The sequence below is a fragment of the Stenomitos frigidus ULC18 genome (assembly GCF_003003795.1).
Classification (GTDB): Bacteria; Cyanobacteriota; Cyanobacteriia; order Leptolyngbyales; family Leptolyngbyaceae; genus Stenomitos; species Stenomitos frigidus_A.
In genome coordinates this window covers 1-57,671 of record NZ_PVWK01000026.1, presented here as the reverse complement: position 1 = coordinate 57,671, position 57,671 = coordinate 1, and the positions used below count along the sequence as shown (strand labels likewise).

The window sequence follows — 57,671 nt, the reverse complement described above, 5'->3', positions numbered from 1 at the left end:
CCGCGATCGCGGTCTGGCTGTTGTGCAATCTCTGCAGCTGTAAAGGTACTGAACGGGCGTGAGTACGTGTTTTCCAAGATGACTCTCACTTTCACGCCTGCTGCCTGTCTCGCCACTAGAGCCGCCGCAATTTTGGGCAGACGGAGTTCCTGAACCGCAACATCTACCGTTGCATGAGCTGCCGCGATCGCATCAACAATTTTTTGCTCTAAATCGTCTCCGTCTCGCGTCTGTTTGCGATAGGGTTCCGTATAGCGCGAGGCAGGTTCATGATTGGTGTAGACCTGAATCAAATCCTCCTGCGGTAGAGGCGTCGGACGAACGGGCTGAGAGTATCCTTGTTGACAGGCAGATAAGCCAAGCGCCAGTAGGATACCCAGTGAGGAGTGAAATTGATGATGGAAGAGAGGCACGGCTAAGCGAGGAAGAGTGGTGAAGTAAGCCTGCTGATAAGGGCAGGTCTCTCTGGTGAGAGTGCCCATTAATGAACTGAGAGCTACAATCGTCTTCAAGCCCCTCACACCTAATTTCTTTAGCAAGGATGTTCGTTACTTGCTAAAGAAATTAGGTGTCTGTCTCAAGCACGGCGTGCTATGACAGCAATTCTCCTTGTTATGAGCTACGCCCGAGTTTTGGTTTCGTCAATTACACGTATGCAGCAAAAAAGGCTATGGCGATCGCTCTGGTACAGCATCGTCTTGAGCGACGCTTACTTTTAGACTGCTCTGCCTCACCTTGAGGGCATAGCTTCCACACGGCTCAAATTCTGACTGATGGCTGATTGGATCAGCGCTTAAAGTCTCTAAATTTGACTTATCATAGTTTCGCTCCATACACTTAGCAATCAATCTCACATTATGCAAGTAGGACGCTCGGAACTCATTAAGACTCTTGAAGCTGGCGCTTTTGCTCTGACGTTGATCTTGCTGGCATTGGCTCAGACTCCGGCTGCGTCCAATAGCTTTAGTCTTTTAGTTGACACAGTGTCGCTTTCTAGTAGCCGCTAAGGATCGTGGATTAAATAAAATCGACAAATTATTTGCAGATAGGGGCGCACGGCCGTGCGCCCCTACGGGAAATGCCGGAGTTATTAAATTCTTGTTCCTAAGGAGATTTCTACAACAGAGAACGAACGTTTTGATTTAATGAGCGCTCGGTTGGAGCAGAGGCTATCCCGTTGATTTCGTTTTTTGTAGAGGCATGACCATCTGGTAGAATTGCGAAGGTTTATATTAAGTTTGACCAATGGGATCGACGCAGGCGCGGATTGCGATTGATGCAATGGGTGGGGATCATGCTCCGGCTGAGATTGTTGCTGGAGCGCTTCGAGCACAGGAAGAATTAGGTGTCAAGATTCTGCTAGTGGGTGACCCGGAAGAGGTTGGTGCAGCCGTCCGGAAGCATACCAGCGCTTCGCCACTCGAAATTATTCCGGCTGAGGGTACGATCGAAATGGGCGAAGAGCCCCTGAGTGCCCTGAGACGTAAGCCCAAAGCATCCATTAACGTAGCAATGGATTTAGTCAAGCGGAAAGAGGCAGATGCCGTTGTTTCTGCAGGGCATTCTGGTGCGGTAATGGCAGCAGCATTGTTGCGGTTGGGTCGGTTGAAGGGGATTGATCGGCCCGCGATCGGGGCTGTTTTGCCGACGCTGATTGCCGGTAAGCCAGTCATTATTCTGGATGTTGGTGCAAACGTTGACTGCCGCCCAAAATTTTTAGAACAGTTTGCTTTTATGGGCACTGTCTATTCTCAATATGTTTTGGGCATTGAAACTCCTAAGGTTGGGTTGCTCAATATTGGTGAAGAATCGAGCAAAGGCAATGAGTTAGCGCTACGCACCCATCAACTGCTCCAGAAAAATCCTCAGATTCCCTTTGTGGGCAATGCTGAAGGACGAGATGTGCTTTCAGGCAACTTTGATGTGATTGTGTGTGATGGCTTTGTGGGCAATGTGCTGCTCAAGTTTGCGGAGGCCGTCGGTGAGGTTGCGCTGCAAATTCTGCGAGAGGAACTGCCTCAAGGTGTGCGTGGCAAGATTGGCACCTCAGTGCTGAAACCGAATCTACGACGCATTAAGCAGCGTATGGATCACGCTGAACATGGTGGTGGCTTGCTGCTGGGCGTTGATGGTGTTTGCATTATTAGCCACGGCAGTTCTCAAGCACCCACGATTTTCAATGCAGTGCGACTTGCAAGGGAAGCGATCGACAACCGAGTGCTGGATCGGATCCAGTCGCGTTACAAAGAGGACAGCCAGACGTCAGCGGTCAGCGGTCAGCAAGACGGTTAATTGATGAGCGTACTGGTCAGTTGCCCGCTAGTTGGCAGACTGATTCACCCAGCAAGCGATGGATAGAGCATGAACGTAAAGCAACCAGGTCTGGGCATTGCAATTACCGGGAGCGGCTCGGCAACACCCCTGGCAACCCTTGACAACGAGGGGCTGAGCCAGCTTGTTGAAACCTCTGATGATTGGATTGCCTCCCGCACCGGGATTCGTCAGCGCCGACTGGCCTCACCCAACGAATCTGTGACCACGATCGCAACTCAAGCCGCTCAGAGCGCGATCGCCATGGCAAACCTCTCGCCCATGGATTTAGACCTGATCATTCTGGCTACCTCCACTGCCGATGATCTGTTTGGCAGCGCTAGCCAAATTCAAAACGCGCTGGGGGCACAAAAAGCAGTCGCGTTTGACCTGACAGCAGCATGTTCTGGTTTTGTGTTTGGCCTGGTAACAGCAGCTCAGTTTATCCGTACAGGCGCTTATCAAAATATCCTGCTGATCGGGGCAGATGTGTTGTCACGGTGGGTGGACTGGACCGATCGCCGGACGTGTATTCTCTTTGGTGATGGTGCTGGAGCCGTCATACTTCAGGCAAATGAGCACGATCGGCTGCTCGGTTTTGAGCTCCGCAGCGATGGCACTCAGAATCAATGCCTGAATTTGGCCTATCAGCCTCAGCCTCAGGAGTTGGTTGATGGAGTCACGATCGGGCAGGGAAATTTCCAGCCCATCACGATGAATGGGCAAGAGGTCTATCGCTTTGCCGTACGTCGTGTGCCAGAAGTCATTGAAAAAGCCCTCTTCCGCGCCAACCGTAGCGTGGAAGACGTAGACTGGCTGCTGCTGCACCAGGCCAACCAGCGCATTCTTGATGCTGTGGGCGATCGTCTCAACATTCCCTACGACAAAATCATCAGCAATCTGGCTAAGTACGGCAATACGTCTGCTGCCTCCATCCCGCTAGCACTGGACGAGGAAGTCCGTCAGGGCAAAATTCAACCGGGTGACACGATCGTTGCCTCCGGCTTTGGAGCCGGACTCACTTGGGGCGCAGTCGTGTTTCAGTGGGGACGGTAAGGAAGTGAAGAGTTTTGAGTTAAAAGTTTTGAGTTGGGAGTTTTGAGTGATGTACCACGCCACTCCCTCCTGAGTTTTGAGTCGATTCTGACTCCTCGCACCTTACTTCTCACACCTCACACCTCTCTTCTTTCTAACAACCACCAACTAACAACCAACAACTTCAATGACTAAGACTGCATGGGTGTTTCCGGGCCAAGGCTCACAAGCGATAGGGATGGGAACCGATCTGTTTGAGCTGCCCGAAGCGAAAGCAATGTTTGAGCAAGCGGAGCAAATCTTAGGCTGGTCGATCCCCGGCATCTGCCAGCATCCAGAGGATAAGGTGTCCCGCACCCTTTACACGCAGCCGTGTTTATACGTGATTGAGAGCATTCTGGCAGACCTCGCTAGAGCACATGGACAGAACCCTGATTTTGTTGCTGGTCACAGCCTGGGAGAGTACGTGGCGCTCTATGTGGCTGGAGTCTTTACATTCGAGGCTGGGCTTCGACTGATTAAGCAACGAGCCGAACTGATGGATCAAGCCTCTGATGGCATGATGGCAGCGCTGCTTGGCTTTAACCAGGAGCAGCTTGAGCAGCAGTTGCAACAAACTCCAGATGTCGTGCTGGCAAACGACAATAATGCAGGACAAGTGGTGATTTCGGGCACACCTGCTGGAGTTGAAACGGTGTTGAGCCAGGTCAAAGCAAAACGGGCATTGAAGTTGAATGTGAGCGGTGCGTTTCACTCACCCCTGATGGCACCCGCTGCTGCTGCTTTTCAAACGATGTTAGATAGTGTGGTCTTCCATGACGCTCGAATGCTTGTGTTGTCTAATGTTGACCCCGCGCCCAGCAGTGATGCAGCGATACTCAAGTCTCGCCTCGCTCAACAGATGACAGGCAAGGTACGCTGGCGAGAAATTTCGTTACGCCTACCCGACGAGGGCGTCAGCCGTGTCGTTGAGATTGGCCCTGGTAAAGTTCTAACAGGTGTGATTAAACGCACCTGCCCTAATCTGGTGTTGGAGAACATCGGCAGTGTGGCAGAATTACCGCAGCTCTAAAAGTTGTTAGCGGTTGGTCAGCCGTTAGAAACGAGCCATTAACTGCTAGCAGTTCACAACTAATGACTATGCCGAGAACTCGTGAACCATTTGCTAGCCTCTTGCTTTACCACCTGTTTAAGTGGTCGGTAGTGAGTCCGGGGCTAAACCTTTATTTTCGGGGACGTGTTTATGGCGCAGAGCATGTGCCACGCGACGGGCCTTTGGTTGTAGTGAGCAATCATGCCAGCGATTTTGATCCACTGCTGCTGTCTAGCTGTGTGGGTCGCCCAGTGGCGTATATGGCAAAGGAAGAGTTGTTTCAGGTACCTGTATTGAAGCAGGCGATCGCGCTCTACGGTGCCTATCCTGTGAAGCGGGGATCGCCCGATCGTAGTGCTTTACGGGCTGCAACGGAATTTTTAGAGCAAAACTGGGCTGCAGGCGTTTTTCTCTCTGGTACACGCACACCCGATGGCAAAGTCGTTGATCCCAAATTGGGTGCGGCATGGCTCGCTGCCAAAACCCAGGCTCCGTTACTGCCTGTGAGCCTATGGGGAACCCATGCCATCTTTCGCAAAGGCTCGGCGCTGCCCCGTCCAGTCCCTCTCACCATTAGAATTGGTGACGTTATCCCGCCGCCACAATCGGGCGATCGTGAAACGCTAGAAGCGGTTACCCGTCAATGTGCTGATGCTATCAATGCCCTACATGCTTTGGGGCGCTAACGGCCGCGAAGTAATCAACACTCAGTGGTCAGAGGGATTTAGAGCTAACTGCTGACGGCTGACGGCTAAAACAGGGTTAATGTTTACAGATCAAACAGGATTGCTGTATGCAAGATTTAAAGACAGAATTAGCGGAAGCCGTGTCTGAAGCAGAGTGGGACTGGTTAGCCCCGCATGCGCGTCGCGATTCTCTGATCATCGTTGAGCCAGGGCTAGACATTGCTGATGTGGGTGTGGCGATCGCCAACGATGATGTATCACGAGTGCAGCATTGGATCGAAGAAAGCCTGATCCATAAACCCTCTCCGGCTCAACTCTCAGACTGGAACCTGAATCAGTCTAAACGCTTCCATGCGCTGATTGTGCAGCCTTACGTCCTCATTCAAGAGTAGTGACGTTCCGTGGCGTCTCTACAAAACCTTTCATCATGAGCGACAGACTCAAAACCGAAAAGCAAAAGATGCTGGCAGGCGAACTGTATCTTGCCAATGATCCAGAACTAAGGGCAGAGAACAAGCGAGCCTGTCGTCTTTTGAGACTTTATAACCAGACGACTGAAACAGAGCAACACAGACGGTTCCAAACCTTGCAGGCGCTCTTTGGTGCGATTGGCGAGAAGCCCCAAATCGTACCACCGTTTCACTGTGACTATGGCAGTAATATCACGGTGGGCGATCGCTTCTATATGAATTATGGCGGAGTGATTCTCGACTGCAACACCGTTCATATTGGCAACGACGTACTCTGCGCTCCCTACGTACAGATCTACACCGCTTACCACCCCACCGATCCCACCGTACGGCTAACGGGACGGGAACTGGCAGCCCCAATCCGCATTGGCAATAACGTCTGGATTGGCGGTGGTGTCATCATTTGTCCCGGCGTCACGATCGGCGACAACACAACTATTGGCGCTGGCAGCGTCGTCGTCAAAGATATTCCTGCAAATGTGGTGGCAGTAGGCAATCCATGTCGAGTGCTGCGGGCTGTAGAGGCTCCAGCAGTCGATCAGGACAGTGATGCTTCTATTTAGCACTTTGTTGCTGAATGGCAAGGGTGACGATCGGGGTCAACTTTGCTCGCCAGAACCGATTGTCTGGGAAGGTTTGGACTTTGCTGAGCACATCTTGCCATCGGCTTTGGGCGATCGCTTGCTGCATTTCAGCAAAGGTCGTTTCTGCCGTTTTCCAGTCACGCTGCCATTGGTTAACCGCACCTTTAGAGGGCTGATACGCAGCGCTAGTGGTGGGGATCGCCTGCGCCAGAGCGATCGCAGCATTGAGGTCACCAGACTGATAGCGTTCTGTTGCCTGCGCCAGCAGGCTCATCCCATTATCGTTAGCAGGCGTACTGGCATTTGCCGGTGCCGTTGCTGGAATACAACTTGTAACGGTCAAATCTTGATAAACCCACCCCTCTAGCGGTTGATTGATCCTCAGCCAGCCTTCATTGCGATCGATCACCGACAACCGCGTACCATTTCTCACCGTGCCCACAACATTATCAGGCGCAACCACTGGACTGGAGCGGACATTCAGAGGCGGTGAGGGGTCTGTCGCGATCGTGTTACAGATCGTAGACGGTGTTTTTACTGTGCGTAATGCCTGCAAGCCCTTGACTAGCGATGGCTTAAAGTGCAACGTTGCAGCGCTCATACTGGCAGCAGTAACAAAAATTGCTGCGCCAAGACCAAGATGCAAAACAGGCTTATGAACTGTAGCCATCTTATATGTATATAGATCCATGAATACTCAAGATGTGCCTGATTGTCCTTCAGGATGCAATCCAGACTAACCAATCATCCACCAAAGCGCTTAAGTAATTTTCCGCTTTTTTCAAGGAAAAAGTTTATTTCTCTCTACATTACCGACTTAAAAGAGAATTTAGAATCCAGGAGTCAGGATTCAGTACTGTAGGTAAGTAGGGCAAAGCCATGTATACCCAAACCTTTACTGCTGCGGGTATTAGTTGGTGCTATGGTCATCGATCATGACTAAACAAACAGGGATGGTTTATCTCGTCGGGTCAGGACCGGGGGATGCCGCATATCTCACTGTGCGAGCCCAACAGCTGCTGTTTGAGGCAGAGGTGTTGGTGTATGACGCGCTGGTAGATAGCGCACTGCTGCAGTTAGTACCAGAGACGTGCTTGCTGCTCAATGTTGGCAAACGGGGCGGCAAACCCAGTATGCTACAAGCAGATATCAACGCGTTGCTGGTGTATCACTGTCTGCAACAGCAGCAGGTTGTCCGGTTGAAGAGCGGTGATCCCTTTATCTTTGGTCGTTGTCATGCTGAAATAGAGGCATTGACGGCATCAAACTGTCTGTTTGAGGTCGTGCCTGGCCTCTCTTCGGCGCTAACAGCGCCGTTATTAGCGGGAATTCCATTAACCGATCCAGTACTGAGTCGATGTTTTACAGTTCTCAGCAGTCATGATCCTGAAGGGCTCGATTGGCAGACGCTGTCGCAAATCGATACCCTAGTCATCTTGATGGGTGGGCAACACCTGCCTGAGATTGTACGTCAACTTCAAGCGCATGGTCGATCGCCTCAAACGCCGATCGCGATCATCCGCTGGGCGAGCCGTCCCCAACAGCATGTTTGGGAAGGAGCGCTGTCTACCATCCTGCAGCAGACCGCAACAGAAGCGCTCTCCCCCTGCGTGATCGTCATTGGCGAAGTCGTAAGGCTACGGTCTTACCTTCAACCACGTTCCTCCTTATTTTCTTCGACTGTGCTTACTACTTCAGATTCAGCCTCCGATACCACCCTTCCCTTTGCTGGTAAAACAGTGTTGGTCACGCGATCGGCCAATCAATCTGGTCAATTTACAGCACGGCTCCAGCGCGACGGTGCCACGGTTGTCGAAATGCCCGCGCTCGAAATTGTGCCCCCTTCTAGTTGGCAAGCCCTGGATGACGCGCTGACTCACCTGGCAGACTTTGACTGGTTGATGCTAACCTCTGCCAATAGCGTTGATTATTTCTTTGAGCGACTGGCAACCCAGATTCGCGATGTTCGTGCGCTGGCAGCGCTTAAGATTGCGGTCGTCGGTGATAAGACCGCGCAGAAGCTAGAGCAACGCGGTTTGAAACCCGATTTCGTGCCACCGGAGTTTATTGCTGATTCGCTGGCTGACCATTTTCCAGTGTCTGTACGCGGGGCTCGTATACTCTTTCCCAGAGTCGAGAGTGGTGGTCGAGATCTGTTAGTCAAGGACTTTATCAGCCGAGGCGCAGATGTGACTGAAGTTGCTGCATACCAATCACTTTGCCCAGAGACGATCGCACCTGACGCATTAACCGCCTTGCAAACTCGTACAGTGGATGTGATTACCTTTGCCAGTGCTAAGACGGTCAAACACTTTTGTCAGCTTCTAGAGCAATCCCAAATAGACAACGCCTGGCAAGAGTGGCTCGAAGGAGTCTGCATTGCGTCGATCGGCCCGCAGACCACAAAAGCGTGCACCAGTTTGCTGGGTAGAGTCGATGCCGAAGCGCAAGAATATACGCTGGATGGCCTGGTGCAGGCGATCGCACAGTGGTTTGCGATCAAGGGAGCATGATGTCAGACTTCAGCGTTGAACAGGGTGGGCAGTCTTAGCATCAAGGCGATCATTGGCAGTCTGTTGGCAGTGGTAGTTGCCTATGGTTCGGCTTGCACATTCCTCTTTCTACGCCAAAACCATTTCATTTTCTTTCCCTCCAAGACGATCGCAGCTACACCCAGCGACCTCAATTTGCCGTACGAGGAGGTTTGGCTTCCAGTTCCGTCGTCGGGCCAGAACGGTACACCAGAACAACTGCATGGCTGGTGGATACCCGCAAATGGAACGCAGCAGAACGTTGTCTTACACCTGCACGGCAATGGCTCTAATATCAGCGGTAATCTCTCTCAGGCGCTGCGCTTTCACCAGGCTGGCTTTGCCGTTTTGATGGTCGATTATCGCGGGTACGGTCGCAGTCAGGGTGCCTTTCCAACGGAAGCCAGCGTGTATGAGGATGCCAAAGCAGCCTGGGATTACCTCGTACAGCAACGTGTCATCGCTTCAGAGCGGCTTGTGCTCTTTGGTCATTCATTGGGCGGCGCGATCGCCATAGACCTGGCAATAGACCATCCTGAAGCTGGTGGACTGATTGTGCAAAGCTCGTTTACATCTATGCAGTCAATGGTCAATCCAGCACGGTTCTGGATGTTGCCCATTGACTGGCTGCTAACGCAACGCTTCGACTCATTGACAAAAGTGCGATCGCTTAGAATGCCTTTGCTCTACATCCACGGTACGGCTGACGCAAAGGTTCCCTCCAGCATGAGCGAAGCCCTGTTTGCCGCTTCACCCCAGCCCAAACAATTGCTTCTGGTTGCTGGAGCCACACATAACGACGTTGCTGAATTTGGCGGTGCCGAGTATCTTCAAACGCTCAAGCAATTTAGCCAGCAGATCGATCGCAAGCCGCAAAAACCCATGAGACCTTAGCCCATAAGACCCTAGAACGTTGGGAGTTTGGCATGGGGTCAAAGGCACACAGCCATCCACACAAACTCCCTCCCCTTCAGCGTCTCATCACCTCATCCCGCTGCTTGTGCTGGCCGCTGACTAGGGGCGTTAGTTGATGTCGGTGTTAGGTTACGGCTAGCCGCTGGATCAACGGATGTTATTTCGATGTGATTCAGCAACGTTGTCACAAAAGCAAAGAGTAAGAACGGCAAAGTTAGTACTAAAATTAAGCCAACCACAGAGAGCGCATAGATTGGCTTACTAGCTCCCATCAACGCCAATGCTGCTGCCAAGCTAATAAAAATCACAATTAGCCAGACAATAATCTGACCGTAAATATCACCGAAAGAGAGGGTGCAGACTAAACGATATCTTGAAATGTTGCTCATAGCCTACCTCTTGCAAAGCAATCTAGAACTACACGGTAAGACGTCTGCACAGCGTCTGGATCATTTCTCAATCTTTCAGAAACGAACGTTACGCAGCTTCATATTTAAATCACGTATCCTTGCGTAATACCTCCTTAAAAGCCCGTTTAGCCCCCCCTGAATGCTGCTATGGCTGCTTTACCCCCCTTTCTCATTGTGCTCGACCTTAGCGCTGTTATGTCTAGTAGCGTCAGGCACTGGCAAGAATTTTCCCGACTTGGAGAATGCTTTCTTCCCAAGGCAGTGCTCGAAGAAGTACAGCAGTTGTGCAGCCATGCGATCGAACCCAATCAAGAACGCACAGCCAAAGAGTTTATCCGCTTCTTTCCTGAGAGTGGGTGGAAGGCCACCATGTCGATCGCGCAGCATGCTGCACTCAAACCCACTGAAGGGCATACCTTGAGCAAGAAAACCAGGCTCTCTTTAGCAACGGCTCAAGCGGCTTATGGGTTAGCGCACAACCGACCAGAAGGACTGGTCGTCGTAGCCGCTAATGATCAGGGCTTGATTCAACGCTTGCGAATGCTCAATACACCGAACCTGTGTGGCATGCCGCTGACCGTTTTAGTGCAATGGAGCCGGACGGCACGCAAACCACCTGTGGTCACAAATCAACTACATGCAATGCGCTTAATGGTGGGAGCCGCGACGACCCCAGCGGCGAACAAAACAGCGCCGGCTCCAGCACGACCGAAGCCAAGTCAGCCGACTCAAAGCTATGGACATCGATCGGCAAAGCGGGTGTTTCGGCCAGCTCAGGTTTTTTATAATTTGTTGACATTAGTGATTGTTGCGATCGCCATCTTAGCCATATGGCGCGTGCTCCATCCCGCCAGTTTTAACAAGCTGTGGCAGCAACTCCCCTTTCTTAGTCAGAGCCTTTAAGGAATACTGCTTCAAGGCTGTTTGTTCGATACCAAACCTTGAGCGTCAACGTTTATGGAGCGTCAACGTTTATGAGACCACGTTTTGTGGGACAGCAACCGTTCACTCGTTCAGCAGAATCAGCGCTTGGACAAGTCCAGAAGCGGTTTTACCGTGTTTTGACGATCGTTCTGGCAATGCTTCTCACTCCAGGCTGGTTAATGCTACCCGCCGCTAACGCTCAAGCTGAATCTGCCAGGGGAGTTGGAGTCGGTGCGCTAATGGTATTAGCAAGCAAACCCATGAAGAACACGACGGCCCAACTGCCTTCCAACCTTGCGACCCAGCTACGGCAGGCTCTGAGCAAGCAAACCAACATCCCGGCTGCAAAGCTAAAAATCGTAGAAGCAACCCCAAAAACCTGGACTAACGGCTGCTTAGACCTCGCCCGATCGGATGAAATCTGTACTCAAGCCATCGTCAAAGGCTGGCGCGTTGTCTTCTCGAATAGTAGCCAACGCTGGATCTATCGAACCGATCAACAAGGACGCCTTTACCGCTTAGAACCTTAACCAAAGAGGCTGCCGTATGGCCGTCGTTGAAACGCTGATGGCAGTATGAGCCCCGTAGAAACCTGAGCGATGACGGCACAAGCGATCGCTCAAACAATGCAGAAGAGCTCAATCAGTACAGATGAGCTCAATCAGCGATCGCGTCAGCCACCAATCAGAATGTTACTGCGAGTATGCCAGTAAAATCACACATTTCGTCAAGGCTAGTCTTCATCAAACGGCTCATGATCACCACGTAATTCCTGAAGTATTCGTAAAGAGGCTTTAACCAATCGGTCTTCAGCAGTCGGCTGCATTAAACTCTGAACAAGTGGCAAGAGAAGTAAGAGACACCCCTTGACCATGTCAATTAGACAGTTCGATAAAACATGCGTTTTTCTATCGGAATACGCTACTTTAAATGCATCCAGGTGATCTGAAAGTTCAAATTTCACTCCCCTAACGGTATGGCACCCCCCTTCAACAGTGGCACTGAGCCGCACGTTAAGTTGATATCTCAAGAGCCTTCTTACTACCAGTCTGTCCAATCAGATGAGTCTGCGTTTTATTACTTTGCCTATGGCTCCTGTATGTGCCCAGTTGATCTGAAGCGCACACTAGGTGAAGCGACGCATCCATTTGTGATTGGACCGGCAACACTCAAAGGCTATAGACTAGGCTTTTACCGCCGCTCAGCACGTCGGGACTGCGGCGTACTAGATGTTGTCAGTGATCCAGAAGCGGTTGTAGAAGGCGTTTTGTATACCTTGCCCTGGCGCTTAAGCGAGCGTCTGGACGAGCGAGAAGAGGTTCCTACCGGGGGCTACCGTCGTGAAACAGTAGAAATTGAATGTCAGCAAAAGCGCTTCTCCAACGTACGTACTTACGTAGTGGTCGATAAGCTCGACGAAGAACTCGCTCCTAACGACTGGTATTTCAACGTTGTGCTACGTGGCGCCGTGACGTGTGGTCTACCAGAGCAGTACTGCTGGCAGCTATTCAACCACATGCACCAGCTACAGCAACGCCATTGGCAAGACAACCAGTGGCAAAGTCAAACGCTGCGGTCAGCCTAAGCCCGCGCTGGAAGAATTGATCCCTAACAGGTAGAATCCATAAACTCCGAAAGTGCAGAAAACGTCTCTGGGCTGCCAATAATCAGGTCGCCATTGGCATCCATCGAGAAGTCTTGACCGAGAGCAAAACCACTCTTGATTAAGAACATCACAATTGATAGCTTGAAGTCATCCATAACTGGCTTTTAAAACTGCTCATTAACTTAACAGTGAGTTTACAGAATGCCTCTAGCAACCGCCATCTATCTGTAGAACTAGCTCTACGAGACCAGGTGTTTAACCTTGCTCCGGCTCACATACTACTGATTTTTGCCTGCTAATTCAATGGTGATGTGCGCCAGTAGGGTATAAATGCTGGTATGAGCCAGTAGGATATCAGCGCAGAAGCTTGAGTCGTTGGGCTCTCAGAGAAGAGTGAACAGTTGCTCTAGAGACCAAAATAGCTTTGATGAGACGTTGCCTGTGGTGCCTACGCGCTTGGGTCAGGTTTCTCAGTCATCATTTACTTCGGTTAATTGGCTTCGATTAGTTGCTTCGATTAAAGAGGAACTAAAGCCAGCCCAACTTGGTCTTAAAGCTTACAGGCAGTCTAACGTAGTAATCCGGTAGGCTGGGAAAGGAGCGAGTATCAATCATGTACATGCTCGATCGCCATGAGAACAGAATGAGAAACCGAGGGCGTTAAGTCTGCTCAGGGAAGTGAGAACAATGAAACTGAAGCTTTTAAGTACAGCTATCATGCTGACAACCGTTGCACTAGCAGGTAGTGTTGCTGCTGCCAATCCTAGTCATGTTAGACAATTACAAAACACCAATGCCTGCCCTGACTGTGATTTGAGCGGAGCCGATCTAAGAGGTTGGAACCTGCGTAATGCTAACTTGAGGAATGCAGATTTGAGTGGTGCAGATTTGCGTGGTGCTGATCTGAGCGGTGCTGATTTAACAGGTGCGAATCTGTATGGTGTAAGGCGCTAACCGCAGCGAGCACTCTTTCCAACGCGTTTTTCATGCGGGTTGGCAAGATGCCCTTTAAGATGAGGGTTTTCGCCAGCAGTTAGGGCTACCTTCTCACAAGCTGTAACAGCACGCTGCCAAGCTTTACGAAGGACATAAGTGCTCATTTTGGGCAGTCTGCACTGTTTTGAGATAGGGCTTTAGCCAGCTACAGCCACTGGTGATCAGTGAATTGAGCTCAAATTGCCATAGGCTCACTTTGTTATCACTGCCTGCAGACGCAATGAGTCGATAGTTCTGTGGACTGAAGTTAACGCTATAAATCGGTCGATCGCTCTTTTGAAGCATTGCCAAAAGTGAGCCATCCGTGACGCTCCAAAGCTTGATTTTGCCGTCATCACTCCCCGACACGAGAAGCTTGCCATCGGCACTGAAGTTAGCGCTGAGGACAGAGCCACTATTGCCTGTGAGTGTTTGCAACAGTTGTCCGTTCAGGTTCCAGAGCCTGATGGTTGTATCTGTGCTGGCAGAGGCAAGCGTTTTACCATCGGGGCTAAAGCTAACATGATTGACGATGTCGGTATGCCCTTTTAACGTGTTCAGCAACTGCCCATCCTGCTGCCACAGTTTGATGGTTGAGTCATCACTGGCAGTCGTAATGATCCCTTCAATACTGATGCTGACGCTATTCACTTTGTTATTGTTAACAACCAGGACTTTAGACGTATGACGATCAAGATTCCAGAGCTTGACTTTACCCTGCTTCGACGCAGAACCTGACAACGTATTTTCGGCGATCGCGAGCTGCTGACCATTGGGACTGAAGCTCAAATCACTAATCTCGCCCTCTGCCCCAATTTGCTTCAACTGTTTGCCATCAAGGCTCCAAAGCTTCACTTGGGCCTTGAGCAAGCGTCCGTTGCGATCGAGTGAATTTTCAGCGCTTGCCAGCATGTGACGCTGAGGATCGGGGTTGAACTTAACGCTAGCAAAGTTGCCTGTAGACGGGAAAGAGAAAACAGTTCGCTTGCCATCAAGACTCCAGAGTTTAATTTGCCCATCCACCAAAGCTCTGGCACCAGCCGCATTCAGCTTCAGATTCTTGATCGTCGTCAGGACGCTGGGATCTTGCTCAAACCGTTTGCTCGCACTAGCCAGCCATTGACCATCAGGGCTAAAGCTTATGCTGGTCACGGCTGTTTCATACGCCAGCGTGGCGGGAGCGATGCCATCCAGTTTCCAGAGTTTTACTGCGCCATCAGCACCAGCAGAAACTAGCGTATTGTCATCCATAAAACTGGCACTAATCACACCAGGCACTTTGAGTGTCCTGCGCATGATCCCGGTAGTGCTATCCCAGAGTTTCATGGTGCCATCATTACTGGCAGACACAATCACCGCGCCACTGGGGCTAAACGCAACGCTAGTGACGCGATCGCTGTGCCCAGTCAGCGTTTGCAATAACGTCCCGGCTCGATTCCAAACTTTGACGGTGGTATCCCAGTTACCCGCCGCGATCGTTTTACCATCGGGGCTGAAACTAACACTCGTGAATTTAGTGTTGCCTTCACGACAGAGGTGCTCAAGGTTGACGCCGATCTGATTGAGTTCATCGCCGAGTCTGACTCTAGCTTTGCTGGCGTCACATAACCTGACGAGATCATTACTAAAGCGTTTAAGTTCAATGCCATCCCGTGACCAAAGTCTGACTGTACCGTCCCAACTGGCGGTGGCGATCGTTCCATCCGCACTGATGCTAACGGCTTTTACCCGGTCTGTATGACCTTTGAGGGTTTTGATTGCGCGGTTCGTCCGAATATCCCACAGCTTGGCTGTAAAATCATCGCTGGTAGACACCAACCGTTGAGCATCGGGGCTGAAGCTCACACTAGTGACAGGAAAAGCGTGCCCTGATAGGGTTGTGAGCAGGTTGCCTTGCACATCCCAGAGCTTGATGGTTTTATCATCGCTGGCAGAAGCCAGGCGTTGCCCATCCGGGCTAAAGCTGACGCTATTCACTCCACTCTCGTGGCCTTCAAGCGTTTTCAGTGGCTTACCATTCTGAGTCCAGAGCCGGATGGTGTTGTCGGCGCTGGCGGACGCAAAGAGTTTTGTGTTGGGGCTAAAGCTGACGCTGGCAACCCATAAACGGTGACCAATAAGATAGTCATGCTCTTGAATGCTGTAGACGGCTGCGAACACGTTTCCGATCGTTCTGTTTCGCACTTGGTTAAGATCAAGCAAAACTGCACCTGGCTGCGCTTGCTGTTTTTGCAGTTGAGTGACGGCTCGAATGCCGTTGGTTAATGCTTCGAGCTGATTATTGCTGCTGAGTTGGCTAGATGAAAGCGCGTTAGTGGCATCAATTTCAGCGATCGCGGCTTTGTTTCTCTGGAGAATAAAGTCAGTGACTAAGAATAAAACCAGGCCGAGCAGTGGCACCGCTACAAAACCAGCAGAAATCATGACCTGTCGCCGTAGCTGACGACTGCGCGCATCAGCTTCTAGGCGTTCTCTGGCCTTATCGCTTTCTCTCGCTTTGTCAAGCTGCTGCTTAAACTTGTAGTCTTCAACTTCCTGGTTCAGCTTCTGCCGGACAAGCGTGGCCAAATAGTCATGTACAAGCTGATAGCGCTTGACGGGCACTTCGGGAATCTCGAGCACCAGCCCCGACATGACGAGGATGGCTAACACCAGATCAATCTGATCCGCACTCGCAGACAACTCCCAGGCTTGCAGATTGGCAATGAGTTCAGGCTGAGTTTTCAGCGGACGTGTGCCTTTGTCATCCGTCAAGACATATAAAACCAGAGTGGCAGTTTGTTTGTTTTCGGGGCCACAGTCTTTGACCACCTGCTCAAGAAAGCGCTCAACCAGCTTTTCTTTGGGAAACAAGCCCAGCGCTTGATAAGACTGTAGGGTGGTGATATCGCTTTCTTGCAGTTGTGCACCCACAACCTGTAACTCAATGGGGCGGACTTCTTGCTGGTCGGCTGACAGATCATTCACTAACTGGTTGATGAGGTCTGGCTCCAAATGGAACTCGGAGCGGAGCGTTAGCTGCTCAATGATCTCCTTAGCATCCTTCAACGAAAAATTGCCTAATGGGTAGCGTTTGTCGCGGCTGAGGATGTTGTCTGTGATGTCATCCGCGTAGAGACGGCTCCCTTCGAGTAAATAGTGCAGGTGATCTTCGCGCAAAGAAAGGACGATTTTGACGAAGGGAAGATGGTTGAGACACTGGTGAAGAAATTCTAAGAACGGACGCCGATCGCTCAGCTTGAGGTTCGCGAAGAAGAACTCTTCAAACTGGTCAAACACTAAGACGGTGAGCAAACTGCGGCGATCGGCATTGTCTCGCAGCTGAGCCAGCAACACTTGAATGTCGCTGGTGTTCTCCAGGCTTGGGGCGGTATCTCGAATGCCTTTTTCGCGTAAGCTTGCCGTTAAGCTTTTCCCTAATTCCTTGATCCAATCCTTGTAAACCCTCAGCACCACCGGCAGAGCGCTGCGATCGCCGATCGGATTCTGTTTAAGAGCAGGAATCAAGCCCGCACCGATGATGGAGCTTTTGCCTACACCCGATGGCCCATGAATGATGGTCAGGTTATAACGGGGTTCGCTCAAGCGTTTGATCAGTTTTTCAACATCTCGGTACCGACCAGAGGCAAGAATCTCTTGCGCCACGGCGACGGCTTGCGGTGGTGGTTCGTCAGGATGATTGCTGCCTGCTTTCGACTCTGGTAAGGCAATGGGAACGAGCGCTGGGTTAATGACTTGCCGCTCTGGTTGCAAGCGTACGGCTCCAATAAAGGCACGTAAGCTGTACTGTTGTTCGATCGATTGCTGATCGCGCTTGGTTTGGAACGCTTCGACATACCGCAACTGCTGGTAATAAATGTTGCGTAGTGTCTCCAAAATGCGGATATAGAGCAGGGGATCATAGGCATGGTTGCAATCCGCTTTAGCCCTTTCTAAAGTTTCAACAGCGTGCTGCATAGAATCCGTATGCCGTTGGGCCTGCGCGAGTAACAACAAATACAAACTGCGGTAGTGCTGTCTCATCCAGCTCCGTTCCGCATACTGCTGCTGTGCTTCTAACGTTGGCTCTGGTAAACGGTTATTGGTCTCCAGTGCCAGGTCAGCATACTGTTTCGCTTTAGACCAATCCGCTTTCGACAGCGCCACCTCTGCCAGAAGTCCATAACTGTAAGCCAGTCGCAGCGGATCACCATACGTTTTGTGTAAGGCAACGCTGGTCTGAGCGACAGACTCAAGCTCCTCCCAAATGTGATCGAGCTTGACCAGACGACGGAGCACTTCCCCCAGCGCGTTGATAAACTTTGCCGCCAGGTCTGGACGATCGCCCGCTTGCAAGACCTGCACGCACTGTTGGAAATAGTCGCGGGCTTTGTGCCATGCCGCAAGCTGCTCGGCTCGATGTAAGACTGCCCAGCGCCGCCACCACAAACCAAGGTAAAACAGCAAGCAGCCCAGGCGTTCAAGGCGCTGATTGGCATCGAGAGTCGTTGTCTCTTGTTCCCAAAAGGCCAAACTCTGCTCATAGAGATCGCGAGCCTCTAGCATTTGACCATCGGCATAGGCGGCCTGCCCCAGCACAAACTGCAGGCTGGCTGCCAGGTTTGGTGGCGGTACCTGTCCACGATCGTGCAGTTCCTTCAGCGCCAGTTTGAGCTGCCCACGAGAATGCGCTCCAATTTCGGGATACAGGGCTGAACTGCGGGGAAAGCGCCCTGCACCCACCTCCATAGCATTTTCAAACAGGGCATCCGTTTCTTTAGTCAGCAGCGCAATTAAAGCCTCAGTGGTGATTGCAAACTGAATCGGTACGCCAGCCCAACTGCTGAAATCGGGTGCTGATCGCATCAGCTTTTTCAATACCTCATCATCGATCCAGAGCACCAGCGCAAAGGCAAAGCTTTTGCGGAAATTATCCCGTACCTGATTCGTTGCCACCAGCAGGTTATCGAGAGCAGCAACAGACTCAAAGCCAGAGACCATCAACGCCAGTGGTTGCTCGTCGCCCAGCGTGGCTTTAATCGCAGTAAACAACGTTCGTGATGACGGAGGCAGCGTTAAGTAACGTACTTCAAACCCGCATGCGGCCTGCAGACGCTGTTGCATCTCTGCCTGCAGCTCGACATAATTACACCGCACAAAATTCAGGGAAAACCGCCCCTGTGATAGCGTAATGGCCCGCACCAACCGTTTCAGCGATCGCTCATTGACGCTGGCATAATCTTCCGAGTGTTGAGAGTCTGTCATAGCCTCAGCTAACGCGATCGCGGACAGGAGTGGTTGGAAGTCATGAGTTAGTTGGAGATAAGTTTAGCCTTTAGCTTTCAGCTTTCAGCTTTCAGCCTCAGCCTTGGTATTATGCTTCCCCCGCTTCTCCTCTGCCTCCCTTGCTTCCCTTGCTCCCCCTGCTCTCTTCTCTAACTTGCCTGCTCTAACCAATGCTTATATTCTCGCGTTTCTGCTAGCACAGGGTTGAGGCCAAACCAACGCCCCTCGCTGTCTCGATACTCAAAGAAGAAAGTACTGGGCAGCAAGATTTTGAATTGCTCATCGCCTTGAATCACCCGCTGACGGACAACCTGCATGATGAGCTTCCATTCGTCGTCATCCACTGTGACTAGCAAAGCATCTCGATAATCGCGAATGACGCTTTCAATGCCATCACTGGATAACGGCAGGTCATCTACTTGCAGGCAAGAAAACAGCAGTGTCATGAGTTTGCGGACGTGCCCACCACTGATAAAGCAGAGGCGATCGAGTAGGGCAGGGCTTTGAAAGACCTCATGGACACGCTCTAAGCGCTCCTGTTCAGACGTGAGTTCAGGAAAGGCACGGGCTAAAACCATCTGCCGCAGCAGGCGCATCCCCTCTTCGTACACCTGCCCATCGCGGGATTGCACGGGTACCATGGGCAGTACAGTGGGTTCCGTGCCACCGCCCAGACGATTGACCAGCAGATCCCGTTCATTGGTGAACAATAACACCAGCGGAATGGTGTAGATCAAGTGACAAGACAGTCGGCGGAGGTCAGAGCCCTGCTCAATGAAGAGGTACTCATTCTGTGGGCGCTTGGCGTTGTTGATTTGCGCCCCGACCCGATCGAGGTTATCGACCACCACCACCAACCCTTTTTTGTTTCGCTGGCGGAGCGCGATCGTAGCTGGGTTCAGCAGTTCATCGTTAATGATGGCTAAGAGACTGGTTGTCCGTGGTGCAAGATACTGCCTCAAGCGATCGTGGAGGTTCTTATCTTTCTTCGCTTCGGCGGTAATACTGGCAATACCCAGCGGCAGTGAGAACTCAAACTTACCATCACTTTTGGCACTGAGTTTGGTGCCACCTGGCACGTTCACCTGTGCTCCGGTAATGTCGATCTCAGTTTGTAAGAACGTAACGGCATCCTGCAAAAATTTCTTGAAGCCTTGTGGTTCCAAAAAAATTTGGTCTTGCTCAAGCTTCTCACTGGCTTGACGCGCGATCGCCAGCAGCACATCTGTCACATCAACATTATCGAGATCGAGATCTTCTGTGCACTCGAAGTAAACGACATAGTAGCCGTCCTCTTCTAACTCACTCTTCAGCCGAAATAACTCTGTCGTTTTACCGCAACCTACATGTCCGCTAAAAAGCTGGCAGGTAGACTGGCTTGAGCCACCAATCGTACGCCGTAATCGACGAATGATCTTGTCACCACGTACCGCTGAAAAGTCAATGTAGTATGGGCGATCGTCGGGATTCGCCAGATTTAAGGATCGATCAGGCTGGCAAGCCGCAAAAAGTTTCTGGAAGTCTATAGCCATTGGTATGTACCGTGAAAAGCTAGACCGAACTGTCGCCGCGATCGTCTCCTAGATGACCAGTTCTAGATGAGCAGAACATTCGCCTGTACACGCTAACCTTCAGCAGACGACCTGCTTGGCGCAATGTTACAGCCAATGTCGTCAGCCAGTTTGGCACAATAAAACGTGGAAACGTTAGACGTAAAAATCTCATCACCAATTTGCATCGAGAATGCGACGCATCTTGTAGAGGCACGGCAATGCCGTGCCCCCAACCAACGATGAATCTGCAACGATCGTGCTTTGAATGGGTATCACGATCGACCGCAAAGCAGGAACTCCAGCAGGCAACGCCGCTTCGGTTAACCACAAGCAGCAGGATAGGAACCCGCAAGTGTTAACCGCCCTTGGTTAGACGCGCCCTACCAATCATCTTGGCAATTTCTAGACACGTTTCCCAGTACCCGTTAGGGTGATCCTGCTACCACTAGGGTAATCCTGCTACTAGAGCTGACCTCACGAATTGGGCACTGTTTCTGCCGGATGTTCTTGAGAAACCTGCGTCAATTTCTGAGAAATTTCTGGGTTGTAGAGCCGCAGATAGTTCCAGTAGTTTTCAAAGACTGATTTGACATAGCCTTTGGTTTCCTTGTAGGGGATGTTCTCGACAAACACATCGGGGTCTTGCTGCCCAGCCTTTGCCACCCAACCACCAACGGCTCCAGGACCAGCGTTATAGCTGGCGATCGCCAACATCGAATTACCGCTGTATTCCTGATGGGTATAGTCCAGATACCAGGTGCCTAGCTTGATATTGTCATCGGGATCGTTCAGCTGGTATTCCTTCAGCTTAATTTGCTTGGCAATCCAGGCTCCTGTATCAGGCATGACCTGCATTAAGCCAGTCGCACCAACACTAGAGCGGATACCCGGCATAAAGCGTGATTCTTGCCGAATCAGTGCGGTGACCAGGAGCGGGTTCAGCTGCCGCTCTTGCGACCAGGTTTCGATCGGCTCTAAAAACGGGAATGGGTACAGCGCTTGCCAGTAGGATGCTTTCCGTTTGAGCGATCGATATTGCTCCTGTTCTTCTGGCTTGTCTCGTTCTTGTAAGAAGGACACCATGAAAATGCCATCCAAATAGTCGCCAACGCTTAACCGCATCACCCCATCGGTGAATTGCTGTGCTACTGAAGGCTGCATCGGGTCTTGAAATTCCACCTGCCAGAGTTTCCAGGCGTCACGGTCTTGCCCGAGTTGAAAGAGCTCCTTCAGTGCGGTAGAGCCAACGGGAAGATCAGGGCGCGATGTAGGACGAGTCACGGCTGGTTTGAGTTGGCGCACGCTGTTAAAGTCTCCTACTTCCCAACCAAGACGCGAGGCCGATCGCCACGCGTAATAGGACTGTGGATACTTTGCTAGCACTTGCTCATAGGCAGTCTTTGCTTCTTTCTGCTTGCCCAGTTGTTCCGCCCATTTGCCACTCCAATAAGTCGCTTCAGGAGCCTGTTCGCTGTTTGGGTTATGGATCGTCAAGGACTCTGCCCACACGCGAGCCGATTCGGCATCATTCGCTGCGCCGCGCTCTTGGGCAAGGCTCCATCGCAGTTCAGCCGCTGCATCCGATTGACTGTAGCGAGTGAGTAAAACTTGGCGTACCGCTGCTGCAAACTTGAGACTATTCTGCTGCTCCAACAGTTTGGCTTTCTCTAAAAGTGCCTCTCCTGCTTTGGCTGGAAAGCGCTGAGCGACCAGATCCAGATAGCTTACAGCTTGTCCTGGTTCGACTAATTTGGCTAGACGTAGCAAGGCTAAAGCCGTCTCGCTAGCATTTGGGAACGCTTGAACAACACGCTGATAGGCCTGGGTCGCCCCGCCTTTTTCGCCGAGTTGCAGCCCTCGGCCGATGCGGTAGGCATTCAGCGGCGTATAAGGAGCGCGAGCATAAGCGGCTCCAGCTTTCCCATAGAGTTGCTTTTCCCAATAGCCGAACGCGATCGCTTCCCAGTCTTTGGGCTGTAGTTGCGCTGCGTAGTGACTGGTCAAAGCGTCCAGCACATCAAGGTAGTTTTGGGCGTAGAGCGCATGCTTCGCGATCAGCATGAGCAGTTGAGGCTGTTTAGGATTTTGCTTCAACCGCTGTTGAACTAACGCGATCGTACTGGGGTGCGCTGGAAACTGCGCGATCGCTTGATCTCCATAGCGTGGATTGTCGCGTTCTAGAGCAACCAGAGCTTCTGCCGCTACTGGATTCTTGGGATAGTCTTTGATTAATTGTTGCCAGGTTCCTTGTACGTTAGCCCGATCGCCCATCTGTTCATAGGCCTTCGCTCGGTGCTTCAGCACGTTTGCTGCCAGCACAGGGTAGCTGTTTTCTAGCTCTCGCAAGGGTTCTAATGCCTTTTTGCCCTGCCCTTGCTCAAGCAATTCAGCTGCCAGCAGATAGCGGGCACGGCTACGCTCTGGCGATTCCTTGCCTCTCACGATCGCCTCAAGCGCTTTTGTGCGCTGCGCGGGTGGCAGGGCTTTAAATGCACTCACTGGTCTCTTGGTGCTACCATCGGCTGCGGTAAGAGCCGCGATCGGTGATCGCTGGTGCCAATGTCCACTCCATTTCATCAGTGGAATTACGGCTCCTACAGCCAATGCTCCCAGTGCCGCCAGTCCCAACCATACCTGGGTCTTCCGTTGCTTCAGCATGAAGCCTCCCAAAATTGGGTGAAATCTCCCTGTGAATTTAGCACTTTTAAAGGAAAGTGACCGTTTGATTTACGAGAAATTAAGCAGTGCTTACAGAGAAACCCAGTTTCTTCACCAGTACAAGCGGCTTGAGCATCCTGATAGCATTCAGAAAACCAGTTTCTCCTCACTGTTTATGCAGGCTTCGCGAGTAGATTCAGTGAACTCCGCGATCGTCCGTCAAAGAACTGTCAATTCAAAGGAAGATAGGAAGAAACCTGTCTTGCTTGCTGGACTTCATAGCCATGACAACGATCGCCCTCAATGCAGACCTCATCAACACACTCGATTTAGCGCCAGCGCAAACAGTCGTTGATCCGCTGTTACAGCAGAGAAAACTAATCGCTTACGAACAGCAGCTTCAGTTCAGGATCGATTACCCTCAAGCGTCAGACGATCCCAGAGAACTGCCAGAAATTCCTGAAGTGCGGCTTTGGTTCATCCGACTGGATGCTCTTTACCCCTGGCTGCCATTTCTGCTGGACTGGAAAGCAGGCGAACTCACCCGCTATACAGCCATGCTGGTGCCCCACCAATTCCACCCTAAAGAGGGTATTCAATACAATCCAGAAGCGCTAGAAATTTTCGTGATGCACAAAATATTCTTACTCGCAGATTGGATGCAGCAACAAGGCATCGAAGGACAATCTCGACTCAAGGCGATGACTCAAATGTTTGGCTACGAAATTGATGACGCTTTTTTTGAATTGTTATGAAAATTGCTATCGTAGAGGCTGTCCCAGCCATCGCCCTAAGCAACCTTGAGACGCCTCTCTGAACGCTCACTACGTCAAAACTCCTGACGATCAAAACCTCGAACTAATGAACGCGTGCGACAAAGAATGCACAGATCGCGGCATACCCTGCAAAAAAAGCAATTTCAACTATCACAGTCATAGGATGGTCCTCCTAACGATGCAACAACAATCTCATAAGCATACTTAATCAATATGCTATGGATCAAAATAAAGAGCATTCCCCAGTAGGGGTATATCCTAGGGCGATCGCCTCAAACTTGCCCTGGAGACGACTTGAAGACGCCGTAGAACATGTCTACTACTATTGTAGTACTACAGCTAGGCTCCCCTGGGTTCCGCATTAGATGACGTCAATCTGCTGCAAAATCCAGTCGGCTGCGTTGAGTAAGTCACGTGCGATAAAGTCCGGTTTGGTTTGGTGCTGATAGCGACCACTCAGTATACGATCGCCAAACCCTGTCTGCACCAGAATGCCCGAGCAGCCTGCGTTGTGCGCCATATCAACATCAGTTGCTTTGTCGCCAACCATAAAGCTTCTGTTGAGGTCTAAATCATGAGCCCAGGCAGCCGCAACGAGCATACCAGTATTGGGCTTACGCCAGGTACTCCAGCGGGTGTAAGCTGGCTCAGTGCCACCTTCGGGTGCGCTTAAGTAGGGGCAGTAGTAAAGTGCATCCAGGTGCGCTCCAGTTTCGGCTGCTAGTAGCTGGCAGAGGCGATCGTGCAAAGCGTTCACATGGCTGGCGGGATAGTATCCCCTCGCGGGGCCAGACTGATTAGAGACTAAGCAGCAAAACAGACCGGCCTGATTCAGTTGTTTCACCGCTTGGGCAACACCAGCGATCAGATTCAGGTCTGTAACCTCATGGATGTAGCCCACTTCCTGGTTCAGAACACCATCGCGATCAAGAAAAACGGCCCGTCTGGTCACACGCTAACTGCTCCAAATTTTCTCCAACACTGCTTGAGGCGAAATGTCCACCATGCTGCCTGTCAGCGATTTGATGCCAATAAAACGGTTCCCTTCAGGCAGCAGTTTTTTGGGATCGGTGGGGCCAAAAAGCGCCAGAGTGTACGTCTTCACTGCAACAGCGAGATGCATCGGGGCACTGTCAGTACACAGCATCAGGTTCGCAGCTGCAATCATTGCCGCCAGTTTGCCTATATCCGCCGGAGCCGTCACTTTAAGTTTGGGGCTAGCCTCTAAGAGCGCTTCGACAAATTCTGTGTCTTCAGGCCCTTTGACTACAACGATCGGCAGATCAGGCTGTCGCCGCTCGAAGTCCTGAATAATACCCTTCCAGCTTGTGACGGGATAGATCTTGTCGATCCCCTTCGTTTTAGCAAGCTGGCTAGACCCACCATGAATCAGCACGTAGCCGCTACTTTGAATGCCCAGACGCTGACGTTCGCCCTCTGCCCAAGCAAGATCCTTCTGAGGAACGCTCAGCGCTAGTTCAGGGCAGGGTGTGTTGATATCCAGACCTTGTAGCAGGTCGTGGTACATCTGAGCAGCGTACTGATTTTTTTTCAATGGCACCGCATTGGTCAGAAAAAGCTCGCCAGCGCTGCCGGCATAACCCACTCGATTGGGGATGCCCGTCAACCACAGCAGCAAGCCAACCGTCCAACGCTGTCCTAGCGAGAGAACAATATCGTACTCCCGCTCACGAATGGCTCCCAACAGGTTGCCTAAATCTGCCAGGCTATTGCGCCCTTTGAAGTCAAACAAAATCGTACTGTGCACCGATTTAGAAACCCGGTAGGCATCTTTTGCCCTGGGTTCAACCACCACATCGATTTGGGCTTTTGGGTAGGTTCGCTTCAGATCATCCAGGGTGGGGAAGAATAAGATTTGATCGCCAATTCCGCCAGGGACAAGGGCTACGATTCGCATAATAATTCTTTACGCTAATTCGCCTTTAATTTTAAGTGAAGATACAGGAAAGTTTTGCGTCTTGTACGTCACCATACGCCCATAATTTGAAACGCGGATGAGTGCAAGCCCAAAAACGTCAACGTTGCTTTGAGCAACCAACGTCTAGCCATTGGATATAAAAACCGCCTGGGTTTGATCCTTGACACTCTTGTTGTCAAGCGGCGTTGAGCAAGGTCGCCAACCGGTATATGACTCCATGCATCCCTGTAAGGTTACCATCGTTCGTCCGTGTTCCTGAAAGCTTGTACCCTGAAATGCTCTAAAGTCACTGCTGGTGCACCATAAACACTTAGAGGACTACCGTGTATCTTTTGATTCCTGCTGCCGGATCGGGTCGCCGTATGGGAAGTAGTCGCAACAAGCTGCTGCTGCCTTTACTGGACAAACCCCTGCTTGCCTGGACGCTTGCTGCGGTCAAGGCGTCACGATCGGTACGCTGGGTTGGGATCATCGGCCAGCCAGACGATTTTCCTGATTTTAAGGAGATTGTGATCAGTCTAGGAATGACAAAATGCGTTCATTTCATCCCCGGTGGCGCGACACGACAGGAATCTGTCTACAAAGGCTTACAAGCATTACCAGCCGTGGCAGCACGAGTGCTCATTCACGATGGTGCGCGCTGTCTGATAACACCTGCCTTGATCGATCGCTGTGCTGCCGAAATTCTCCGCTGCCCAGGACTCATTGCTGCCATTCCAGTGAAAGACACGATCAAGGTAGTAGAGCCCACCACGCAACTGATTACGAGTACGCCCGATCGCCGCCAACTGTGGGCTGCCCAAACACCCCAGGGCTTTGCAGTCGAGCAACTGACTCACTGCCATAATGAAGGCGTGCGCCAAGGCTGGGAAGTCACCGATGATGCAGCGCTCTTGGAGCAATGCGGCTTGCCCGTCAAAATTGTGGCGGGTGAGGAAAGTAATTTGAAAGTGACAACGCCAATGGATCTGGCGATCGCAGAGTTTATCCTCCGCCAACGCGATCTCTAGTGCCTGAGCTTATTGCTTAGTGAAGTCGGCCTCAGTGGTGCAAATTAATAGCTGCGGACACAAAATTACTGCTTCTCTCGCTTCAGATCGTCCAGCAGGTGATCGGTATCCTTAGCGGCATCCTTCTTGCCCTGGTCTTGATATAAACGCTTTGCTTGTTCTAGTGCAGTGATTGCTTCGTCTCTGCGATCGCGTCCTTTGAGAGCCTTGCCGAGCTTGTAGTAAGCATCGGGGTTCTGCGGAAACGCAGCGACGTACTGACGATACGCAATGACAGCAGAGAGGTAGTCTTGCTTTTCCATGTAGATATCGCCGATCGCACCCTGAGCCTCAGCCAGATCTGCTTTTAAGAACAGAGCCCGCTGGTAATACTTAAGTGCGCTAGTATATTGACCCTTCGCTGCTAAAAGCTTGCCAATGCGCAGCTGAAGTGCTCCATTACGTGGTTCGAGCTGACTGGCCCGTTGAAACGCCGCTACGCCTCGCTCTAAATTCCCTTGATCGAGCAAAGCTGTACCGAGGCTGACCTGCACACTGCCTTGCTTGGGAGCAAGACGAGCTGCTTGCAATAGAGGCTTAATAGCATCTTGAGGACGCTCTTGCTGAAGAAACAGGTTGCCCATCAGCTCGTAGGGTCGATAATTGCGCGGCTCAAGCGCGATCGCTCGTTGGCTCACACGCAGCGCCTCAACATAGTTTTTCTCGCGAGTCAACACGACGCCTAGAGCAATTTGAGCATTCATGTGGCGAGGGTTGAACAAGGTTGCTTGACGATAAGCAGCGATCGCGGCATCGTTGTTTCCCAGGTTAGCCTCGCTAAAGCCCACTGCGTAGTAAAAGTCAGCATTTTTGGGGTCAAGGGTAAGCGCCTGCTGATAGGCTTCGATCGCTTCACGGAACTTTCCCTGGTTGGCTTGCAAAAAGCCAATGCCCGAAAAGATGCGCGGATTCTTAGTATCTAGCTCCGCTGCTTGTTGATAAATTGCGATCGCATCCGACACATTCCCCGCATCGACGAGCTTACGCCCCTCCTTAAGCAATTCTGTCACCTTATCGTCGCCTGCCGACTTACGGGATGGCTGTGCTTCTACGATTTGTGGCATGATCAGCCCTAGCAGCAGCACCAGACTCACAACAATGGAAGTTTGTTTACGCACGATCATTTTTTGGGACACACGCTTTTCAGGCATACATAGTTGCTTGGTTGGCAGACAAATTACATTACAGGAAAGGCTTCTGGTTGGGAAGCCTACACTAAAAGTTTGTCGTAGTTATGCCCGTTGCACCTGAAGGTAGCAAACCTTTTTACGGTTTAAGAGTCCTTTATCTCCTCTTTACGAACATAGATAAAGCCTGAACTAAATCTGTAAGCCTGCAATAATCCCTATCAATCAGATGAGGGAGGTGAGAAATTCGAATATCACTCCATCTCACACGAGGCTCTGCTCTGCTAACGTACCTTCCACCTGACGTTTTTGGGATTACCCTTTGCTAGGCTAACAGTAAATTTTGAGTAAAAGAGTCGAGGATTGCCACCGCCTATCTCAGCAGTTAGGATAGGCTTCTAACGGTGAGGTGCCAAGCCCTGTCCGAAGGGATCTCAGTCAACGTATTTGACTCATAGATCCAGCAGATCCAAGCGTAGCCACTTCATCGGCAAGACTGTAAGTGGAAAGCGTAGCCTTCTGAGCTGCACACACCATTAGTAGTAGCTAAATTTGGGGAGGTGTTAGTTTTTGCAAAGGCTGTCAAGCTTAATCAATTTTTGTGAGCGACAAACTAGGTTGGGCGCTATGGATGTCAGAAACAAGAAGGCGCAGAGAAGCGGTTGGGAACTATTCTTGGGCATATGATAAATAGCCACACTCTTTTTTATTTGACGATGAATAATCTCGACAGAAAGAGAGATGTATCCAAGAGCACACTAGAAAAACAATTGCTACTCCAATGCTGCACCTTGCACTTCGTCTTTTGATAATGTCGATCTTCAAGACTCGTAAGTCAATCATCGACAAATCACCTCAGCAAAAAGGCCGTTAACAATGGCTGGAGGGTTGTTAAAGATGAGTTTTGTTGTTAAGCCATGTCACGTTAGCTCACGGCAGTGCTTCCTCAATTCAAAAGCTATTCGGAGAAACGTTTTATCTAAGAATAGAGAGATAGAGGAAATGACTACAAAGTTTCTGTGATGTTGTTAACCAGGAAAGACTTTAGCCTGATTGGACTATTAGACTTTTGACACTTTGTACGGACTAAGTAGACCAAGATTATTTTTTGTATTCGAGAAATTTCGCTAGAGAATGTTATGAACGCAACCCCTCCAATGTTTCGTCTTGATGTAGACTATCTGAAAAAAATAGCGGTTCAACACCGTGAGGACTATGCTTCAGCGAAACCATTTCCTCATATCGTGATCGACAACTTCTTACCTGAATCGCTTTTGGAAGAAATTCTAACGGAGTTCCCGAAGCCGGGACAAATTGACTGGCAATCATTTCAAACACCTGCCGAAAAGAAACTTGCTTCAAAACATGAACATCAAATGGGAGACGCAACACGACTCCTACTCTACAGTCTCAATTCCTCTACATTCATCACCTTCCTGGAAACACTGACGAGCATTGATGGCATCCTTCCAGATCCTCATTTCGAAGGCGGAGGACTTCACCAAATTGAACGAGGTGGCTTTTTGAAGATGCACGTAGACTTCAATCATCATAAAAAATTGCGTCTTGATCGCCGCCTAAATTTCCTGCTCTACCTAAATAAAGATTGGAAGGAAGAATACGGCGGTCATCTTGAGCTATGGGATCAAAATATCACTCGATGCGAAAAGAGAGTGCTTCCGGTTTTCAATCGGTGTGTTATTTTCAGCACCACTGATTTTTCTTATCACGGTCATCCTGAGCCCTTGACCTGTCCTGAGGACAGAACAAGAAAGTCACTAGCGCTCTACTACTACACCAATGGGCGTCCTACGGAAGAAACTTTAGGGACACCACACACAACTATTTTTCAAACTCGTCCGCAAGACAATTTTCAATTGGCAGAACCTTCACGCACACCTATTAGAGATGTTTTGAAGAAGTTCATTCCACCGATTTTGGTCGATGCTCGCGATGCTTTGAAAAACAAGTAATTAGCCAACGATTTCTCCCTGCAGCACCTGCTCGAAGTCAGACCTTTCTCAACTGGCAAAGAGCGAGAAATGTGCGTCTTACATTCTGGTACCGTTTTTGCTCCTTGCCAGTTGCCATTCTACTGTTTTGGTTTGATGAAGGTGAACTATGAATACTCTCGTTTTGTATGCCTGGTTCCCGATCGTTGTTTATTTGTTTATTCGCTTTCCGCCGCAGCGAGCATTGGTTATTAGTTTTGTGACAGCCTGGCTGTTCTTACCATTAGCCGAATTTAAATTGCCTGGTCTTCCAGTGGAATACAACAAAATGTCAGCAACGTACTTGGCTGTTTTACTTGCAACGTGTCTTTATAACGTTGACCGTTTTAAGGTATTTAGATTCCACTGGTTTGACATACCGATCGTCGTTTACTGCCTCTGTCCCTTCGCTTCATCAATGACCAATGGCCTTGGTGCCTATGATGGGTTTTCCAGTACTATTGGGCAAACGATGGGCTGGGGTGTCCCCTACTTTCTGGGTCGCATCTATCTCAATAACTTTTCCGGATTGCGTCAGTTAGCAATTGGCATTTTTTATGGCGGACTACTTTACGCTCCTTTATGTCTTTTTGAGACTGCCACTCATGTTAACCTGCATGGGCTTATCTACCGCTTCACGGCTGGAGCTGCAGACATTCGCTATGGAGCATACAGACCGTCCGTTTTTCTGCAGAATGGCTTGGTACTAGGTACGTGGATGATGTTCGCTACCTTAATGGGAGTTGTGCTATGGAGAACTAAAACAATCAAGCAGATTCGAAACATTCCGATCAGCTGGATTGTTGGCTTTTTATTAGTAACGTTTATTTTAGTCAGGGCAACTGGCGCTTATTCCTTGCTGGCTGCAGGGCTGATTATTGTCATTACAGCGCAGTGGTACCGAACCGGTTTTTTACTATGGTTCATCATAGGTGGAATGTTTATTTACCTATACCTAGGAGTGATTGGCGATTTTCCTGGACAAGAAATCATTGACTTTTTAACAAATTTCTTTGATCCAGAGCGTCTGCAATCTCTTGGATTCAGATTTATGAATGAAGAAGTCCTTTCAGCTAAAGCACGCCAAAGAATCTTATTTGGCTGGGGCGGCTTTGGCAGAAATATGCTTTATAAAGAGGGTGGTTATGTCATAACAATCACTGATAGCCTGTGGATTATTGCCTTTGGTATCAATGGGTTAGTTGGGTTAGTGAGCGTTTTTACAGCGTTACTCTTGCCTGTTTTAGGCTTCTGGTATTTCTACCCGCCTGCTTCTTGGTCACACCCTAACATTGTGATTGCAGCTGCGATCGCAGCAGGGCTGGCTATGTATGCCCTGGATTGCGTTTTGAATGCTTTTCCCAATCCAATTTACACATTGGCGGGTGGTGGCCTTACCGGAGTGCTTCTGACCCGAGAATCACAAGGTTTTCCGGCTCGACAGCCACTTGTCAGGCAAGTTAGGTGAAGCAATAAAAGGTTCGGTGCCATATCGAGATGCATTGCCTGTTCAGTTTGAGTCTGATCATTGTGATAGCCTTTACGGAGATCTCTGATACGCGATAACGGATATTTTTGAATGAAGACTTATAGTTTCTCTCTAAATTAAGGTTTGTTCTAATGTCCAATACGGTTCAATTAGATCAAACAACAACGCTACTGGTTGTTGTTCTTAACTACAAGACACCAGCGTTAACGATCGACTGCTTGCACTCTCTATCAGAGGAGATTCGGGCAATCCCTGGTAGTCACGTTGTAGTCACCGATAATGCTTCTGGTGATGGTTCAGTTGAGAAGATTGCGTCTGCAATGAGCACGAACCAATGGCATGACTGGGCTACGCTGATGCCGCTAGACCGAAATGGTGGTTTTGCCTTTGGCAACAATGCAGCCATCCGTCCCGTTTTAGCGCCAACAGCTTCATGCCCTTATGTACTGCTGCTTAATCCGGATACCGTTATTCGTCCAGGCGCTATCAAAGCGTTGTTGGAGTTTATGGAAAATCGGCCGGATGTTGGGATTGCAGGCAGCCGGTTAGAGGATTTAGACACAACGTCGCAGCAATCAGCCTTTCGGTTTCCGAATATTTTGGGAGAACTAGAGTTCGGTTTACGATTGGGTGTCATGTCTAAGCTACTTTCGCAATGGGCAGTTGCACCAAAAGTTGCTGATTCCCCCCACCAGACGGATTGGGTGGCGGGTGCAAGCATGATGATTCGTCGGGAAGTGTTTGAATCGATCGGCTTACTAGATGAAGACTACTTCATGTATTTTGAGGAAGTTGACTTTTGCTTGAGAGCACATCGGGCTGGATGGGCTTGCTGGTACGTACCGCAAAGTCACGTTGTCCATTTTGTGGGTCAAAGCTCTGGGGTGACCGATTCTAAACGCCCACCCAAACGTATGCCCACCTATTGGTTTGACTCTCGGCGACGCTACTTTTTGAAAAATCATGGCTGGTTATATGCAGCACTAGCTGATGCAGCCTGGCTTTCAGGTTTCACTCTATGGCGCTGGCGGCGAGCCATTCAACGCAAACCTGATACCGATCCCCCAAAAATCTGGAGTGATTTTCTAGTAAACAGTGTGTTTGTGAGGGGAGGACAGATTTGAGCACTGGCGAGACTGAGCCGTTAGGGCTTTGGCAGCAAATTCAGGAAGACTGGGAGGTTCACGGACGTGACTGGACCAAACCAGGGTTTCGAGCCGTAGCAGTACATCGCTTTGGCGTATGGCGTATGACGCTTGAGCCAAAGCTAGTGCGGGCCCCTTTTAGTCTGCTTTATCAAGCGCTATATCGAAAAATCCGCAATGGTTACGGCATTGAATTGCCTTATACAGTAGAACTTGGTCGTCGAGTAGTTATCGAGCATCAAGGGGGAATTGTTATTCATGGTTACTGCCATATTGGCGATGACAGTATCATTCGACAAGGGGTAACGCTAGGGCTGCGTTATCTTGACCGCCACTTCGATGCTCCGAAATTAGGCAAGCGGGTCAATGTTGGCGCTGGTGCGGTGATCCTTGGCAATGTTACAGTTGGCGATGATGCAAACATTGGAGCGAATGCGGTCGTTTTGTCTGATGTTCCACCGAAAGCAACAGCCGTTGGTATCCCTGCTAAAATCATCGGGTCTGAGACCATCAAGTAACGTCTGCATGCTCACACAATTAGTCTGGGAGCATGCAGGACAGTAGGCTTCGCAACAGATCCAGCTTTTGTCTATCCATCTTAAATTGGCAGACAACCAGACGCTAGACGCCTATCACTGTTGTGCCAATTCACCCTACCAAGACTGTTGAGAAGAGTTCGCGTCAGCCTTGGAGGAGGATGCTTGATCGCCACGAACGCGCTAGACTTTCACTGATCATTAATGGGGGCAAGCGGCTTCCATTAATCAGGAGAGACATTATGTTTAGCAGCGGTGCGACTGAACTATTGGAGCGCTATGCGACTGGGGTGAGAGATTTTAGTAGGGCCAACCTCAGAGCGATCGTTTTGAAACAGGCGAACTTACGAGGTATTAATCTTCAGGACGCTGATCTTGGCGATGCCAATCTGCTGAACGCTGATTTAATGGAGGCTGATTTAAGCAGCGCCAATTTGAGTCATGCTAGTTTGCAAAAAGCTGACTTGACTCAAGCTAACTTGGAGAGCGCTACATTACATAAAGCAGATATGCGGGAGGCTAAGCTGCACGGCACCAGGCTATGTGGTGCTGATTTGAGGGAGGTTAACCTCTCAAATGCAGATCTAAGAGACGCTGATTTGAAGGGGGCTACTCTGTCTGGCGCTGATCTACTGCACGCTAGTTTTTATAGAGCGAATTTAGGTGGCGCTGATTTGAGGGGAGCAGATTTGTTTCAGGTTCATCTCAAAGACGCGTATTTTGATGACAAGACTCAGTTTGATCCCGGTTTTGATCCGATCGCTCTAAAGATGCAGCGTTCGGGATGATGTTTTGAAAGCTTATTAAAGCCTTTCAAAACATGATTGGCTAGGTACAGGGTTATAAGTAGCGAAGAAGAAGTTGGTAGTGTGCATGGCTAAACCTGTCATTCTGACCGTTGATGATGACCCCGAAGTGTTACAAGCAGTAGCAAGGGATTTGCGTCAGCAGTATGGCGGTCGCTTTCGCATTGTCCGCGCCGAGTCTGGTGCTGTTGCCCTGTCGACGGTTGAAAAGCTCAAGTTACGGGATGAACCGATCGCCTTATTTTTAGTCGATCAGCGCATGCCCCAAATGAACGGCGTTGAGTTCCTAGAACACGCACTAAAGCTCTTTCCGACGACCAAACGTGCCTTGCTGACTGCTTACGCAGATACAGATGCCGCCATTCGTGCCATTAACTCGACCCAAATTGATTACTATCTGTTAAAGCCGTGGGACCCACCGGAAGAGCGCCTCTATCCAGTGCTAGATGATCTGCTAGATGACTGGAAGGCAAACTTTCATCCGCCTTTTGAGGGCATCCGTGTCGTAGGTTCTCGCTGGTCGCCGCAATCGCATCAAGTCAAACGCTTTTTGGCTAGCAATCAAGTACCCTACCAGTGGCTAGACCTTGAGTTAGAGACAGAGGCAAGGCGCTTGGTTACATACGCTGAGTCGGACGATCGACAACAGCTACCGCTGGTGCTCTTTCCCGATGGCTCACAGTTGGTGCAGCCATCCAACGCTCAACTGGCAGAAAAAATTGGTCTGAGAACCCATGCAGAGCGTCCGTTCTACGATCTGGTGATTGTCGGCGGTGGACCCGCTGGTTTGGCGGCGGGAGTGTATGGCGCTTCGGAAGGGCTGAGTACTGTGATGCTTGAACGCGACGCGCCCGGTGGACAGGCTGGCTCCAGTTCTCGGATCGAAAACTACTTGGGCTTTCCTGTAGGGCTAAGCGGTGCTGATTTAGCTCGGCGCGCGGTGACGCAAGCGCGCCGCTTTGGGGTAGAAATTTTGGCGCAAGAGGCGATCGGTGTGCGGGTCGAAGATCCGTATCGCATTGTCAAACTGGCGGATGGGAGTGAGCTGAGCTGCCATGCGTTGATGATTGCAACGGGTGTCTCTTACCGCAAGCTGGATGTGCCGGGGATCGATCAACTGAACAGCGCGGGCGTCTACTATGGTGCAGCAATGACTGAGGCGATCGCCTGTGGTGGTGAAGACGTTTATATCATCGGTGGCGCCAACTCAGCTGGACAGGCAGCGATGCATTTCTCTAAATATGCTCGTCGTGTCGTGATATTGGTGCGGGGTGAATCGCTGACAAAAAGCATGTCGCAGTATTTGATCGAGCAAATTGAAGCCACAGAAAACATTAGCGTTTGTACAGGCTGCAGTGTGATTGAGGTCAAAGGAGAAACACACCTGGAAGCGATCGTCATTGCTAACGCGGAAACGGGCGAAAACAACACGGTACCCGCAACCTCGTTATTTGTCTTCATCGGTGCCAGCCCTCGCACCGATTGGTTAGACGGCGTCGTGGAACGAGATAAACAAGGCTTTATTTCAACCGGGCCAGATCTGACGCGAGATCAGCCACGGCCCAAAGGATGGACGTTGGAGCGTAACCCGTTTTTGCTGGAGACCAATGTTCCCGGCATTTTTGCGGCAGGTGACGTGCGCCAAGGTTCAGTTAAGCGGGTCGCCTCTGGCGTAGGCGAAGGGTCGATCGCGGTACAGTTCATTCATCAATATCTCAGCAAGGTGCTGTAAGACTCATCCAGAGAAAAGACAAGACGGAGCCTTGCACCTAGTGGCTTTCAAGTAAGGCTGGCTGGGCGCTCAGACTGTTACGTTTTTAGCTTTGCCACGATCGCTGCCACATTTTCACCGAGACTAGCGATCTCGGCCTGCTGCTTGGGGTCTTTCAGACTGCCATCAATCTGAAAGGCTTCGTAGGCGTGCCCAACGGCAATTTGGTCTGGCAGCACAATGACTTTGATGTTGCCCAAAATTGAGCGCAGGTGTACTAGGCCGCGTAAACCACCCAAAGCACCAGGAGACGTACTCATCAGTGAGGCAACCTTACCGGCAAAGCAGCCCAATGGCGCTTCCCCCGGAGCAGGGCGAGACGCCCAGTCGATCGCATTTTTCAACACGGCCGTCAGTGAACTGTTGTATTCAGGCGAAGCAATCAATAAGCCGTCATGGGCTAGTAGGAGATCTTTGAACTGTCGCGCACCTGCCGGAAGTTCTTCACGTGCTTCCAGATCTTCATCGAACAAAGGCATCGAAAAATCCCGCAAATCGATGAATGTTGCCTCTGCTCCTGCTGCTCTTGCACCTTGAGCAGCGATCTTAACAAGCTTCTTATTAAACGAATCAGTCCGGGTACTGCCAGCAAAGGCCAGAATTTTAGGCGTGTACGTCATAGAATGCAGTCTGTAGATTGAATGACCAGTTTGCTCTTCAAGTGTAGGACAGACTTTTTGGATGGCGACCACACGGAAGCAGTTTATAGTCAGGCTCAAGCCGATAGCCTCTAACAAGCTGGGGTGGGGCTTCAATGAGACAGTCAATGAGACAGTCATTGACTACACCGATTGCTGTAAAGGAATTTCAATGATGAATTCTGTACCTTCTCCAGGAGACGAAAGGCAGCGCAACGAGCCACCATGCCGCTCTGTGACGATTTGATAGCTAATGGATAAGCCCATGCCTGTCCCCTTGCCGACCGGCTTCGTGGTAAAGAAGGGGTCAAACAAGCGCTGCCGAGCTGTTTCGGCGATGCCAGGGCCATTATCAGCGATCGCAATCATGACGCGATCGTCTGTGACGAGTTGGGTGCGAATGCAAATCGTGTTGGGATTTTGCTCTACGGCACCAGCGTCACGTTGACTGTCCCCCTCATCTAACGCATCGATCGCATTGCTAAGAATATTCATGAACACCTGATTAAGCTGCCCCGCGTAGCACTCGACCAGGGGCAAGTCACCATAGTCTTTAATAATTTCGATCGGCGGGCGGGTATACTCTCGCCCCTTACTACGAAGCTGTTGCACCTTGAGGCGACTCTGCAAAATCATCAGAGTGCTATCAATACCTTCGTGAATATTGACCGCTTTGAACTCAGCTTCGTCCATGCGAGAAAAAGTTCGCAAAGACGCGACGATCTGCTGAATGCGGTCAGCACCTACTTTCATGGATGTCAGCAGTCTCGGTAGATCAGTAATGACAAACTGGATGTCGATCGCATCGGCAACGGACTTGATTTGTGATGCCGGGGTTGGGTAATGCTGCTGATATAAGCCGAGGAGATTGAGCAGATCTTGGGTATATTCGTTGGCGTAAGTGAGATTGCCGTAGATAAAGTTGACAGGATTGTTAATTTCATGAGCCACGCCGGCCACCAGTTGCCCCAAACTCGACATCTTCTCGCTTTGTACCATTTGCGCCTGCGCCTGCTGGAGCTCTTGTAGGGCTTGCTCTAATTGCTGTGCCTGTTGTTGAGCAGTGTTTGCAGCAGTGACGCTCTGGTTGTAAAGTTCTGCCTGATTAATGGCGATCGCAAGCTGGCTGGCAACCGCTTGCAGCAGTTCTATTTCCGAGTCGCTCCACGGACGGACAGCGGTGTGATGACCACAATGAATGCCACCCAGCTGACCAGAGAGTATGGGGACAGGCAGTAGAAGCTCAGAATGATAGCCATAAAAGTGCAGGATTTCACGCGCTTCTGGCTTCAGATGTGGATCGGTCGCAACATCATGGACGCAATAAGGTGTTTGGCTCAGTAGGCTCTCAACAATGGGGTTACGGCGATCGGCTGGCTGACTGAGGTCTTGTGGATAGGTACCAAGAAAGCTAGGAAACGCAGCATCACGTGACTCGTGGGTAAATTCAAGGCTGGATCGCTGCTCAGACTGGGTGTGATACCAGCAAAAGCTACAGCGATCGATCTTCAACAGGTTACGGACTTCATGCACCGTCGTTTGAAGAATGGTATCCAGATCCAGGGAACTGCGAATTTGATTGGCAACGCGATTGAGCAATTCTTCGCGTTGAGCCAGCTCCCGCAACTGTGCTTCACTCTGCCGCAAGGCCGCTTCAGCCTGCTTACGTTCGGTAATGTCTTCGGTAATGGCTAACAGATACTGTGGCTTGCCCTCTTCATCAAAGACAGCCGTTTTCTTGGTGTGCAAAATGCGCGTTTCACCATTAGTCTGTAGCAACGTTTCTGGAATATCAATGATGCGCCTGCTCTTCAAGACCTGCCGATCGTGCTCCATCAAGGCTTCAGCTCGATCTAACGGCAAGCAATCGTAAGCGTTCTTGCCCATCATGTCTTTAGCATTGGCTCCAAGCACTTCTTCAGCAGCTGGGTTCCACAGCACATAGCGAAGCTCTTTGGCCTCTTTCGCAATGACAGCAACAGGCAGCGTTTTCAGCACAGATTCTAAAAATTTGCGGGTGTGTTGCAGCTTCGCTTCGGCTTGATTGCGTTCATGCAGTGCTGCCTGACGCTCATGTACCTCTTGTTGAAGCTGGGCGACTGTTTGCTGCAGTTCAGTCGTACGCTCTTCAACACGATACTCTAACTCTTGCTTCGCCTGCTTCAACGCGGCTTCTGCATGCTTGAGGGCAGTAATATCGCGCATGGTACCCACTAAAAACCGTTTGCCCGACGCATCGTGCAAACACGCTTTTTTGGTTGAGAAGATGTGAGTGATGCCATGCAAATTAGTCAAGGTTTCCTCATCTTCACGATCGCAACCGCTGGTCAGTACCACCTGGTCAGTATCGCGGAAGAACCCAGCTTGTGCTGCATCAGGAAAGATATCGTGATCATTCAGCCCAATCACATCGGCTCGGTTCCAGCCCATGAATTGGCAGAAAGGATCGTTCAACACAATGTACCGATGCTGCTCATCTTTCACAAAGAGGGGATCGGCTGTGGCGTTAACAACGTCGTTCAAAAAAGCTGGTGAAATGTGCGCGATCGCATCGGTTTCCTGATCAGGATGCGGTTGTGCAGCAGACTCACTCAACGAGACAGCGGTTAAAGACTTTGATTGTCGTGATGGTTCAGTGTACGCTTGCACGATTGACAACACACCAGTCACCTGCCGCTGGGCATCAAACAACGGTGTATTGTGCCATTCACAGGTAATGACTCTACTATCCCTGGTGAACGTACGATTCAGGGTGCGATCGCTGTTGCGCTGGTGAAGCCATATGCTCATGGCTTGGTGGCTATGCTCTGGTGTTAATAGTGTTGTTATGTGACAACCGATCGCTTCTTGCCTGGTATAGCCAAAAAGACTCTCAGCCGCTGGGTTCCAGTCCACGACTTGAAACGCTGTACTCCATTCAATGATGGCGATCGGCAAGTGCTGCAGTACAACTGAGAGTTTATGAGGCGCTGCTTTCAGGGTGTATTCAGTCTGTTTAAAGTGCAGCAACTGCTGCTCAATTTGCGACAGCATAGCTGCTTGTTCAGCGACACGCTGTCGCAAGTCTATCAACTCTTGGGACGACGATTCAGAAAGCATACTGGCTCTTTAGGGCGCTCTAAGCATTCAGTGGGTTCACGTCTACTACAGCCGGAGTCAGTCGCTTATTAAATGTATCTTTCTATGATCAAGTTCTCGAAGGTCATCTTTTGACCTTCATGGATTAAACAATGAAGTAGCTAAAACTTAAAATCTTGATCCCCTTAGCGTCCCTTAAAAAAGGATGCGCTGACAAAACCCCTTTTTCAAAGGGGTTTTGAGATCTCTCCTATGAATTCGATCGCTGCCACCTGTATCCAATCGTTTGAATGGAAAGAAGCTGAGTCAGCGCACATTTCTTTAATGTTTATCTTAAGGCTCAGATGCCCCTAATCCATACCTGACTTATCAATTCTCCCCATGTAGTTGATGAATTTTAGATAAAGATTGCGGTCATAGAGGTCCTGTTCTAGGACACACCCAAATTTCCATTGACCGCTTGACGAATATCTGGTAAACGAACAGTCTTACCACCTTCGGTACCGGGGCATTCTGTAGCCACACGATCGCGGTGTCCCATAATACGAGGTAGGCTGCGGGTGCCAAAATCAGCGGTCGGCGTCGGAATGGGAGTAATCGTGTTGGTAATACCATACCGCTTACAGAGAAGCGTACAGAGAGCCACTGCCGAGTTATACATCGCCTGACTAATCGTAGCACTGGTGTAAACGCCATCAAAGGCAACTCCCAGCCCATCATTCACGACATCATGAGCCCCCCGCTTGGTCTCATTCCGGGCTGAATACACTCGACCACTGGGCATGATGATGAAGTGATAGCCAAGATCTGCCCAGCCATTACCATTGACGTGACCGTTGTAGATCACTCGCATACGAGCAGCTTCATCTGCCACCGCAGCACTGGTTGAAGGCGGGTTGCTGAGAAAGGTATGGTGCAATGTGATACCTTTGGGCTTGAGGTCAGGCAGATCGGATGGTGTTGGCGTGCTAGTCCAGGTGTTACGTGGCAGCGCTTGAAAGGTGCCAGCTTCGACTCCAATGACCTCAATCACGGTTTGGGCTTTGTCTTGCTCAGACCCAATAATTTCGATGAGGCGGTTCCCAATTTGGCGCAGTACCGTTTGAGCTTGCCACTTCCCATCTTGCACTCTTGGGCGAGCCAGTTCTAAGCGTTGGTCTGCTCGCAGAATGAGCTGGTCGCCATTAGTGTAGTTGGTTGCCTCACCGGACAGAGTGATGGTGGCTTCCACTTTTACCTGCTTAGGTGGATTGGTGAAGTTCACGCGTGGCGGACGCGGTTGGGCAGCGACCACATCTACTTGAGCCTGGGCACGATCGCGACCATCTGAGCTAATAATTTCCAACACTCGCTTGCCTGGTTGGTTAAACCCGATGGTCGTTTGCCATTTCCCAGCCCGCACAAAGGGCTTTGCCAGGTCAAACTGTTGATCCGCTCGCAAAATGAGAGCGCTACCATCGGGGAAATTTGCGGCCGTCCCTTCTACTGTGGCGGTTTGCAGCACAGGTAAGCGGGTGGGTACCTGAGTAAATTGGAGCTTCTTTGCCTCAGGTACCGTGGTAACGACCGGAATAGTGAGTTCAGCGCTGTCGGTGCCAATCTCAAGTTTCAAGCGCCGATTGCCTGCCTGCTGAAACAGAAAATCGAGCTTCCAGGTGCCATCCACATCGACGACTGGCCCTGTAGCGCGAAACTGTCCATCGATCGTTAGCAAGAGGTTGCTGCCAGCATAAGAGGGCGATGCAACGCCTAAGATCGAAAACCGCTGTTGCACCAGCACCGGAGCTTGGGGCGATTGAGTAATCTGAAGCATACGGAGAAATCCTCAAAACGACAGCGCATTCCCTGCTGAACCAGTTTGCTCAATGGAGGCTGGAATGGTCAAGTACTGGTGGTTAAGTCAATGCCACATAGCTGCAAAGTACTGACTCAGAGCTTGCGCAGAAACTGGGTTTCTCCACAAGAATAGGTCGTTTGAGGCTCCAGTCTACAGCCAGAGACCAGATTCTTTCAAACCGTGCGTTAGTCCGATCGACCCAAGAATTATAGTTTCCCGAAGCGTCGATCGCGTTGTTGATAAGCAGACAGCGCCTGATAAAAGGCCTTGCGATCGAAATCGGGCCACAGCGTATCCGTCACGTACAGCTCTGCGTACGCCATCTGCCAGAGTAAGAAATTACTCAACCGCATCTCGCCGCTTGTACGAATTAATAAGTCAGGATCACAAATCCCCGCTGTGTAGAGATGGCGCTCAAACACAGCTTCGTCAATTTGTTCTGGTTGCAAAAGGCCTTGCTGTACCTGGGTCGCGATCGCCCGACAGGCTTGAAGAATTTCTTGTCGCCCACCATAGTTAGTGGCAACGGTAAACCGAATGCTCTGGTTGTGCTGGGTCAACTCAACCGATCGGGCAATTTCTTCTTGGAGCGACTGCGGCAATGCCTGCAGATTGCCCACAAAGCGAATTTGCACATTTTCCTGCACCATTTCCCGCAATTCCTGACGCAAGACCCGCTCAAACAAAGTCATCAAGAACTCAACTTCCTCGGAAGGACGCCCCCAGTTCTCCGTTGAGAAGGCATAGGCAGTCAGTGCTTGGATGCCCCAATCGCGGCAGCAGCGTAGGAGATCTTTCAGCACATCAACACCACGGCGATGCCCCATGATCCGGGGCATGCCACGCTGCTTTGCCCAACGTCCATTGCCGTCCATAATTACAGCAACATGTCTAGGCAGTCGTTCACACTCAAGGTCAGCAGGCAACTCTTGCAAAACAGTTGGCTTTACGGTCATGGTCTCTCCCAGCAGCAGACAATTGCATGTGAATAATGGACGTGAACGATCAAAAAGAAGTACGTTTGCAGCTCTCCACCCCTAACTTTTACCTTTGCGACGACCGAAAAACCGGGAGACTAGAGATAGTCCTTGAGTCATAACTTGCTGCGCCAAACTACGGAGGTTGGGTGCAACGGTGTCACGATCAGCTGTTTGGGAGAAGCGTGATTCTAGCAATTCCTTCAGTTTACTGCTGGTCAGCGGACGATTTAGGATACCCCGTTCTGCCAGCGAAATCGAGCCTGTCTCTTCAGAAACAACAACACATACACAGTTTTCTACGCGTTCGGTAATGCCCATTGCAGCTCGGTGACGTGTACCTAGCTGGCGGGAAGCCGTACGTTCTGACAAGGGCAAAATTACCCCTGCTGCGACAAGGCGATTATCGCGAATTAGAACAGCTCCATCATGCAACAAGGTTGTTGTCTGAAAAATAGTTTGAATTAGTTCCTTCGAGACTTCAGCATTGATCCTCACTCCCGGCACAGAAAAATCGCGCTCATCAATGGGAATACCTGTCTCTAGAATCAACAAAGCGCCAATGCGGTTTTGCGATAATTCTTTGACCGCATCAACAATTTCATCAGTGACACTACCAGATTTAAGTGTGCTTCTCCGTGAAGATTGGAACAACTGTAGGAGTTCACCGCGACCAAGCTGTTCCAAAAAACGCCTAAACTCCGACTGTAGAATAAATGCCATCGCGACCGCAGAGCCGATCACTAGATTACCCAGGACGAAACTCAATAGCGTTAACTCCAAGCGCCGGCTAAGGGCTGCTGCCAACATGAGCACGATGAACCCACGCACCATCCACAAGGTGCGCCGTTCCCCAATAATGACCAGCATCATGTATGTGAGGGCTAACACGAGCCCAACATCTAGGAAAAAGCGTAGGTTCTGAACGATAAGAAGCGGTAGGGACTGCATCCAGTTAGGGGTCGTCAGCAGCCATTGCCTCCATAGATATCCCATTGATCTGGATTAACCCTGCGCTTCTACACGTCCTAAACTCAATAACCTGAGATTGATTTCAATGACTGCGATCGCATCTCACGCGTGCGGAGTCTTTAATCGCTCCGGTAGACAATCCTGGCGAATCAAGTCCTGATACGTTTCTCGCTGTAGGATGATGTTAGCTTCTCCATCATTGACTAGTACAGCGGCTGGTCGAGCAATCCGGTTGTAGTTGGAAGCCATGCTGTAATTGTAGGCTCCCGTTGCCATCACCACGAGCAAATCGCCTGGTTGGGTCTCTGGCAAGTCTGCCTCTTGAATCACAATGTCGCCAGATTCACAATGCTTGCCGGCGATCGTCACCGTCTCTGCTATGGGTGCTGACATCCGGTTTGCCACCAGTGCTCGATAGATTGATTGGTAAGTAATCGGTCGAGGGTTGTCAGACATACCGCCATCCACAGTGAGATACGTACGAATGCCAGGAACTGTTTTTTGCCCGCCCACAGTATAAGCCGTGACGCAAGCAGACCCAATGAGCGATCGCCCCGGTTCACTCAAGAGTTTCGGTAGTGGCACATTCTGCGCGTTGCAGGCAGCCGCGATCGATTCACTCACTACCTTAACCCACGCCTCAATGCTGGGTGGATCATCTGACTCGGTATAACGAATACCTAAGCCACCACCAATATCGAGTTCTTGAATCGACAGCCCGTAGTGAGCTGCTTTGCTCAGCCATTGCACCATCACTGCACCTAAATCGTGATGAGGCTCTAGCTCAAAAATTTGGGACCCGATGTGAGCATGGAGACCGATCAATTCCAGACTGGGCTGCTGAACAATAAATTTAAAGACGTCATCCAGCTGATCCAGCCCAAACCCAAACTTGCTGTCAATACTCCCTGTGCGAATGTAATCATGAGTGTGACACTCGATGCCGGGAGTGAGGCGGAGCATGATGCGAATGGGAAGTGGAGAGTGAGAAGTCGGCAGTAGGGATGGCAACGTTTCTGCAACGGCTTCAGATTCATTGCTTCCAGATTCCGCCGCGATCGCCACCAGTGTTTTCAGTTCGTGCCAATTATCGAGCACGATCGTGCAGCCAGACGCCACTGCCATCTCAAGCTCGGCACGAGACTTATTATTGCCATGTAAGTAGAGCTTAGTCGGACTAACACCTGCTTGTATGGCTGTAAAAAGCTCGCCACCAGACACGATATCGATACCCAAACCTTCGCTAGCAACGATCGCACACACAGCCAAACAATTCCAGGCTTTAGAGGCGTACAGCACCTGCGATGCACCTGGGTAATAACGAACAAAGGCATCACGATAGTGACGGCAGGTTGTGCGCAGGGTTGTCTCATCCAATACATAGAGGGGCGAACCAAATTTCTGCACCAGATCAACCACGTCGCAACCGCCAATCTCCAAGTGGTCTCTCTGATTGACCGTTGCGGTTAGCGGTAGCAACTGCTGGTTGGGCGATCGCTCCGCTAAAGTCCCTGTTGCCTCGCTTAAATAGCGACGACCAGTCATTTGAACCGCTGTAGCGTGAGTCGATCCCATTGCGTCATCCTGCCTTTGGTTGGATTGCATACGTGCATTATGCTCTCTAGTTTACAATCGAGCCTTGTAGATGCTGAGCAAATAACGTACCTTTTGTGACTTTTCTCGCACTTCAACCACTATCCGCCGCTCTGTTACCCGCTGCTCTGGTACTTGACCAACGTTGCTTTGGTGGGCTTTGGACGCTAGATGGCTATCGCCGGGAGTTAGAGAGCCCTAATAGCGAGTTACTCGTTTTGATAAGGGAGACAGAGGGCAGAAGGCAGGAGGCAGGGGAAGCAGAAGCGGTGGGAGAAGATGAGGAGACAGAGGTTCGCCCCGAACTCAAAACTCAAAACTTAAAAAACCCCACCCCTCACGCCTCACCCCTCCTCGGTCTTGGCTGCTACTGGGCCGTGCTCGAAGAAGCGCACATCACCATGTTGGCGATCGATCCCACTCATCAACGGCAAGGGCTGGGGCAAGCCTTACTCTATGCCCTGATGGCGTCTGCCCATGCACGCGGACTAGAACGAGCCACTTTAGAAGTGAGGATTTCTAACCAGTCGGCACTCTCCTTGTATCAAAAATTTGATTTTTGTGAAGCAGGACGACGACGGCGTTACTACCCAGACAATGGCGAAGATGCTCTGGTGTTGTGGCGTGGCGGTCTACAAAGACCTGAGTTTGCTGAGCGACTCAAGGTCTGGCAACAGCAGGTTTGTGATCGTCTATGTACGCCTGGCTGGCAGTTAGCGGTCAGTGGTGATCGTTTCAAGCTGAATTCTCAATGCTTAAGAGATTAAGAAATCCTGCTTGACTTGCCAGCCACTTTTCGCTGACAATCACCCTTCGTAGCAGCTTCACGTAATGGCAAATCACTGGTTGCAGGTACGGTGATCACGGATCTACTGGTGGCAGATTTCAAGCCTCCGGTCAAATCGTCTATGATAGAATCAACTCTACCGGCAAGCAGCAGGTGACAGAAATACGCCATGTTTGAACGCTTCACAGAAAAAGCCATTAAGGTGATCATGCTTGCCCAGGAGGAAGCACGCCGCCTGGGACACAACTTTGTGGGTACTGAACAGATCCTCTTGGGTCTGATTGGAGAAGGGACCGGCGTCGCCGCCAAAGTGCTGAAATCGATGGGTGTCAATCTTAAAGACGCTCGGATTGAAGTAGAGAAAATCATCGGTCGAGGCTCCGGCTTCGTTGCCGTTGAAATCCCATTCACACCGCGAGCGAAGCGGGTTCTGGAGCTCTCTCTAGAAGAAGCCCGTCAGCTGGGTCATAACTATATTGGTACTGAGCACTTGCTTCTCGGTTTGATCCGCGAAGGCGAAGGTGTGGCTGCCAGAGTGCTGGAGAATCTGGGCGTTGACCTTTCTAAGGTGCGCACTCAGGTGATTCGCATGCTGGGCGAGACCGCAGAGGTTACCTCTGGCGGTAGCCAAGGGCGCACCAAAACACCGACGCTGGACGAGTTTGGTTCAAACCTGACCCAAATGGCAGCCGAAGGTAAGTTAGACCCGGTTGTGGGTCGCCAAAAGGAAATTGAGCGCGTGATCCAAATCCTGGGTCGCCGTACAAAAAACAACCCGGTCTTGATTGGGGAACCGGGTGTGGGTAAGACCGCGATCGCGGAAGGTCTTGCTCAACGCATCGCCAACGACGATATCCCTGATATCCTCGAAGATAAGCGCGTGGTCACTCTGGACATTGGTTTGCTGGTCGCAGGCACCAAATATCGGGGTGAGTTTGAAGAGCGCTTAAAGAAAATTATGGATGAAATCCGGTCTGCCGGAAACGTCATCCTGGTGATTGACGAAGTTCACACGCTCATTGGTGCGGGTGCCGCTGAAGGCGCGATCGACGCTGCCAACATTCTCAAACCTGCCCTGGCTCGTGGTGAGCTTCAATGTATTGGTGCTACGACTCTGGATGAGTACCGTAAACACATTGAGCGAGATGCTGCTCTTGAGCGTCGCTTTCAGCCTGTAATGGTCGGTGAACCAAGCGTTGACGAAACCATCGAAATCCTTCGGGGTCTGCGTGAGCGTTATGAACAACACCATAAGCTGAAGATCTCAGATTTAGCGTTGGAAGCAGCAGCCAAGCTTTCAGATCGCTATATCTCAGACCGTTTCTTACCGGATAAAGCAATTGACTTAGTTGATGAGGCTGGTTCACGCGTTCGTCTGCTTAATTCTCAGCTGCCTCCAGCGGCGAAAGAATTAGACAAAGAGCTGCGTCAAGTGCTCAAAGACAAAGACGATGCAGTTCGTTCCCAAAACTTCGATCGTGCTGGCGAACTCCGCGATCGTGAGATGGAAATCAAAGCTGAGATCCGGGCGATCGCTCAAACCAAGAAGAACGAATCGACCAGCGAAGACGCTTCTCCAATCGTGGATGAAGAGGACATTGCTCAAATCGTTGCTTCATGGACGGGTGTTCCAGTCAACAAGCTGACGGAATCTGAATCCGAGAAGCTACTGCACATGGAAGACACTCTACACCAGCGTTTGATTGGTCAAGAAGAAGCTGTCAGAGCCGTTTCGCGCGCCATTCGCCGTGCTCGTGTGGGCTTGAAAAACCCCAACCGACCGATCGCTAGCTTTATCTTTTCCGGTCCCACTGGAGTTGGTAAGACAGAGTTGACGAAGGCGTTAGCGACTTACTTCTTCGGTTCTGAAGACGCCATGATCCGGTTGGATATGTCGGAGTATATGGAGCGCCATACGGTCTCCAAGCTCATCGGTTCGCCTCCAGGTTACGTCGGTTACAACGAAGGTGGTCAGCTGACCGAAGCGGTTCGCCGTCGCCCGTATACCGTCGTCCTGTTTGATGAAATCGAGAAAGCGCATCCCGATGTCTTCAACATGCTGCTTCAAATCCTGGAAGATGGTCGCTTGACGGATGCGAAGGGTCGCACGGTGGACTTTAAGAACACCTTGCTCATTATGACCTCCAACATCGGTTCCAAGGTCATCGAGAAAGGTGGCGGTGGTCTGGGCTTTGAGTTCTCAGCCGCAGGCGATGCTGCCGAGTCTCAATACAACCGCATTCGATCGTTGGTGAACGAAGAGCTGAAGCAATACTTCCGTCCTGAGTTCCTCAACCGTCTTGATGAAATCATTGTCTTCCGCCAACTGTCGAAGGACGAGGTGAAAGAGATTGCAGTCATCATGCTCAATGAGGTCTTTGGTCGCTTGCAGGAACAAGGCATTACCTTAGAAGTCACCGAGCGCTTCAAAGATCGCCTGGTAGAAGAGGGTTACAACCCCAGCTACGGTGCCCGACCACTCCGTCGAGCGATTATGCGCTTGCTGGAAGACTCTCTAGCAGAGGAAATCCTCTCTAGCCGCATTAAAGATGGTGATACCGCTGTCGTTGATGTAGATAGTGACGGTCAGGTAAAGGTGCTACAAGGTGAAAAGCGGGAACTGTTGCCTCAGGCAGTTGAATAGTCCCGAAAATGCTTAGCCAGCAAAGCGGTAGAGAGGCAACACTCTCTACCGCTTTTGTTTATGGAGCATTTGTAAAAAACGACCATGCCTAAGAACAAGAAAGAAGAGCGGTTTGGTAAACAACCACCTCGCCACAGCTTTTTCCTGAACCCCTATACAGACGCACGGTTTACCAGGTGCCCCAAATGCGATGCTCAAACAAAGCAGCGTAAGCTTCCCCTGTTTATTTTTGTTTCGCCAGCAGTCCCGATCGCCCTCAATAAGACCTGTCGCTACTGCCCCGCTTGTGACCTGCTCATCGCCCACAAGGATCAACTCGATGCCTTACTGGCTGCCATGTTTACCCAATCCCGTCAGCCAGCCATGGTTGGCAATGATTACTTTGTGGTCGGCACGGTCGATCGTGCCAATTGGAAAGAAGGTAAGCCTGTTAAGCATGTCGATGAGCTACGGGCGATCGTCCATGACTTTAAGAAAGTATTGGACTTTGAGCTACAGCCTTACGGGTGGATGAAGGAATAACGAAGCAATCTAGAGCTAACAGCCCATCTGCCATCCGCTACGAAGCCGCTATTAACAACGCCTGAAACCTCACGTCATGTCGAATGCCATCTAAATCAGCATCCGTCTTTGCCATCTCCCGACACTGATCAGGATCTAGTTCGATTGCCCGTCGCAGATTTTCAACTGCCTCTTCAACCTTATTCCAAAGGGCAAAACAGCAAGCCTTATTGTAAAAAGCTTTGGCATCATCTGGTAGAAATGCCAACGAATGATCGTAGCTTTGGATGGCTTCCTGATAAGCTCCTAACTTCATCAGCGCAATGCCCCTGTTGTTCCAAGCGTCGTGGTAATCCGGTTTGATGGCGATAGCTCTGTCAAAGCTATTGATCGCTTCTTGATATTTACCTTGTTGACCTAGTATATTTCCCCGGCTATTCCAAGCTTCATAAGAGTCAGGTCTAATCTCTAAAGCCTGGTCAAAACTCGCGATCGCATCAACTGATTGCCCTAAAAAGCCCAGTTCAAAAGCCCGACCATACCAGGCTTCATAAGAGTCAGGTTTAAATTGTAGAGCGTTGTCATAGCTAGCGATCGCTTCTTCGTAACGCTTTAAGTTACCCAGAGCAACTCCTCGGTCATACCAGACATCAAAAAAACGTGGTTCAAGCTCAATTACTCTGTCATAGCTGTTAATTGACTCCTCATACCTTTCTAAATTAGATAGAGCAACGCCTCGGTTATACCAGGAATCGATGAAGCCTGGTTCAAGATCGATTACTCTGTCAAAACTGGCAATTGCTTCTTGATAACGCTCCAATTTATTCAGCGCAATGCCTCGAAGAAACCAGCCAAGAGTCAATCCAGGCTCAAGTTGGACTACATTGTCAAAGCTGACGACAGCCTCCTCAAAATAGCCAAGATTATTCAGAGCCATTCCCTTCTGCAACCAGGCTGAGACCAAATGTGGCTCAAGTTTAACCGCCTTATCATAAGTAGCAGCAGCATCTTCGTGGAGCTTCAGCATATCCAGTACAGTTCCTTTGAGAATGTGCGCTGCATATGACTCAGGAGCGGGTTCTAAAAATGTCTCAAGACATGAAAGGCTTTCTCGATCGTGTCCTAGGGCAGCAGCTTTGAGGGCAAAACCCAATAGAGAGAAAGAAGTTTCACGAGGATGGCTTTCAGTCCAACGTAGGAGTAGACGAGTAAGTTCTGGTATATAAACCTCTGGATTTACTTGTGTGCCTTTTGCCTCAATCTGACCGTCACGGGGTTCTAGAATGCTGTTTCCGTCATGGGTCAAGTAATGAAGTGCATGACGAATCTGTCGCCAACGCAGGAGTTGCTGAAGTACATTTCCACCTGCCAACAGTTGCGTAGTTGCAACTACAGTAAAATCCTGTAGCTGGATATTCACTGCCCGAAGCAGTTCAACCGCGTCGTAGATCACAGACGCAATGGGATATTTTTTCCTGGCTTTGCGGTATTTTGCTTCCCAGCTTTCCCGCAACGACTCACGAAAGGTATCCAGGGTGAGTGCCCGCCCCTCATCTTTCGCTGTTTGCAGATTCAACTGAATATTTCGGAAGGTGCGATCGTTCCGTCTGGCTAAACGAGCGTAATCATTCGGGTTTGCAGCAATGTCTGCCTCTCTTACCGTTTCCTGAATAAGTTGAACAATGGCATCATCGTCTGGTTTGGGTAGAGGGCAACGAATGAACTTCCGCCATAGCTTCGGGTGTTTATCTAAACCAAGCTTGTCGAGTTCACTGATCGGCTCGTTGTACTGGGGAACCGTTTCATTTCGAGCAGTGGCAATGACCCGGAATTCTTCAGGACGGCAATTCCGCTCGTAGTAATCCAACGTCAGGCGCAATCGTTCCTGGGGTGGCAAATCTCGAAACTGTCGAGGGTCTTCCTTCAGCAGTTCTCCCCGCTTATAGATCAGCTTGTTTAGATCATCCAGGAAAAACAGCAATTTACGGTCTGTTCCAATCTTGTCTTCGGCAAAGTGGGTGGGTTCATCTAGCAGTTCCCAGTGCTTCAACTTCAAAACCGTCCACCCTCGACGGTTATATTTCTGTGCTAACTCTGCGGCTTCCCGCGTTTTGCCCAAGCCTGTCTGACCCAGGATCAATACCCAGCGGGACTCTTCTAGCTGCGCTTCTAGCTCCGTCTGAATATCCTGGTTTGCCACCCGTTGCAAATAGCGAATGTTGCGATCGGCAAGCGGATTGTCCCTTGCTCCGCCAAACACGGCTTTCAAAATATCACTGTTGGGCTTAATCACCTCAAACGGAAAGGTATCAAGGGGTGGAATCCGCGGACTGAAGCGCTGTTTCAGGTAAGACCAGAAAGGCTTGCCCACTGCCACAATTACACCCGAACCGAAGAGAAACCCTAGAGCATCCTTATTGGCAATCAAGAACTTAAGAATGGCATCCACTCAGTCTTTCTCCTGAAGGTATCGGGGGACGATCGCTTCAACACTGCACGTTTCCAACTCCCGCAGATCTAGCTCTCTTCCGGCAAGTAAGGAATGAACCCTTTTTGGAAAGCTTCTTCCTGAATCGCGCGTGGTGCCTGCCGCGCATCGATGATGAAACCGTTAACAGAAATCATCCAAGCCATTGGATTGCGATCGATCATGCTAGGCAGCGACCAGTTTGGATCCATCTGATGCATTTTCATCACATCGCGAATCTGCTTCGATTTTCCCTGCCCCGTGCTCTGACCCACGCCAAACAGTTCGTAAATGTCTGTCGCCTTCATGTGAGGCGTTTGGGACGAGTCAAACAAGAAATTGACGGTGCCGATCGCGTGAATAATGCCGCAAGCCCAGGTATTTGCTTTTCCACTTGCCAAGGGTGAAGGGCGTTTGCGACAAAGGGCAGCCGTCAGATAGCGGCAAAGTTGAGCATATTCATCATCCAAATGCTCTTTGCAGAAGTTGTCTGTGAGGTGGATCAACTCCTCAAATTTTGCCCGCATGGGTTCAGGCACATTTTCTGACTTGGTTGGTTTGGGCATAACCTTCAGTGGACTATGACGTTCGTGATCAAACAATAAACTGCTTGACGAAGTTTAGACCACCATAAGCTACAATGCCTAAGCTAGTTCAGGTTATCTGGGGAACCAGTCCAGATAGGGTCAAAAACTTGACCTGGGGAAAGCCCGGTGATTTTGCTAAAGCGCAAAGAAATCCGGCACTGTGCCGCAGCTGTGAAAGGAAGGATGAATTTTGAGTGTTGAGTTAACTAATCCAACTCAAAACTTAGAACTCAAAACTCAAAACTTTCTAAAGTCAGAATGCCTGCCTGAAGTAACGTACATCATCATGCCTGCGATGCACAGGTAAAAATTCATCATGCAAAGTTTAGACGTTTTACGCCGATCGCCTACGGCAGATTATGTGGCGACGGTACTTCATTCTGTCTCCCTTACACCAACCATCAAAGCGATTCGGCTGCGATTGGATCGAGATGACTTTCGTTTTTTGCCCGGTCAGTCGGTGTGGCCTAAGTTTGAACAGGATGGGCGCAAGTTCAGCAAAATTTATTCGATCGCGTCTTCCCCCTCTTCGTGCCCAGAGATCGAACTTTGCGTCTCACGCGTTGGCTGGAGTTCAGCCACGTTACAGGATTTAGCGATCGGGCAATCCCTGCCGTTACGCGGTCCCTATGGACTCATGACTCTCAGTGAACTGCCACAGCGCCCCCGCCTGTATATTGCTGAAGGATCAGGCATTGCGCCATTAAAAAGCCAAATTGACTGGTTATACGAGTGTGGCTATCAATACCCCATCTGGTTGGTGCAAGCGAACCCAGAAACGCCTGTGCACTTGCCCTACCAGCAGCATTGGCAACGGTTGCAACAAACTTGGGGAAACTTCCATTATCGAGAGGCGATCGCTCAATGCCCTGAAACCGTTTTGGCACGACTGCGGCTTGATTTAGCCACATTCGATATCGTGATCTGTGCGGTAGGTGAGCGATCAGATCAGCTTCAGGAAACCATTTTGTCGCTAGGCGCAAAGCTTGACCAGTTGCGATCGGAAAAGTTTATTGCGTTCTAGGGGTAGCCCTTGCAAGAATGAGGGTGTCTGAGCCTTAGACTGAGGACTCTAGACTACAGATTCTTCCTGTTTCAGGAGCAGCAGTTTGTGGTCAAAGGTTCAATGTCTAGTGCCTGTTGTCTGAGCCGCCTCTCTATGACTTCCGAAAAACCCTCTGAATTACAGTCATCAGCCGTTTCTGCTGCTCCACCACCCTGGCGAGCCTGGTGGGAAAACCTCCAGATCCTCATCATCGCGCTGATTCTAGCGTTGTTGATCCGGGTCTTTGTGGCAGAACCTCGCTATATTCCCTCTGATTCGATGCTGCCGACGCTAGAAGTGGGCGATCGCCTCGTCGTTGAAAAACTCTCATATCGCCTTCGTTCCCCTGAGTTTGGCGAAATCGTTGTTTTCGACCCCCCGCGACAACTCCAAATTCAGGGATATACCAAAGATCAGGCATTTATTAAGCGCATTATTGGTACGTCTGGACAAACGATTCAAATCAATCACGGCACTGTCTATGTCAATGGGCAACCGCTCCAGGAACCGTATATTGCCGCTCCTCCTAATTACACAATGCCATCCGTCACCGTACCGGAGGGCGAGTTTTTTGTGATGGGAGACAACCGTAACAACAGCAATGACTCTCATGTTTGGGGCTTTCTGCCGCAGCAAAACATCATCGGTCGTGCCTGGCTCCGCTTCTATCCGTTTAAACGGTTAGGCTTTGTAAAGCTGCGACCAGGGGTTGTAGCGATGACCAGCTTAAAACTTAAGATAATGCATCAATTCTTCGACTAGCTGACTGGGCAGCGACAAGCGCCGTTGAAGGTGGATCAGATTACGGTAAGGGCCCATTGAACGGTTTGCCACGATCGCCCGTGCCAGATAGGTATCGACAGCAGGAATTCTGATCAACAACTCAAGCGTCGCCGTGTTGGGGTTCACTGGCTTGATCGTACAAACGCTCTCATCGTCGTAAAAGCAAAAAACCAGGACTGGCTCCAGGGGCTTTAAACGCATAACAGGCAGGCTCAACGCTGCAGCGATATCCTCCAGGCAGTGCAACTGAACTCCAGCTTGAGTCAATTCGACGAGCGATCGCGCTTGATGAATCGATAGACCAGGCAGTCGCAGCCAATCGTCTACGCCTGCCTGATTCACGTCAATCTTGACTCCTAATTTAGCCGCAAGCTCAAGTTCTGCCACTGATTGAAAGCGATAGTACGGATCGCTGAGTATCCTTGTTTGCAGGGGTTGGCGCGCTTGAGTAACACTTGAAAGCCAGTGAGGAAGGGGCATTGGGAAAGGATAAAGGATGGGGGATGAAAGTTGGAATTTTGAGTTCAGTGAGGATTTCGCTTTTGCTTCTAACTTCTGGCTCCTGACTGATAACTCCTGCTTCACGCAATACGATCGAGCAACTGTCGGCGCTTCTGCTCAAACTCGTATTCCGAAAGCAACCCATCAGCACGGAGTTGATCAAGTTGACGGACAGCATCCGCAACCGCACTGATTTGTCCCGGGTCAACCGCATCTGCCTTTGACACAACTCTGACAGTAGGTTTGACCGTAGACGTGATGCCATCGTTGAATTTTAGATCAAACTCATCGGCGTCTTGAGTTAAATACCAGATGCCTTCGATCGCGCTGGCAACACGAGGAATCGGTGTCATCGACAGCAGTAAGTATAAAATTCCCCATAGGGGCTGACCCACATAAAACTTGTGCAGACCGGCGCCGATCGGTGCCGCTGCTCCAGCAAACGCCAAAGCGGCAGCAACCTTCCGATTTCTTGGCTTATCTAGCATGTCAATATCACCCCACGATCGCCGCACTCAGACTTTATAATGTTGGAAGCAATCGTGACGATTGCAGCCATGCATCTACCCATAGATGGGCAAGGGTGCCCATTCCAGTCACAATTACTTCTATCATATTGACTCTCAAGCAGTGATGGCACAATCTCACGTATTACGTCATTCTGCCATCGTTCAACTGGGGCTCCAGTCTGCTCAAGAGTCATAATGTCTCAATTGAAGCAATTTAATCCGTAAATAAGCGCTAACGTTTTGAGATATGTCCGGTTCAAACCGTTGGTGCACAGTACAGTAGACTAATGATCATCACAATCGAATATTTACTGAATTGGTGAGCTCAAGCCGCACCTGCACTACTGATTGACCGCTCCAATAAAGCTAGAGTCTCATCAAAAGCAAAGCCTAATGCGACTGAGAGTTTGGCTGTAAAGGCTCTCAGGTTTAGGTTCGTGGTTAATGATTGTTTTGAGAACGCTGTTGGTTTTAAGAGCGCTATTAGCTAGTGCACTTTTGTGCAAAAGCTCGTTTTGGAAGCAGGCTGTTCGTCACAAGTGCGTCAAGCAGCAACTGAAATCAGTTATTGAATAGGTGCAGTTAATCTATGACTGTAAAAATTTATTGAGTCTTCTAAGGTTACTTGGTTGATGTCACAGAGCACGCTCACTTCAGAATGGCTAACGAACTTTTCTGATCCCTACGCAGTTTTAGGGATTTCTCTTGCTGCCGATGATCGCCGTGTGCTTAAACGCTATCGAACCGTTGCAAAGCTACTACACCCTGATCATTACACCCCTGAAGACGACACAACTAAAGATCTGGCAAGTCAGCTTTTTGCGCGGCTGGTTAATCCTGCTTACCAGAAACTGAAGCAAGAGAAGGGCCGTAAAGAGAATGTCTCCTTACTGCGGCTTCAGGTTAGACGACTGTATCGCGCCACACCCCTTGCCCCTAAAAGTGATTTAGCCTGCCAACTTGCACAGCAGCCGATTAACGGTGTTGATGTCTTTTACGAACAGGCGATCGCTCAACTGTCTGACACACAATATCAACCGCTAGATCAGTTTGAACCACTTACGCAACAACTGGGTGAATTAAACCTGGTTTACTTGCAGCTCAAAATGGGCGACGTGCTTATGCGCGAAAAGCCTACAGGAATAGTGTCCGCAGCCGAGGCTAGGCCCATTCAGTTTGCCCCTGCTGATACTGAAACGATTTCTGAAAGCTATGCGCAACGTCATTATCGACGAGCGCAAGAATATATGAAGAAAGGCAATTGGAAAGAAGCAGAGCAAGAACTGCGGGATGCAATCAAAATTGAAGCAAACAAAAGTGAATATCACGCGCTCTTAGGCGTTGCATACCTACAGCAAAATCTTCAAAGCATGGCAAAGGTCTATCTCCGTCAAGCGCTCAAGCTGAATCCTAAGGATCCACTAGCCTGTAGATTTGCGCCCAAGCTTGGGCTTGAGGTTGCACCCCCAGCCAATGGAGCACAAAACGGGAAAGCTCAAAAAGTTCAGCCAGACAATAAAGCAGCTAAACATCATGGCGGTCTGTTTGGCTTATTTCGATCGAAAAAATAACGCTCGCTGCTTGCAGAACCATTAGCAATTGCACAATAGCGCATCACCAAGAGGCATCACGCCACTCACAAAGGACTTCTAGATTGGTGGCCTGTTGGCATAGCCCCACAGTCCCACAGCTAGAGCACTAAGAAAGAGGATGCCAATCACGCCTGCTAGCGGGTTATGATCAAACCCTGTGAGCCACTCAGGCACTTGAGGTGCGTACTGAATCAGTTTCCCAACGTTGACAATGTAGTAGCCCCAGACCAAGCCCGCATGGAGCCCCATTGGTACCCCTAAGCGTCCACGGGGTCTGTTCAGAGTTTGAGAGCGCAGATTATTCCTATCAGAGGACAGTACATCGTCCAAATCAGTACATGCTTGCTTTGCCAAAATCAGCGTAACGGCCAGGAGAAACAGCGCTGGAAACTGTGGTTTAAGCCCATGCACCAAAGCAAAGATGGCGGCATCAACCACAAACACAACTGGTAGACGATAGTCGCGTTGAAGTTCGTCTAGTAACCACCCCCGAAAGAAGAGTTCTTCCACAAAACCAATGCCTAGAGCGACCAGTAGTCCTTCTAAGGCAACTTGCAGTATCGCGATCGACGGCGATTGCCAAACGACCCAACCGAAGAGGCTCTGGGTGATAAACAGTGCTGCCACGCTGAAGCTGCCAAGAAGCAAACCAGCCAGCAGTTCTAAGCCCATACGACGAGAAAACTCTAGCCCATAACGCCAGAGTAAGTTGGGCTGACGGTACACCCATCGCCCCCACAAGCCCACCAGAAGAATAAACTCCGAGTAAAGTGCGACCAGTGTCAGAATGCCAACTAAATTGCTATCGCTAATTAGCCAGTAAATGGGCAGCGCGAGCGGCATCCAGACCAGCACCAAGACAGACAGAAAGGCTGCTATTCTGACTGGAGCCGGATAATTGATCAGCTTAGAGAGCACCCGCTTCAAAATGGCTTGCAGACTCTACTCATCTGGCTCGATCGTGCTGCTCAAACCGTGACCGTTGAGCGTCTCGCTGTAAAACTCTGCATGCTCTTGAGCACATGTAATCACCAAAGCCAGCCCATTGGTATGCGCTTCCATCATGATGTCAACCGCTTGAGGCTGAGTCAAGCTGGGCACGGTTGTAATTAATGTTTGAACCACATACTCCATCGAGTTGTAGTCATCGTTATGAAGTAGTACGCGATAACGGGGCGCGAGCTTGCGAACCGTTGAACGCTGTTCAATGGTTTCGACAGACACTTCTCTATCCTCTCCGTGAACAATTGACGACTATTGAGCCCCCTCAATGCTAGCAGATGATTGCGCCTGCTCGCTCCAGCGCTAAATAGCTTGGAGTAATTGAAAAGGCTTCGACTCACACCATAAGCCAGTATGAAAATTGGGCATCCAGCTAGTGTGACAGACTGCTAGCGTAGTTGCATTTCAGAAAAGTGTTTACATTCCTTAAACTCTTTTAAGTAGCTGAGGGTTACAAAGCTCAGGTATGTAACGGTTCATGAATGAGCCAATTTCGAGGGAAACCGAAATCGTT

At 50.3% G+C, this 57,671-nt stretch carries 50 protein-coding genes and 1 riboswitch (1 of these 51 running past the window's edge); of the genes, 26 read left to right on the top strand and 24 right to left on the bottom strand.

The window, feature by feature from the left end; genetic code table 11:
• Together C7B82_RS05305 and C7B82_RS31965 are read right to left on the bottom strand one after the other, a co-directional pair.
• On the bottom strand, nucleotides 1–512 hold the start of the coding sequence (locus tag C7B82_RS05305) for a phospholipase D-like domain-containing protein (protein WP_245939738.1). 1,300 nt of this gene lie to the left of the window's left edge; the window shows 512 of its 1,812 coding nt (coding positions 1–512); it begins with the start codon at nucleotides 510–512; its stop codon lies off the left edge, out of view.
• 156 nt (nucleotides 513–668) lie between these two features.
• The gene (locus C7B82_RS31965; protein WP_181357358.1) at nucleotides 669–833 is read right to left on the bottom strand and encodes a hypothetical protein; all 165 of its coding nucleotides are present in this window, start codon (nucleotides 831–833) and stop codon (nucleotides 669–671) included.
• 412 nt (nucleotides 834–1,245) lie between these two features.
• Here C7B82_RS31965 and plsX point away from each other — a divergent pair, with 412 nt between their 5' ends.
• From plsX to C7B82_RS05275, 6 genes are all read left to right on the top strand, one after another.
• Nucleotides 1,246–2,292: a phosphate acyltransferase PlsX gene (gene plsX / locus C7B82_RS05300; protein ID WP_106255267.1), complete on the top strand. Its 1,047-nt coding sequence runs from the start codon at nucleotides 1,246–1,248 to the stop codon at nucleotides 2,290–2,292.
• A gap of 69 nt (nucleotides 2,293–2,361) precedes the next feature.
• Nucleotides 2,362–3,366: a beta-ketoacyl-ACP synthase III gene (locus C7B82_RS05295; protein ID WP_106255266.1), complete on the top strand. Its 1,005-nt coding sequence runs from the start codon at nucleotides 2,362–2,364 to the stop codon at nucleotides 3,364–3,366.
• A gap of 166 nt (nucleotides 3,367–3,532) precedes the next feature.
• Entirely contained in the window at nucleotides 3,533–4,417 is an 885-nt protein-coding gene (gene fabD, locus C7B82_RS05290) for an ACP S-malonyltransferase (RefSeq protein ID WP_106255265.1), read from the top strand.
• Between the two features lie 68 nt (nucleotides 4,418–4,485).
• Entirely contained in the window at nucleotides 4,486–5,124 is a 639-nt protein-coding gene (locus C7B82_RS05285; protein ID WP_106255285.1) for a lysophospholipid acyltransferase family protein, read from the top strand.
• Nucleotides 5,125–5,231: 107 nt separating this feature from the next.
• On the top strand, nucleotides 5,232–5,516 hold the full coding sequence (locus tag C7B82_RS05280) for a DUF2288 domain-containing protein (RefSeq protein WP_106255264.1): 285 nt from the start codon (nucleotides 5,232–5,234) through the stop codon (nucleotides 5,514–5,516).
• Nucleotides 5,517–5,551: 35 nt separating this feature from the next.
• Nucleotides 5,552–6,157, top strand: coding sequence for a sugar O-acetyltransferase (locus C7B82_RS05275; RefSeq protein WP_106255284.1), 606 nt, complete (start codon nucleotides 5,552–5,554; stop codon nucleotides 6,155–6,157).
• Here C7B82_RS05275 and C7B82_RS05270 read toward each other — a convergent pair.
• Complete coding sequence (locus C7B82_RS05270; protein ID WP_181357357.1) at nucleotides 6,150–6,848, bottom strand: SH3 domain-containing protein; 699 nt, start codon at nucleotides 6,846–6,848, stop codon at nucleotides 6,150–6,152. The genes C7B82_RS05275 and C7B82_RS05270 overlap by 8 nt on opposite strands.
• 265 nt (nucleotides 6,849–7,113) lie before the next feature.
• Here C7B82_RS05270 and cobA point away from each other — a divergent pair, with 265 nt between their 5' ends.
• Nucleotides 7,114–8,691: a uroporphyrinogen-III C-methyltransferase gene (cobA, locus tag C7B82_RS05265; protein WP_106255262.1), complete on the top strand. Its 1,578-nt coding sequence runs from the start codon at nucleotides 7,114–7,116 to the stop codon at nucleotides 8,689–8,691.
• Nucleotides 8,692–8,715: 24 nt separating this feature from the next.
• On the top strand, nucleotides 8,716–9,603 hold the full coding sequence (locus C7B82_RS05260; RefSeq protein ID WP_219904028.1) for an alpha/beta hydrolase: 888 nt from the start codon (nucleotides 8,716–8,718) through the stop codon (nucleotides 9,601–9,603).
• A gap of 92 nt (nucleotides 9,604–9,695) precedes the next feature.
• Here the strand turns inward: C7B82_RS05260 and C7B82_RS05255 are convergent, their stop codons facing one another.
• On the bottom strand, nucleotides 9,696–10,013 hold the full coding sequence (locus C7B82_RS05255) for a hypothetical protein (RefSeq protein WP_106255260.1): 318 nt from the start codon (nucleotides 10,011–10,013) through the stop codon (nucleotides 9,696–9,698).
• A gap of 168 nt (nucleotides 10,014–10,181) precedes the next feature.
• On the opposite strand from C7B82_RS05255, the gene C7B82_RS05250 reads away from it, so the two are divergent.
• The 3 genes from C7B82_RS05250 (at nucleotide 10,182) to C7B82_RS05240 (ending at nucleotide 12,543) form a co-directional block, all read left to right on the top strand.
• Complete coding sequence (locus C7B82_RS05250) at nucleotides 10,182–10,937, top strand: PIN domain-containing protein (RefSeq protein WP_106255259.1); 756 nt, start codon at nucleotides 10,182–10,184, stop codon at nucleotides 10,935–10,937.
• Nucleotides 10,938–11,008: 71 nt separating this feature from the next.
• The gene (locus C7B82_RS05245) at nucleotides 11,009–11,488 is read left to right on the top strand and encodes a hypothetical protein (protein ID WP_106255258.1); all 480 of its coding nucleotides are present in this window, start codon (nucleotides 11,009–11,011) and stop codon (nucleotides 11,486–11,488) included.
• 446 nt (nucleotides 11,489–11,934) lie between these two features.
• Nucleotides 11,935–12,543 carry a gamma-glutamylcyclotransferase family protein gene (locus tag C7B82_RS05240; RefSeq protein WP_106255257.1) on the top strand — a complete coding sequence of 203 codons (609 nt, stop codon included), beginning with the start codon at nucleotides 11,935–11,937 and terminating at the stop codon, nucleotides 12,541–12,543.
• A 23-nt stretch (nucleotides 12,544–12,566) separates the two neighbouring features.
• On the opposite strand, the gene C7B82_RS34165 is transcribed toward C7B82_RS05240, so the two are convergent.
• The gene (locus C7B82_RS34165; protein ID WP_281258929.1) at nucleotides 12,567–12,692 is read right to left on the bottom strand and encodes a hypothetical protein; all 126 of its coding nucleotides are present in this window, start codon (nucleotides 12,690–12,692) and stop codon (nucleotides 12,567–12,569) included.
• Between the two features lie 559 nt (nucleotides 12,693–13,251).
• On the opposite strand from C7B82_RS34165, the gene C7B82_RS34160 reads away from it, so the two are divergent.
• Nucleotides 13,252–13,518 carry a pentapeptide repeat-containing protein gene (locus C7B82_RS34160; RefSeq protein ID WP_106255256.1) on the top strand — a complete coding sequence of 89 codons (267 nt, stop codon included), beginning with the start codon at nucleotides 13,252–13,254 and terminating at the stop codon, nucleotides 13,516–13,518.
• 123 nt (nucleotides 13,519–13,641) lie between these two features.
• Here C7B82_RS34160 and C7B82_RS05230 read toward each other — a convergent pair whose 3' ends face one another.
• From C7B82_RS05230 to C7B82_RS05220, 4 genes are all read right to left on the bottom strand, one after another.
• Entirely contained in the window at nucleotides 13,642–18,783 is a 5,142-nt protein-coding gene (locus tag C7B82_RS05230) for an nSTAND1 domain-containing NTPase (RefSeq protein WP_106255255.1), read from the bottom strand.
• A 170-nt stretch (nucleotides 18,784–18,953) separates the two neighbouring features.
• Complete coding sequence (locus C7B82_RS05225) at nucleotides 18,954–20,336, bottom strand: P-loop NTPase family protein (protein WP_106255254.1); 1,383 nt, start codon at nucleotides 20,334–20,336, stop codon at nucleotides 18,954–18,956.
• Between the two features lie 192 nt (nucleotides 20,337–20,528).
• Nucleotides 20,529–20,687 carry a hypothetical protein gene (locus C7B82_RS31955; RefSeq protein ID WP_181357355.1) on the bottom strand — a complete coding sequence of 53 codons (159 nt, stop codon included), beginning with the start codon at nucleotides 20,685–20,687 and terminating at the stop codon, nucleotides 20,529–20,531.
• Between the two features lie 144 nt (nucleotides 20,688–20,831).
• The gene (locus tag C7B82_RS05220) at nucleotides 20,832–23,015 is read right to left on the bottom strand and encodes a lytic transglycosylase domain-containing protein (RefSeq protein ID WP_106255253.1); all 2,184 of its coding nucleotides are present in this window, start codon (nucleotides 23,013–23,015) and stop codon (nucleotides 20,832–20,834) included.
• A 284-nt stretch (nucleotides 23,016–23,299) separates the two neighbouring features.
• Here C7B82_RS05220 and C7B82_RS05215 point away from each other — a divergent pair, with 284 nt between their 5' ends.
• Nucleotides 23,300–23,770, top strand: a complete 471-nt coding sequence (locus C7B82_RS05215; protein ID WP_106255252.1) for a CRR6 family NdhI maturation factor — start codon at nucleotides 23,300–23,302, stop codon at nucleotides 23,768–23,770.
• A gap of 382 nt (nucleotides 23,771–24,152) precedes the next feature.
• Here the strand turns inward: C7B82_RS05215 and C7B82_RS05210 are convergent, their stop codons facing one another.
• Together C7B82_RS05210 and C7B82_RS05205 are read right to left on the bottom strand one after the other, a co-directional pair.
• Nucleotides 24,153–24,743 (bottom strand): D-glycero-alpha-D-manno-heptose-1,7-bisphosphate 7-phosphatase, encoded by a 591-nt coding sequence (locus C7B82_RS05210; RefSeq protein ID WP_106255251.1) that lies wholly within the window; start codon nucleotides 24,741–24,743, stop codon nucleotides 24,153–24,155.
• Between the two features lie 3 nt (nucleotides 24,744–24,746).
• Nucleotides 24,747–25,709, bottom strand: a complete 963-nt coding sequence (locus C7B82_RS05205) for a glycosyltransferase family 9 protein (protein ID WP_106255250.1) — start codon at nucleotides 25,707–25,709, stop codon at nucleotides 24,747–24,749.
• A 344-nt stretch (nucleotides 25,710–26,053) separates the two neighbouring features.
• Here C7B82_RS05205 and ispD point away from each other — a divergent pair, with 344 nt between their 5' ends.
• Nucleotides 26,054–26,740, top strand: coding sequence for a 2-C-methyl-D-erythritol 4-phosphate cytidylyltransferase (gene ispD, locus C7B82_RS05200; RefSeq protein ID WP_106255249.1), 687 nt, complete (start codon nucleotides 26,054–26,056; stop codon nucleotides 26,738–26,740).
• Nucleotides 26,741–26,805: 65 nt separating this feature from the next.
• Here the strand turns inward: ispD and C7B82_RS05195 are convergent, their stop codons facing one another.
• Complete coding sequence (locus C7B82_RS05195; RefSeq protein WP_106255248.1) at nucleotides 26,806–27,930, bottom strand: tetratricopeptide repeat protein; 1,125 nt, start codon at nucleotides 27,928–27,930, stop codon at nucleotides 26,806–26,808.
• Between the two features lie 1,115 nt (nucleotides 27,931–29,045).
• On the opposite strand from C7B82_RS05195, the gene C7B82_RS05190 reads away from it, so the two are divergent.
• The 6 genes from C7B82_RS05190 to C7B82_RS05165 all read left to right on the top strand — a co-directional run bounded on the left by C7B82_RS05190 (nucleotide 29,046) and on the right by C7B82_RS05165 (nucleotide 35,605).
• On the top strand, nucleotides 29,046–29,879 hold the full coding sequence (locus C7B82_RS05190; protein ID WP_181357354.1) for a 2OG-Fe(II) oxygenase: 834 nt from the start codon (nucleotides 29,046–29,048) through the stop codon (nucleotides 29,877–29,879).
• Between the two features lie 148 nt (nucleotides 29,880–30,027).
• Entirely contained in the window at nucleotides 30,028–31,365 is a 1,338-nt protein-coding gene (locus tag C7B82_RS05185; RefSeq protein ID WP_106255246.1) for a hypothetical protein, read from the top strand.
• A gap of 152 nt (nucleotides 31,366–31,517) precedes the next feature.
• On the top strand, nucleotides 31,518–32,510 hold the full coding sequence (locus C7B82_RS05180) for a glycosyltransferase family 2 protein (protein ID WP_106255245.1): 993 nt from the start codon (nucleotides 31,518–31,520) through the stop codon (nucleotides 32,508–32,510).
• Nucleotides 32,507–33,049 (top strand): serine O-acetyltransferase, encoded by a 543-nt coding sequence (locus tag C7B82_RS05175; protein WP_106255244.1) that lies wholly within the window; start codon nucleotides 32,507–32,509, stop codon nucleotides 33,047–33,049. Before C7B82_RS05180 ends, C7B82_RS05175 begins: the two co-directional genes overlap by 4 nt.
• A 260-nt stretch (nucleotides 33,050–33,309) precedes the next feature.
• Nucleotides 33,310–33,855 carry a pentapeptide repeat-containing protein gene (locus tag C7B82_RS05170; protein ID WP_181357353.1) on the top strand — a complete coding sequence of 182 codons (546 nt, stop codon included), beginning with the start codon at nucleotides 33,310–33,312 and terminating at the stop codon, nucleotides 33,853–33,855.
• Nucleotides 33,856–33,940: 85 nt separating this feature from the next.
• The gene (locus C7B82_RS05165) at nucleotides 33,941–35,605 is read left to right on the top strand and encodes a response regulator (protein ID WP_106255242.1); all 1,665 of its coding nucleotides are present in this window, start codon (nucleotides 33,941–33,943) and stop codon (nucleotides 35,603–35,605) included.
• A gap of 77 nt (nucleotides 35,606–35,682) precedes the next feature.
• Here C7B82_RS05165 and C7B82_RS05160 read toward each other — a convergent pair whose 3' ends face one another.
• The 6 genes from C7B82_RS05160 to lysA form a co-directional block, all read right to left on the bottom strand.
• Entirely contained in the window at nucleotides 35,683–36,264 is a 582-nt protein-coding gene (locus tag C7B82_RS05160; RefSeq protein ID WP_106255241.1) for an NADPH-dependent FMN reductase, read from the bottom strand.
• A 162-nt stretch (nucleotides 36,265–36,426) separates the two neighbouring features.
• Complete coding sequence (locus C7B82_RS05155) at nucleotides 36,427–39,381, bottom strand: PAS domain-containing protein (protein WP_106255240.1); 2,955 nt, start codon at nucleotides 39,379–39,381, stop codon at nucleotides 36,427–36,429.
• A 409-nt stretch (nucleotides 39,382–39,790) separates the two neighbouring features.
• Nucleotides 39,791–41,173 carry a peptidoglycan recognition protein family protein gene (locus C7B82_RS05150; protein WP_106255239.1) on the bottom strand — a complete coding sequence of 461 codons (1,383 nt, stop codon included), beginning with the start codon at nucleotides 41,171–41,173 and terminating at the stop codon, nucleotides 39,791–39,793.
• A 230-nt stretch (nucleotides 41,174–41,403) separates the two neighbouring features.
• The gene (gene uppS, locus C7B82_RS05145) at nucleotides 41,404–42,153 is read right to left on the bottom strand and encodes a polyprenyl diphosphate synthase (RefSeq protein WP_106255238.1); all 750 of its coding nucleotides are present in this window, start codon (nucleotides 42,151–42,153) and stop codon (nucleotides 41,404–41,406) included.
• A gap of 81 nt (nucleotides 42,154–42,234) precedes the next feature.
• Nucleotides 42,235–43,125 carry a diadenylate cyclase CdaA gene (gene cdaA / locus C7B82_RS05140; protein WP_245939743.1) on the bottom strand — a complete coding sequence of 297 codons (891 nt, stop codon included), beginning with the start codon at nucleotides 43,123–43,125 and terminating at the stop codon, nucleotides 42,235–42,237.
• A 123-nt stretch (nucleotides 43,126–43,248) separates the two neighbouring features.
• Nucleotides 43,249–44,721 carry a diaminopimelate decarboxylase gene (gene lysA, locus C7B82_RS05135; RefSeq protein ID WP_106255236.1) on the bottom strand — a complete coding sequence of 491 codons (1,473 nt, stop codon included), beginning with the start codon at nucleotides 44,719–44,721 and terminating at the stop codon, nucleotides 43,249–43,251.
• Between the two features lie 95 nt (nucleotides 44,722–44,816).
• On the opposite strand from lysA, the gene rimI reads away from it, so the two are divergent.
• The 3 genes from rimI (at nucleotide 44,817) to C7B82_RS05115 (ending at nucleotide 48,692) form a co-directional block, all read left to right on the top strand.
• Nucleotides 44,817–45,506, top strand: coding sequence for a ribosomal protein S18-alanine N-acetyltransferase (gene rimI, locus C7B82_RS05130; protein ID WP_106255235.1), 690 nt, complete (start codon nucleotides 44,817–44,819; stop codon nucleotides 45,504–45,506).
• Nucleotides 45,507–45,695: 189 nt separating this feature from the next.
• Entirely contained in the window at nucleotides 45,696–48,170 is a 2,475-nt protein-coding gene (locus tag C7B82_RS05120; RefSeq protein ID WP_106255233.1) for an ATP-dependent Clp protease ATP-binding subunit, read from the top strand.
• Between the two features lie 84 nt (nucleotides 48,171–48,254).
• Nucleotides 48,255–48,692, top strand: coding sequence for a hypothetical protein (locus C7B82_RS05115; RefSeq protein WP_106255232.1), 438 nt, complete (start codon nucleotides 48,255–48,257; stop codon nucleotides 48,690–48,692).
• 37 nt (nucleotides 48,693–48,729) lie between these two features.
• On the opposite strand, the gene C7B82_RS05110 is transcribed toward C7B82_RS05115, so the two are convergent.
• Together C7B82_RS05110 and C7B82_RS05105 are read right to left on the bottom strand one after the other, a co-directional pair.
• Complete coding sequence (locus C7B82_RS05110; RefSeq protein ID WP_106255231.1) at nucleotides 48,730–51,120, bottom strand: tetratricopeptide repeat protein; 2,391 nt, start codon at nucleotides 51,118–51,120, stop codon at nucleotides 48,730–48,732.
• 68 nt (nucleotides 51,121–51,188) lie between these two features.
• Nucleotides 51,189–51,704 (bottom strand): DUF6398 domain-containing protein, encoded by a 516-nt coding sequence (locus C7B82_RS05105; protein WP_106255230.1) that lies wholly within the window; start codon nucleotides 51,702–51,704, stop codon nucleotides 51,189–51,191.
• Nucleotides 51,705–51,777: 73 nt separating this feature from the next.
• Nucleotides 51,778–52,009, top strand: a riboswitch (cobalamin riboswitch).
• 32 nt (nucleotides 52,010–52,041) lie between these two features.
• On the opposite strand from C7B82_RS05105, the gene C7B82_RS05100 reads away from it, so the two are divergent.
• Together C7B82_RS05100 and lepB are read left to right on the top strand one after the other, a co-directional pair.
• A complete protein-coding gene (locus C7B82_RS05100) occupies nucleotides 52,042–52,749 on the top strand; it encodes an FAD-binding oxidoreductase (protein WP_106255229.1) in 708 nt (235 codons plus the stop codon).
• Between the two features lie 135 nt (nucleotides 52,750–52,884).
• The gene (gene lepB / locus C7B82_RS05095) at nucleotides 52,885–53,532 is read left to right on the top strand and encodes a signal peptidase I (RefSeq protein WP_106255228.1); all 648 of its coding nucleotides are present in this window, start codon (nucleotides 52,885–52,887) and stop codon (nucleotides 53,530–53,532) included.
• Here the strand turns inward: lepB and C7B82_RS05090 are convergent.
• Both C7B82_RS05090 and C7B82_RS05085 read right to left on the bottom strand, forming a co-directional pair.
• Nucleotides 53,497–54,033 carry a ComEA family DNA-binding protein gene (locus C7B82_RS05090; RefSeq protein ID WP_106255283.1) on the bottom strand — a complete coding sequence of 179 codons (537 nt, stop codon included), beginning with the start codon at nucleotides 54,031–54,033 and terminating at the stop codon, nucleotides 53,497–53,499. The two genes, lepB and C7B82_RS05090, sit on opposite strands and share 36 nt — an antisense overlap.
• A gap of 101 nt (nucleotides 54,034–54,134) precedes the next feature.
• The gene (locus C7B82_RS05085) at nucleotides 54,135–54,542 is read right to left on the bottom strand and encodes an SHOCT domain-containing protein (protein WP_106255227.1); all 408 of its coding nucleotides are present in this window, start codon (nucleotides 54,540–54,542) and stop codon (nucleotides 54,135–54,137) included.
• 653 nt (nucleotides 54,543–55,195) lie between these two features.
• Here C7B82_RS05085 and C7B82_RS05080 point away from each other — a divergent pair.
• The gene (locus C7B82_RS05080; protein WP_106255226.1) at nucleotides 55,196–56,134 is read left to right on the top strand and encodes a J domain-containing protein; all 939 of its coding nucleotides are present in this window, start codon (nucleotides 55,196–55,198) and stop codon (nucleotides 56,132–56,134) included.
• Between the two features lie 78 nt (nucleotides 56,135–56,212).
• On the opposite strand, the gene C7B82_RS05075 is transcribed toward C7B82_RS05080, so the two are convergent.
• Both C7B82_RS05075 and clpS read right to left on the bottom strand, forming a co-directional pair.
• Nucleotides 56,213–57,073, bottom strand: a complete 861-nt coding sequence (locus C7B82_RS05075) for a CPBP family intramembrane glutamic endopeptidase (protein ID WP_245939742.1) — start codon at nucleotides 57,071–57,073, stop codon at nucleotides 56,213–56,215.
• Nucleotides 57,074–57,097: 24 nt separating this feature from the next.
• Nucleotides 57,098–57,379, bottom strand: a complete 282-nt coding sequence (gene clpS, locus C7B82_RS05070) for an ATP-dependent Clp protease adapter ClpS (protein ID WP_106255225.1) — start codon at nucleotides 57,377–57,379, stop codon at nucleotides 57,098–57,100.
• Nucleotides 57,380–57,671 lie beyond the last annotated feature (292 nt).

Bases quoted from the DNA above. Each gene is read 5' to 3' on its own strand.
- C7B82_RS31965 (WP_181357358.1), bottom strand. From the start codon at position 833: ATGGAGCGAAACTATGATAAGTCAAATTTAGAGACTTTAAGCGCTGAT.
- plsX (WP_106255267.1), top strand. From the start codon at position 1,246: ATGGGATCGACGCAGGCGCGGATTGCGATTGATGCAATGGGTGGGGAT.
- C7B82_RS05295 (WP_106255266.1), top strand. From the start codon at position 2,362: ATGAACGTAAAGCAACCAGGTCTGGGCATTGCAATTACCGGGAGCGGC.
- fabD (WP_106255265.1), top strand. From the start codon at position 3,533: ATGACTAAGACTGCATGGGTGTTTCCGGGCCAAGGCTCACAAGCGATA.
- C7B82_RS05285 (WP_106255285.1), top strand. From the start codon at position 4,486: ATGCCGAGAACTCGTGAACCATTTGCTAGCCTCTTGCTTTACCACCTG.
- C7B82_RS05280 (WP_106255264.1), top strand. From the start codon at position 5,232: ATGCAAGATTTAAAGACAGAATTAGCGGAAGCCGTGTCTGAAGCAGAG.
- C7B82_RS05275 (WP_106255284.1), top strand. From the start codon at position 5,552: ATGAGCGACAGACTCAAAACCGAAAAGCAAAAGATGCTGGCAGGCGAA.
- C7B82_RS05270 (WP_181357357.1), bottom strand. From the start codon at position 6,848: ATGGCTACAGTTCATAAGCCTGTTTTGCATCTTGGTCTTGGCGCAGCA.
- cobA (WP_106255262.1), top strand. From the start codon at position 7,114: ATGACTAAACAAACAGGGATGGTTTATCTCGTCGGGTCAGGACCGGGG.
- C7B82_RS05255 (WP_106255260.1), bottom strand. From the start codon at position 10,013: ATGAGCAACATTTCAAGATATCGTTTAGTCTGCACCCTCTCTTTCGGT.
- C7B82_RS05250 (WP_106255259.1), top strand. From the start codon at position 10,182: ATGGCTGCTTTACCCCCCTTTCTCATTGTGCTCGACCTTAGCGCTGTT.
- C7B82_RS05245 (WP_106255258.1), top strand. From the start codon at position 11,009: ATGAGACCACGTTTTGTGGGACAGCAACCGTTCACTCGTTCAGCAGAA.
- C7B82_RS05240 (WP_106255257.1), top strand. From the start codon at position 11,935: ATGGCACCCCCCTTCAACAGTGGCACTGAGCCGCACGTTAAGTTGATA.
- C7B82_RS34165 (WP_281258929.1), bottom strand. From the start codon at position 12,692: ATGTTCTTAATCAAGAGTGGTTTTGCTCTCGGTCAAGACTTCTCGATG.
- C7B82_RS34160 (WP_106255256.1), top strand. From the start codon at position 13,252: ATGAAACTGAAGCTTTTAAGTACAGCTATCATGCTGACAACCGTTGCA.
- C7B82_RS05230 (WP_106255255.1), bottom strand. From the start codon at position 18,783: ATGACAGACTCTCAACACTCGGAAGATTATGCCAGCGTCAATGAGCGA.
- C7B82_RS05225 (WP_106255254.1), bottom strand. From the start codon at position 20,336: ATGGCTATAGACTTCCAGAAACTTTTTGCGGCTTGCCAGCCTGATCGA.
- C7B82_RS05220 (WP_106255253.1), bottom strand. From the start codon at position 23,015: ATGCTGAAGCAACGGAAGACCCAGGTATGGTTGGGACTGGCGGCACTG.
- C7B82_RS05215 (WP_106255252.1), top strand. From the start codon at position 23,300: ATGACAACGATCGCCCTCAATGCAGACCTCATCAACACACTCGATTTA.
- C7B82_RS05205 (WP_106255250.1), bottom strand. From the start codon at position 25,709: ATGCGAATCGTAGCCCTTGTCCCTGGCGGAATTGGCGATCAAATCTTA.
- C7B82_RS05195 (WP_106255248.1), bottom strand. From the start codon at position 27,930: ATGCCTGAAAAGCGTGTGTCCCAAAAAATGATCGTGCGTAAACAAACT.
- C7B82_RS05190 (WP_181357354.1), top strand. From the start codon at position 29,046: ATGAACGCAACCCCTCCAATGTTTCGTCTTGATGTAGACTATCTGAAA.
- C7B82_RS05185 (WP_106255246.1), top strand. From the start codon at position 30,028: ATGAATACTCTCGTTTTGTATGCCTGGTTCCCGATCGTTGTTTATTTG.
- C7B82_RS05180 (WP_106255245.1), top strand. From the start codon at position 31,518: ATGTCCAATACGGTTCAATTAGATCAAACAACAACGCTACTGGTTGTT.
- C7B82_RS05170 (WP_181357353.1), top strand. From the start codon at position 33,310: ATGTTTAGCAGCGGTGCGACTGAACTATTGGAGCGCTATGCGACTGGG.
- C7B82_RS05165 (WP_106255242.1), top strand. From the start codon at position 33,941: ATGGCTAAACCTGTCATTCTGACCGTTGATGATGACCCCGAAGTGTTA.
- C7B82_RS05160 (WP_106255241.1), bottom strand. From the start codon at position 36,264: ATGACGTACACGCCTAAAATTCTGGCCTTTGCTGGCAGTACCCGGACT.
- C7B82_RS05155 (WP_106255240.1), bottom strand. From the start codon at position 39,381: ATGCTTTCTGAATCGTCGTCCCAAGAGTTGATAGACTTGCGACAGCGT.
- C7B82_RS05150 (WP_106255239.1), bottom strand. From the start codon at position 41,173: ATGCTTCAGATTACTCAATCGCCCCAAGCTCCGGTGCTGGTGCAACAG.
- uppS (WP_106255238.1), bottom strand. From the start codon at position 42,153: ATGACCGTAAAGCCAACTGTTTTGCAAGAGTTGCCTGCTGACCTTGAG.
- cdaA (WP_245939743.1), bottom strand. From the start codon at position 43,125: ATGCAGTCCCTACCGCTTCTTATCGTTCAGAACCTACGCTTTTTCCTA.
- lysA (WP_106255236.1), bottom strand. From the start codon at position 44,721: ATGGGATCGACTCACGCTACAGCGGTTCAAATGACTGGTCGTCGCTAT.
- C7B82_RS05120 (WP_106255233.1), top strand. From the start codon at position 45,696: ATGTTTGAACGCTTCACAGAAAAAGCCATTAAGGTGATCATGCTTGCC.
- C7B82_RS05115 (WP_106255232.1), top strand. From the start codon at position 48,255: ATGCCTAAGAACAAGAAAGAAGAGCGGTTTGGTAAACAACCACCTCGC.
- C7B82_RS05105 (WP_106255230.1), bottom strand. From the start codon at position 51,704: ATGCCCAAACCAACCAAGTCAGAAAATGTGCCTGAACCCATGCGGGCA.
- C7B82_RS05100 (WP_106255229.1), top strand. From the start codon at position 52,042: ATGCAAAGTTTAGACGTTTTACGCCGATCGCCTACGGCAGATTATGTG.
- lepB (WP_106255228.1), top strand. From the start codon at position 52,885: ATGACTTCCGAAAAACCCTCTGAATTACAGTCATCAGCCGTTTCTGCT.
- C7B82_RS05090 (WP_106255283.1), bottom strand. From the start codon at position 54,033: ATGCCCCTTCCTCACTGGCTTTCAAGTGTTACTCAAGCGCGCCAACCC.
- C7B82_RS05085 (WP_106255227.1), bottom strand. From the start codon at position 54,542: ATGCTAGATAAGCCAAGAAATCGGAAGGTTGCTGCCGCTTTGGCGTTT.
- C7B82_RS05080 (WP_106255226.1), top strand. From the start codon at position 55,196: ATGTCACAGAGCACGCTCACTTCAGAATGGCTAACGAACTTTTCTGAT.